This is a genomic window from Acidovorax sp. FG60, assembly GCF_057808995.1.
This window is the reverse complement of the sequence record NZ_JBMDJC010000009.1, coordinates 1-57671: the sequence shown is the minus strand read 5'-3', so window position 1 is coordinate 57671 and position 57671 is coordinate 1. Positions and strand designations below refer to the sequence as shown.

Below are 57671 nucleotides of genomic sequence, written 5' to 3'. Positions count from 1 at the left end.
TGCGATCTCGGCCACCATGTTCAGCGCAATGGGCTTGACGGCCGGGCCGCAGTAGCCGCCGTGCGAGCCCCAGCCGTCCGTGCTCGGACTCATCACCATGCGGTCCAGGTCCACGCCCATGATGGAGTTGATGGTATTGATGAGCGACACCGCATCGGCTCCGCCCGCCTTGGCGGCGCGTGCGGGGTGGCGCACGTCGGTGATGTTGGGGGTGAGCTTCACGATCACGGGCAGCTTACTGTAGTGCTTGCACCAGGCCGTGACCATCTGGATGTATTCAGGCACCTGGCCCACGGCCGCGCCCATGCCGCGCTCGCTCATGCCGTGGGGGCAGCCGAAGTTGAGTTCGATGCCGTCGGCGCCGGTGTCTTCGACGAGCGGCAGGATGGCCTTCCAGCTCTGCTCCTCGCACGGCACCATGAGTGAGACGATCATGGCGCGGTCCGGCCAGTTGCGTTTGACGCGTTTGATCTCTTCGAGGTTGGTGTGCAGCGGCCGGTCGGTGATCAGCTCGATGTTGTTCAGGCCGATCACGCGGCGGTCTTGCGACATCAGCGTGGAATAGCGCGGGCCGTTGACGTTGACCACGGCTGGGTCCTCACCCAGCGTCTTCCACACCACGCCGCCCCAGCCCGCCTCGAAGGCGCGGGTGACGTTGATCTCCTTGTCGGTGGGTGGCGCGGACGCGAGCCAGAAGGGGTTGGGACTTTGGATGCCCAGAAAATTGCTGCGAATGTCTGCCATGGGGTGCTCCCGTGAAAACTGGGTGAAGGGGTTCAGGCCATCAGTGCGGCGTGGATGGAGACAGCGGCCACCTTGCCGTGCTCCACCGCTTCCACCGTGAGGTCGCGGCCGCCCACGCGGCAGTCGCCACCGGCCCACACACGCGCCAGGCTGGTCTGGCCTTCGGCATCGGTGGCGATGCGCCCGCCCTCCAGCGCAATGCTTTTACCCACAGGCTCGGCCACAAAGGTCTGGCCGATGGCCTTGAGCACCATGTCGGCATCGAGCGTGAAGGTTTCGCCGGTTTCCACCAGCTTGCCGCCGCTCAGCGCCGTGGCGGCAAAACGCACGCCCTTGACAGCGCCGCCTTCGCTCAGCACCTCTTTCGGTGCAGCCCAGTGGCGGATGGTCACGCCGTTCGTCTGCGCCCATTGCTGTTCCACGGCCGATGCCGACATGGCCTCCGCGCCCCGGCGGTAGACGATGGTTACTTCTTCGGCGCCCAGCTTGCGCGACTGCACGGCGGCATCCACCGCTGTCATGCCGCCACCAATCACCACCACCCGGCGGCCCACGGGCAGGGTCGAGAGGTCGACGCTCTGGCGCAGCTCGGCAATGAAATCCACGGCATTGCGCAGTCCGGTGGCGGTGGGCTCGGCCACGCCCAGCGCGTTCACGCCCTGCAGGCCCAGACCCAGGAACACCGCGTCGCAAGCACCCAGCAGGCTGTCGAGCGTGATGTCACGGCCCAGTTGCTGGCCCGTGCGCACCTCGATGCCGCCGATGGACAGCAGCCACTCCACCTCCTTCTGCGCGAAGTTGTTGGTGGTCTTGTAGCTGGCCAGGCCATATTCGTTGAGGCCGCCGAGCTTGGGGCGCGCCTCGAACAACACCACGTCATGCCCCCGCACGGCCAGGCCATGCGCACAGGCCAGGCCCGCCGGCCCTGCGCCCACCACGGCCACGCGCTTGCCGGTAACGGCTGCGCGCTGGAACAACGGCGCACCGGGCTTTTCAAAAAATGCGTCAGTCGCATAGCGCTGCAGCGAGCCGATCTCCACCGGCTTGTCCTCGTTGGTGTTGCGCACGCAAGCCTGTTCGCACAGCACTTCGGTGGGGCACACGCGGGCGCACATGCCGCCCAGCGGGTTGGCCTCCAGGATGGCACGGGCAGCACCCCGGTTGTTGTCCTGCGCAATGCGGTGGATGAACGATGGGATGTCGATCCCCGTGGGACAGGCGGTGGCGCAGGGCGCATCGTGGCAGTAGTAGCAGCGCTCGGCCTCGATCAGGGCCTGGGGTTTGGTGAGCGGCGGGTGCGCATCACTGAAGTTGGCAGCGTAGTCGGCCAGGTTCAGGCGTGCGGCATGAATGCCGCAGGCACGGCTTGCGGGTGTGTCCATCAGGTTTCCTCCGAGAGGGTCAGGGTGGGGGTCTGGGCGCAGGCCATGCAGACGCTCCAATGCGCCCGTGCCACGCAGCGCTGGCTGCGCATGCGGCTGGGGCCAGCCAATGCAGCGCAGGCGCAGGCGCCTGTGCTTGCAAACTTCGGAGGTTTCATCGTGGGCCTCGCTGTAGGATTCAGGTGCCCGCTGCTTTGGCGCAGCGGTGCCCTGTGTGGTGGGTCAATTTACCAACCCGTAAAAATTTACCAATTGGTAAAATCCCTAGAGCAAACCCCGTGCCAGCCAAATCGCCACAAATCTCCGTCTCACGCCAGCGAAATGCCAGTTTTTGGCCCCTGGCTTGTTCCACAATGGTGCGATGACCGACGCCCGCCCGTCCCCCGCAGACACCGCCCCCCGCGCTCCCAGGACAACGCGCGCCACCTCCAGCGACGAGACAACGCCCCGCGCGCCCACCGCCTCGCGCTTGCTCAAGGAACAGGGCATCCTCACTGAGGCCGAGAACCACTTTGCGCAGTTCGGCTTTGAGGGCGCCTCGCTGGAAAACATCGCAGCCGCCATCGGCATCAGCCGCCACAACCTGCTGTATTACTTTCCGAGCAAAGAGGCGCTGTACCAACGCGTGCTCGACGACGTGCTCACCCAGTGGCTGGCCGGGATGGAAGACTTGTCGCACAGCGACGACCCCCAGCAGGCGCTGCGGCGCTATATCCGCGCCAAGCTGCAGTATTCGCGCACGCGCCCCCAGGGCGCCAAGGTCTTCACCAAAGAGGTGATTGCCGGTGCACCACGTTATGGCAACGCCATCATCGAGCGCGTGGCGCCGCTGCTCAAGACCGAGGTGCGCACCTTCGAACGCTGGGCCCGAGAAGGCCGCATCGCCAAGGTCAACTTCACGCACCTGATGTTCATCATCTGGTCGGTCACGCAGGCCTATGCGGAGCAGGAGGCCCAGTTCGCCCTGCTGCTGGGCAAACCGGCACTGACAGAACGCGACTACGAAAAGGCCGAGGAGCTGATCGTGCGCATGGTGCTCAGCGCGCTGGCGCCCGAGAACCCCCTCTGAAGCAGCCACGAACGCTACTATATTGATAGCTACTTGCGCCTTATAGATAAGCGCTAGAGCCGATTTTTATCTGTAATTTGCGCATCCGATCTTGCGCCGCATGGTGAGCAACACGACGGGCATGGGCGGTACCGCCCCCGCCTTGCCACTGCCCTACCCCTGCTTTTGCTGCCACAGCACATCCAGCACATGCTGGGTGGCCCGCTCGACTGGCCCTGCACGGTGCGCGATACCCAGCGGCCGCCACAGGCGGGGCTGCAGCGGCAGCATGCGGATGCGGGGGTCCCGTGGCACGGAGGTGGAAGCCTCTTGCGGCAGCAGCGTTGCACCATAGCCTGCCGCCACTAGGCTCTTGATGGCGTCGTTGTAGTTCAGCTGGATGCGCGCCTTGGGGTGTTCGCCGGCTTGCGCAAACCACTCGCCCGTCAGCCGTGACAGGCTGGTGCCATCGTCGTTGAGGATCAGCGGCTGGCTCGCCAGCCAGCCGGGAGTGACCCGCGCGGGCGAAGGCCAGGTGGACGGCACAAACGCCATGACTGGGTCGCGCCGCCACGGCAGCACCGCCACACCGCGCAGGGCTGCCTGTGGCAGGGCCACCAGGCCCACATCCAGCACACCATTGGCCAGCCGCGACATGGTTTCGTGCGAAGTGAGCACGGCCACCTGCACGTCGATGCCGGGGTGGTGCTGGCCCAGCGCCTCCAGGGCCTGGGGCAGCAGGTGCGCAATGGCCCCCGTGGAGGCGCCCAGGCGCACACGCCCCGCCAGCCCCTGCACCTGGCGTTGCACCAGGTCCATCGCTTCATCCGCGTCCGCCAGCAAGCGCCGGGCACGTTCGACCAGCATCTCACCCACGGCGGACGGACGCACCTCGCCCCGCTTGCGCACCAGCAATGGCGCACCGATGTGGGCCTCCAGGTCCGCGATGTGCAGGCTCACCGTGGGTGGCGCCAAGTGCAGCGTGCGCGCGGCTTCTGCGAAGGAGCCCAGGTCGGCAATGGTGACAAGGGTGCGCAGCCGGTCGAGATTGAGTTCGCGCATGACGTTCAGTAAACCTGATCCTGATGTTTGTGAAATTCAACTTTTCAAAGTTTAGACCGGGACCGAAGATTCCACATCCCCCCCATTGCAGGACCCCCCCATGACCACCCCACCCCTTGTCTTCATCGATGGCGACCAAGGCACCACCGGTTTGCAGATCCACGAACGCCTGCGTTGCCGCATGGATCTGCAGCTGCTGACCCTGCCCGAGGCCGAACGCAAGAACGCCACCCGCCGCGCCGAGGCCATCAACAGCTGCGATATCGCCATCCTGTGCCTGCCCGATGCCCCTGCCCGCGAAGCAGCCGCCTCCATCGTCAACCCCGCCGTGCGCGTGATCGACGCCAGCTCGGCACACCGCACGGACCCGCAGTGGGTGTATGGCTTTCCAGAGATGGGCGCTGCCCAGGCCGCGCGCATTGCTGGCGCCAAGCGGGTCAGCAACCCAGGCTGCTACCCCACGGGCGCCATCGCCCTGCTGCGGCCCCTGGTGCAGGCGGGGCTCGTGCCCGCTGACCTTCCCATCACCATCCACGCGGTGTCGGGGTATTCGGGCGGCGGACGGGCTCGCGTGGACGAACATGAAGGCCCCAACGCAGCCAACGCCCCGGCCTTCCAGCTCTACGGCCTGGGTTTGGAACACAAACACACCCCGGAAATCGCCCTGCATGCCGGGCTGTCGCAACGCCCGTTTTTTCTTCCGGCCTATGGTTCGTTCCGCCAGGGGATTGCGCTCACCATTGCGCTGCATCTGCGCCAGCTGCCCGCAGGCACCACCGGTGAGCGTTTGCACGCTTGCCTGGCCCAGCACTTTCTCGGTGCGGACCATGTTGAAGTCCTGGGCCTGGCGCAAGCGCAAGACACCCAGCACCTGGACCCGCAGGCCCTCAACGGCACCAACCAGCTGCAGTTGGGCGTTTTCAGCAACGCCCGCCATGGCCAGGTGCTGCTGACTGCCGTGTTCGACAACCTGGGCAAGGGGGCATCGGGGGCGGCTGTTCAGAACCTGGATTTGATGCTGCTCGCATCTCGGCGCTGAACCGCCCAGGCCAGCCGTTGCCAGATTCGAATACAGGGAAGAAGGTCAATGCAGCAGCAGGCCGCCGCGTGCGGCCCGCCGTCCCGAACAAAGACGCTGTTTTTGAACACTTTTTCACGTTTGGGCGCATTTTTTGCTCTGCTACACTGCCTCGGCACGCAGCCTCCCGCTCGGGTTGGCTCTTCCCTTTTTCTCCCCCTGAAGCCCTTTCATGGCTGAGTCCGGCAAAGCACCCTACCTTTTCGCCCTGGTTTTGTTGTTGGCCGTGTTGGGGGTGTATCTCCCCGGATTGAACAACGAGCTGCTGTTTGATGACCTGCGCTTGACGGAAGGCTCCATCTTTGGTGTCTATGGAAACTTGCTGGACGTCAAGCAGCGCATGATTTCTTACGGCAGCTTCGTTTGGGTCGAACACCTCGTGGGCGCAGGCTGGTGGAAGCAGCGCATCGTCAACCTTGCACTGCACCTGGGCGTGGTGGCAGCGGTGTACGTGTTCTTCAAGGCGCTGCTGGCCAGTACCCGCTTCCCGCAGGACATGGAAGAGCAGGCGCACTTTGCATCCTCCCAACGCGCTGCGCTGCGGGTTGGCGTGGCACTGTTCGCTCTGCATCCCGTGGCAGTCTATGCCGTGGGCTACCTGATTCAGCGATCCATCCTCATGGCCACCCTGTTCGCGGTGCTGGCCTGCTGGGCGTTTGTGCGCGGATTGCAAACGCAACGCGTGGCTTGGTATGCAGGCGCGCTGTTGAGTTATTTGCTTGCGGTGCTGTCCAAGGAACATGCGGTCATGACCATTGCTCTGGCCGTACCCCTCTACATACACGTACGGCGGCCCAGCTGGAAAAAAGCCGTGGCAGTGACGGGCGGCGCACTGCTGCTGCTGGCGCTAGTGGCAGCCGTACTTTTGCACTTTTATGGCGCAGTCATGGGCCGGCTGTTTGATGCACAGTCAGTAGCCTTTGCGCAGCAGCTTGAAGCCTTGCAACCAGGGATCACGCAACGCATGTTCCCGCTGAGCATCATCAACCAGGCTGCGCTCTTCTTTGCATACGGATTGCTGTGGATCGTGCCTTACGTGGGGTGGATGTCTATCGACATTCGGCCAGCCTTCCCATTGGGTTTTGCGTCTTCATGGCATGTGCTGGGTGCGTTGGGGTATGTGGCGCTGCTGATCGGCGCGGCCTGGCTGCTGCTGAGGCGAACCGGAGCGCTCAGTCTGGCGGCCCTGCTGGTGCTTTTTCCGCTGGTGTGGTTTGCCACGGAGTTTTCCACCGTGTGGGTGCAAGACCCGTTTGTGCTTTATCGCAGCTACCTCTGGGCCGTTGTGCTGCCGGGATTGCTGGCGGTTGCGCTGACCGGGTTCAAGCCTCGAACCATCTACACCGGGGGCGTGGTGCTTGGGCTGGTGTTTGGAGCCTTGGCCCTGGAGCGCCAACTCTCCTTGACCGACGAAGTGGCCGCCTGGACAGACGCGGCAGAGAAGACCGACCTTACCGCACCGGCCAATGCAGTCGGACGCAGCCGCCCCTTCTTGAATCTGGGGGCTTACTACATCCGCAAAGGGATGACAGAGCAGGCAGAGCGGAACATTGGCAAGGCGGTTGCCCTGCGCGACCGAGGCGAACTGGGCAATGGCGCCCTTTTCAACTCTGGCGTGGTTCTGCAATTCAAGAAGAAGCACGCAGAAGCACTGCAAGCGTTTTCTGCAGCCGAAGCGCAGGGCTACGCCGAGCCAGCTTTGTACTTTCACAAGGGCGAGTCTCAAGCAGCCCTGGGGCAGTTGGTACCCGCATTGGAGAGCTTCCGCGTGGCTTTGTCCAGAACGGAAAAAGACAGCAAGCAGCAGGACGTGGTGCCCACCATTCGCATTCGACTGGTCGAAACAGCCATGGCCGCACAACGTTACGACGAGGCCATCAGCGGTTTCAAGGTACTGCTGCAGACAAGCCCCAAAGATCCACGCCTGCTGCTGGGCCTTGGCATGGCGCGGGTGGGCAAAGGCGAGACCAAGGCAGCCATTGAGGTGTTTGATCAACTCATTGCCACCAACCCCGGCGCCCCGGTCTACTACGGCCGCGCCATCGCCCACCACCAGGCGGGCCAGCAGGCAGCAAGCTTGAGCGACATCGATCAGGCCATCAAGCTGGACCCTCGGAACCCGCAGTACAACCAGATGCGCGCCGTCATCGCAGCCCCAAAAAAGTAGCGACAGGCAGGCTGTGACTTTGCGCGTATTACACATTGGCAAGTTCTATCCCCCACACCGAGGGGGGATGGAAGTGTTTCTGGCCAACCTGATCATGGCACAGCGCGCAGCAGGCATTGATGCCGCAGCAGTAGTCCATGGTGATCCCGAAGCGGTAGACCCGCCCTGGCTCACCCGGGTGCCTGTACAGGTGCAACTGGTTTATGCCCCGATTGCGATGGGGTTCCGCGCCGCCTTGTCCAAGGCCATCGCAACACACCGGCCGGATGTTTTACACCTGCACATGCCCAACAACTCCGCTCTTTGGGCCCTGACTCTGCCAAGCGCACGCGCCATACCATGGGTTGTGCACTGGCAATCCGACGTGGTGGTATCGCGCATCCGAACCACCATCGCACTGGCTTACCGGCTGTATCGCCCCTTTGAGCAAGCGGTGCTCTATCGTGCCCAGCGCATCATTGCGACATCCCCACCCTATCTTGAAGCGAGCGAGCCCCTAAAAGCATGGCGGCAGAAATGCGCAATCATCCCCCTGGGCCTGGACACCAGCCATCTAGATGTTGAACCAGACCGTGCCGTCGAAGCGGAGTCCCCTTGGAGCAGCAACACCCTGCGCCTGTTATCCATTGGCAGACTGACCTACTACAAGGGATTTGAAACGCTGATCAAAGCGGCCATGAGCCTGAGCGGCGTGGAGCTGTTGATTGTGGGTGACGGAGAGCTTCGCAAAGAACTACAAGCCTTGATCGACGCGCTCACGGCTGCTGGCAAGCCAGCCAACGTGCGGTTGCTGGGCAATGTGGATGATGGGCAAAAGAACAGCCTGCTCCACAGCTGCGACGTGTTTTGCCTTGCCTCACGCGAACGGACCGAAGCGTTTGGCATGGTGCTGCTGGAAGCCATGCACCATGCCAAGCCGTGCATCGTATCGGCGCTGCCAGGGTCAGGCATGCCTTGGGTACTGGAGACCGCTGGCGCTGGCCTGCAAGCCCCGATCGAAGACGTTGCGGCCTGGGCAAATGCAATTCAGCAGATGCAAAACAGCCCCACCCAACGCTCGCACTGGGGCATGGCAGGGCAACGCGCCTTGCAAACACATTTCTCCATTGCGGCTTGCGAGCAGCGCGTTTCCGACGAATACGCACTGGCGGCGCCCGAGACCGACCATTACCGTGGTAGCCGAAAAGACATGCTCATCGTCATCCCAGCCCGCAATGAAGCAGCCACGATCGGCACATTGCTTTCAGCCCTCAGAGCAAAGGGCTGGCACGACATCATTGTCATCAACGACCAAAGCACTGACGATACGGGCGCCATCGCGCGTGCAGCCGGGGCACGGGTGCTCAACCCGACATTACCCATGGGTGCTTGGGGCGGAATGCAGGCAGGCATTTGTTATGCGATCCGGCATGGATACCAAGCCGTCATCACCATGGACGCCGACGGCCAGCACGAAGTGGATGAAATCCCGACGTTGCTCAAGGCGCGCGATCAAGCCGACCTTGTTGTCGGCGCCTTCCCCGAACGGGCAAGCCGCCTGCGCCAGCTTGCGTGGCGGTGGTTTCAGAAACTGGCAGGCTTTGATCTGCGCGACCTGACCTCCGGCTTTCGGCTGTACAACCACAAGGCCATGAAGACACTTGCGTCGCGTGAAGCCACGTTGCTCGACTACCAGGACCTGGGCGCGCTGTTGCTGGTGCGCCGCGCAGGCCTGACGATCACCGAAGTCCCCGTGTCCATGAATTTGCGCGCTGTGGGGACATCACGGATTTTCAATTCGTGGTTCAACGTGGGCAAATACATGATTGCCACCACCCTGCTCTGCCTCGCGCAGTGGAAAGTGCGCAGAGAGCAATCAGTGCGAAAGTAAGAGCGGGATAAGCACGCGGCAACGATACTGCGGCGAAGACACCACTAACTTTGCATGCCGTGTGATGAGGTGGGAGCACGACACCCCTGGGCCTTGCCAGCCGCGCCGGAGGGCGCTTCCAAACCTCAATCTGCGCCACAGCAGGCCTTGGCGCGCAACCTGCCAAAGACGCAAACTGCCGACGAAAGGCGCTCACCTTCCGTCTGAGCGCGCTTGCCACGGGTGACAATCTGCATTAGATTTTGTCTGAAATTTACATTGAATTTACATTGCAAGTCCAGCCGAACAGCCCCCAGCTCGCCGTAGTGCTGCCCCGTTGCTGAACCTATTGCCCCGCAAGATGAAAAATATAGCTACTCAAATCAGGTCAGCGTGGAAATCGATAATATTTTTATCGATCACGTCGACTGCCATTTCTTTTGGAGCAGCCCACGCCCAGCAAGTATTGCAACTGGTTCCTGGTAAGCCGCATTCAGAAGCAATGGCAACCACTGCCCTGAACACTAAGCTGGGCGAATCGTTGCGCATAGAAAACCTGAAAATTAACGACGAAGCCCCCTCAGTTGTTAATCTGGAACTTCACCGTTCTGAAGTTGCTAGTAGCGCCACGCAATATATCGTAGTCGATGATAAGGGATCGCGTACTTTTCCCCTCGCTACCGCAGCTCACTTTATTGGCAACCTGCAAAACCAACCAGACAGCCAAGCTTTTGTGACGGTATCTTCTGATGGTGAAATCCGGGCCATCATTCACCAAGGCGATGACACGCTTATCAACGAATTGCTGCCTGAACGCAGCGCAGGCGGTGGAAAAGCCGTTTCGCGCCTGATCGACCATCAAAAAGACTTTGTCAACCGAGAATTTTCGTGTGGCGTAACGCCTACCTTTCTGAGAACTGATCCCGTTCAACGCCAAGTTGGTATTGAAGAGCTATTGAAAGCTGGCAGGAAAAATTCTCAGGAGATTCTTACAGAGAAGGCTGGTAGCCCACGGCGTGCAGACATTATTATCGACAGCGACTACGAGCTATATCAGAAATTTGGCACCGAATCGGCCACCTTTAACTATATTACCAATCTGCTCACTTATATCAGCAGCAGATACCAAACCGAAGTTTCCACCCGATTTAATCTTAAGCAGATTATCGTACGCACCACTTCTGCTGACCCCTGGAGCTCAACTTCATCGACCAACGTCATGCTGAATGAACTCCAGGCGTTTTGGAACGCAGGGGTAAATGCGTCGGTAACTCGTCATCACGTCCACCTAATGAGCGGTAAAGCCGTCGGCGGCGGTATTGCCTATGTGGGCAGCCTGTCCAGCCCCACCATTGCCTACGGCGTGAGCGCGGGTCTGTCTGGCACCTTCAATGCCTCAAACCCCCAAGTCATCTGGGATTCCATCGTGGTGGCCCACGAAATTGGGCACGCGTTTGGCAGCTCTCACACCCACACCTATGACAACCCCTTCATCGCCCCGTCGCCCAACACAGGCGGGGCCATTGACTGCTGCTATTCGGACAATGCCACCGGCCAGTGCGGCGTAGCACTAGGCGGCGCTGGACGTTATGGGAATCTGCCGGGCACATCCTCAATCACTGGCGGTGGAGCAGGCCAAAGAAATGGCACCATCATGAGTTACTGCCACCTGCTCAGTGGCGGCATGGGCAATCTTGCATGGACTTTCGGAACCGATCACCCCTATGGCGTGAACCCAGGGCGGGTGCCTACCGTAATGTCCAACCAAGCGCAGTCAAAGTTGCCGCTGGACACATCTGGCACTTTCGACCTGACGGTGAGCAAGTCAGGCACAGGCACCGTGACAAGCGCTCCTGCTGGCATTAATTGTGGAATTGACTGCACCGAATCCTTTGCCAGCGGAACGATTGCGACGCTGACTGCGGCACCAGGTACTGGCTACACCTTTTCTGGATGGTCTGGGGACTGTTCTGGAACCGGCACTTGTACTGTGACCATGAGCGCCGCCAGGAACGTCATTGCTACGTTTACAGCCACCCCCGTGGGTGTGCTGTCTATAGCCAAAATAGGCACAGGCGGCGGCACAGTCACCCGAACAGGCGGCGCTATCAACTGCGGGAGCATCTGCACGGAATCCTTGGCGCCGGGCTCCACCGTGACCCTGACCGCCAGCCCCAACGCTGGCAGCACATTTACAGGCTGGAGCGGGGGAACTTGCACCGGAACTGGTTCTTGCGCTTTCACCCTGAATGCGAACACAACGGTGAATGCACAGTTCAATCTGAATTCGGGTGGGACAACGACCACGCCGCTGCTGCAAAGCAACCTGTCTGGAAATGCGGGCTCTACGCAGAGTTACTCTGTCACGGTGCCTGCGGGAGCTACCAATCTCACCATTCGAATTAGTGGTGGAACAGGGGATGTTGATCTTTATGTAAAGTTCGGGCAAGTACCAACGATGGCCTCTTACGACTGTCGGCCCTATCTTGCTGGCAACAATGAAGCATGTCCATTTCCAGCTCCATCTGCGGGCACCTACTACATCCTGCTCGTTGGCGATGGATCATTCAGCGGTGTGACACTTTCTGCAAGTTATCAAAAGACAAATTCAACCAAAATTGACCTGACTCCCGTTCTTAATCTTCTGCTTGACTAACACATCCAACTCACTATGAAAAAATATTGCGCAATTATTGCTTCAATCGCATCTGCTGCATTTTTGGGATATGCACATGCTGGCACGTCTACTGGGCCAGTTACCAACATTTTTATGCACTCTCCCGATGTTGTAATGTTTAAAGCTGGGCCCACAACGGGAGCACCGACATGCAGCCCATTTAGTGAATGGGCCATCAAACTCTCCGACCCAGCCGGAAAGGGATTTCTCGCAATACTACTTTCCGCTCAGGCCCAAGGAAAATCAGTTAAAGTTCAGGGTTATACAAATACCTGCCGTGACTGGGCCGACCGTGAGCTGCCCTCGTACATCGTGATTATTGATTAATACGAAATCTTCTTTAAACAATAGTTCGATATACCTCTAAAGTCTTGCCGAGGCATCGCTCCCACGTCAACTTGCCCGCGCGCTGCAAGCCACGAGCCACTCCAACGGCTCGGCAATGTTCATCCTCTATCAGGCGGAGTAGTTGCTCACTAATCTCATCGATGTCATCAGGGTTCACCAACAGGGCTGCGCCGTCTGCCACCTCTGGCATGCAGGATCGGTTTGAAGTCAGCGTTGGAACACCGGAAGCCATGGCTTCGAGCAACGGCAAGCCAAACCCTTCGTATATCGAGATCATGGCGAAAGCATGAGCCCCGGCATAAATGGCGGGCAGATCTGCTTGGGGCACAAACCCCAGATACCGCAACCACCCCTCGGCTTGGCCACGTTCTATCAGCGGCCGCACACTCTCGTTGAGCCAGCCACGGGCACCCGTCAAAACCAGCGGAAAACGTGTCCGCAGCTGTACAGGCAAGCCCGCATAAGCAGTTATGAGCTGATCCAGCCGCTTGCGTGGCTCCAGCGTCCCCACACTGAGCACATACTGCCCCCGCACCAAGCCATGACGGGCCAGAACCGGTCGCAGTTCCCCTTTGGCGTGGGGGCGAAAGGATGCATCCACCCCCAGATGAATGGCAGTTACCCGCTGCGGCGCTACAGAATAATCGGCAATCAGCTCCTGGCGCACGGTTTCAGAATCAGTGATCAAGGCATCGGCACGATCCAGCGATCGCCTGAATGCCAAATCAAAATACCGCCTACGTGCGGCTGGATGGGTCTGCGGGAAACGGACGATGGACAAGTCATGAACCGTAGCAACCATCGGCCCGCGATAGGCAGGAAGAAAATAGTTGGGCGAGTGGTATATCGCGCCATTTCCCTGGCGCAACAGCCGACTGCGCCAAACCTCTGATATCTGGTCATATACTTCCACCGCCCAATGCTTGGTTGCCATATAACGGCGTACAGGCACTAACCATGTTGGGGACACAGGAATAGCCCCTCCCACAGGCGGCCTACCGGCACCCAAGGCGCCCGGCGTATTCCCCCAGCCCCACATGCCCAGGTAGCGCAACTCTTCCACATCATCCCGCAACGGCAACCGTGTGGCCAGCTCATAGGCATAGCGGCCAATGCCGGTCAGTGGCGGAAAGATGGCATCGGTCGCCAGAACCAGCCGCAAGCCCATGCTCTTTTCCTCCTCAGACCGCCGCAGCAGCCAGCATGCTTGCCAGCGTGGCATCCAGCGATACCGCTGTGGGCCACGTATCGCCTGCTGCGCGCCACACCGCCTGTAAGCGGGCGGGGTCACCGCACAGGCGCTGGATCTCATTAGCGCGCACAAATGCCGGATTAACGCGCACCTCGATGTCGTGCCCGGCCAGGCGGCGCAGCCGCACAATCACGTCGTCCAGCGTGTAGGTCATGCTGGTGCAAATGTTGTAGAGCCCCAGCGGCTCGCCGTGGGCCAGCAGGTGCAGGTACGAGCGGCATACAAAATCGATATCGTTGTACTCCCGCTCTACATGTAGGTTGCCCAGCTCAACCACCGGGGCGCGGCGCGCAACGTGACCTACCAGCTTGGGAATCAAAAACTGTGGCGCCTGGCCCGGCCCGGTGTAATTGAAGGGCCGGGTCAGCACCAGCGGCAACCGGTCGGCGTAAGTGCGGGCCAGGTGCTCCATGGCCAGTTTGCTAGCCGCGTAGTGGTTGACCGGCGCCGGTGCCTGCGATTCGGCAATCGGCGATTGCGGGCAGTTGCCATACACATTGGCGCTGCTGGCCACCAGCACACACGATGGGCGCACGGCCTGCCCCGCCAACGCTGCCAACAAATTCAGCGTGCCCAGTACGTTGACGCCATAAAACGCCAGCTCGTCTCCATGGCCCACAAAGCTGAGCGCCGCCAAATGCACTACGGCCCAAGGCTGCGCCTGGGACAGCCCTGCCACCGCCGAGGCCACCGCGTCTGTTACCGCCTGGGGCTGCGTCAGATCAGCCTGCAGTGCTGTAACGGCGTGGCCCGCCTGCTGCGCCAGCTCAGCAAAACGCAGCCCGGTAAAGCCGTTTGCGCCGGTCAGCAGAATATTCAAAACGATGCTCCGTTTTGATTGCGGCGCAAATCTGCCTCCACCATCATCTGGCACAGCTGCTCTAGCGTAGTGGTGGGCGCCCAGCCCAGCTTGGCCTTGGCCTTGGCTGGGTTACCAATCAGCAGCTCTACCTCTGCTGGGCGATAAAACTTGGGGTTGATGCGCATCACCGTTTTGCCAGTGGCGGTGTCTACGGCCGTTTCTTGCTCTGCCACGCCACGGAAGTCCACCGCAATGTCAGCACCCTTGAAGGCCATGCGCACAAAGTCGCGCACGGTTTCGGTGCGGTTGGTGGCCAGCACAAAGGTGTCGGACGCATCGGCCTGCAGCATGCGCCACATGCCCTCTACATATTCTTTGGCAAAGCCCCAGTCGCGCTTGGCATCGAGATTGCCCAGCTCCAGCACATTAAGCTGGCCTAGCTTTATTTTCGCCACACCGTCGGTGATTTTGCGCGTGACGAATTCGCGACCGCGCAGCGGGCTTTCGTGGTTGAACAAAATACCGCTGCTGCCAAAAATGCCGTAGCTCTCGCGGTAATTTACCGTCATCCAATGCGCATACAGCTTGGCCACGCCATAAGGGCTGCGCGGGTAAAAAGGCGTTTCTTCTACCTGCGGAATCGCCTGCACCTTGCCAAACATTTCTGACGTGCTGGCTTGGTAGAAGCGGATTTTTGGGTTGACCAGGCGAATGGCCTCGAGCAAATGCAGTGCGCCGATGCCGGTGATCTGCGCCGTGGTGCTGGGCTGGTCAAAGCTGACGCCCACAAAGCTTTGCGCGGCCAAGTTGTAGATTTCGTCGGGCTGAACTTTCTGCACCAGAGAAATACTGGAACCCAAATCGGTCAGATCATATTCAACCAAATTCAGATTGGGGTGATTTTTAATGCCCAGCTCTTCTATTCGCCAAAAATTCACAGAGCTGGTACGACGGAATGTTCCGTACACCGCATACCCTTTTTCCAGCAGAAGCTGTGCAAGATACGCGCCATCTTGACCGGTAATACCAGTGATGACTGCTTTTTTTCATGAAAATCCTATACGGGTTAGAAACTCTGACCAATCCTGACGCGGATGTGCACTACAGCAATCCGGAAAACAAAGTGGTAACTTATTGATTGATATGACGCGAAGCTGAGAACTCAGAAGTCAAATATCAAACTCAGAAACACCAATCATAGCAAAATCCATTTATAAGCACGCAATACATTCGGCACAACAAAACATGACACAATCAAAAGCAGACTTTATGAATCAAACCCCTCAGAGAGTTTGCAAATATTTCCCCAAAGTTTTACACACCAACATTCATAAAAACATCTCAGACAGCCATGAAATAATAATTCCTCCCAGAATTAAACTCATTTTCAAAAGATTCCAAGGAAAATTTTACGCCACCCCTATTATCAAGCCAATCAGACATCAAGTAGATATCCATTCCCAGCTGATTATTTAAAATATTAAAATGTCCGCCGGAGTTGTTCCATAGCAATTTGCCGCACCCAATCCATGCTCAAATATAACAATTGGCCTATCCCTTTTTAATATTTCTTTCGATCCTTGGAGAACTTGCAGCTCCGCACCTTCGACATCTATTTTTATCAAACCCACTCGAATTGAACTCGGAATCAATGAATCCATCCGTGCCATTGGAACCAATATTTCTTCAACAACTTCATTTGGCCTATCAAACTCCCTCTCAATAATTCCACTATATCCAGGATTGGAGATAACGTGTTTGAAAGTTGTTTCCCCATTCGAATCACTTAACGCACAGTTGAAAATTTGTACATTCGATTTTTTTGAATATTTTTTCTTCAAACTTTCGTAGAGTGACGGAATCGGCTCAAAAGCGAAATGCGTCCCAGCGGGAGAAATCTCCAAAATTTGATCAACAAAAATACCTACATGACATCCTACATCCACACAACATGAGTCTATACCGAGTGAGCGCCTCATTACCTCAAATGCCTCTTCATCATAATTTGATGCCATAACTGCGCTCCTTTTCTAGATATTAAAAATAATTTTTACAGTGTTACGCCAACTATTTGACAAGGCGTACTCTTCTGCTGCGTTGACCATGTCAGTATATTGCGCTGGAGAATCTAAAACACTTAACACTGCTCTAGACCACGCAACAAAATCCCCATCCACACACATAGTCACATGCCTCACATCTTCAAATATTTTTGCCGGCGAAACTAACACTGGCAAAGCGACCGAAAAACAATCATTAACAGCAGCACTCCCTCCTTCTTCGCTATTTTCATAAGCCAGAAGGGCCAGGTCTGCAGTCGAAATTTTCTCGAAGACCGTCTCTCTTTCCAAAAAATCAATGTCGAAATCAACAAATTCACCCAAACCAAGTTCAGAAATTAAACTCCTGCATGCATGAATTTCCTCCACAGAATCTTCGGATGGATATTCCGCACACTGAATCAATAAACGCGCTCGGGGATAAATTTTTTGAATCTCAGGAAGTGCATTAATTAATATTCTAACTCCCTTATGCCTTCTGATAAATCCTGTTGTAACCAAAATAGGGGGGGCGGCAATCCAATCCCTATTAACAATAGATCGCTTTGTGGGCGGGAACTTTACATCCAATCCAATCGGGCTACGCAATATTTCAAGATTTAGTTGGGCCGCCTTCATTTGCTCCGTCTTTCCATGAACAGCGACAACAACTCCTCGGCTAACAAAGTTCTTTAATTGAGGCACTTGATCGACCTGGAATTTGTGAATATCAATCACCACAGAAAATCCATGACTCAAGCAGCCATCCACAAAATTTGACAATACTTCTATAGAATAAAATGCCGGATGATATTGAATTAATATTTTATCAGGATTTATTCTTTGAATTAATTCATGCAGATCGACAAAAAAATGACTATCAACATATTTTTCATCATCATAAAACCATCCTGCATAGGATGGATCCCGGCCTATCTTTTCTGGCAGTCCATTTTTTTTTGACTTGCATGAAATTACAAAATTACTTCCACCTTGTTCTTGTATTTCATGAATTAAACTTTTGGTGTATTCGCCGATACCGCATTTTTGACCCGCTGTGGTCACATGAACCACAGCTCCGATACTAGGTAGTGCCGATTGCTCAACAACCATTGAGCTAATCTTAATCACATTTCCAATGTTACGCAGTTGAATGCCGATTTGTTTTGAATCACTCAAATCATGAACAAGAAAATTATTCGTAAATCCCCCCACGAGGCGATAAACTTCTGATTTTATGATCAAATTCGTAACGACTGTTCCGCAGCCATCAAATCCACCTCGCAATTTTAGCGAGCCCCCACTTTCTGTAGCAACTACGCCTTCAACCGCAATGGGATGAGTTGCAAGAGCAGCTCTTGCGTTCAATAGCCAATCCTCTCTCGGAAAATGATCACTACCGAGAAACGCGATGTATTGACCGCTGGCAAGTGCAGCACCCACATTCAAGGCATTTGATGAGGCATTGCTAGATTTTTGACATAAAAATATCGGAAATGGGAAGTTTTTAGCGACACTCTCAACCTCCTCACCGACCAAAATTACTTCAAAGTCACGCTCTATTTGATTGGCTATTCGCCTCAATATCTCATTCAGCTTCTCAATGGAGCATTTAGCATCTATAACCACAGAAAATAGTGGTGGTGGACTGTTTGCATAGCGATGTCGTGCTTTAAATAACATGCCCGTATCAGGACTAATTTGCTCCCATGCGTACGATCGCTCTATACATGCTCGAGCCTCTTCGCCCATGCGCGTCCTATTTATCGGATCAAACAGTCCTCGCAGCGCGCTTACAAATTCCTTTACAACAGGCGCAATCACCACCATCGCCTTGCGGCCACCAGTTTCGATTCCACGCGCTCCGACATCTGTTGTCACCACAGGCAAACCCATTGCCATGAAGTCGAACATCTTGATATTAGTACCTGATCCCGAGAACATCGGATTGACCGCGATGTCGGCTGCCGTCAGCCAGAGTTTCCTCTGGTCGTCGCTCAAATGCCCTGTAACAAGCACATTGGGTTGGCCGGAACTAACTTGCGCTCCGACACCACCACCAATTACGAAGAAAACATCGCCCATCGCGGGTGCCAGTTCATCCGCAATGAAGTTTGCTGCCTCCACATTCGGTCCGTATGCGCTGCCAATGAAAAAGACAATCAGCGATATTCGGTCTAATCCGAATTGCCTTTTTGCAGCCAATCGCTCGTCCGCCGAAGGGATTTTATGTTCGAAGGCCATGACGCCATTCGGAATCACACGCATTTTATCGGCAGAAATGCGATAGATTCGGTTGAAAAGCTGCAGATCGTCTTGCGAGCAAGTCAGGATCAGATCAGCCCTTTGGCACAGCTTCAACTCATCATCCACCAGGTCTTGTAGTAATTTTGCTTCGTCTAAATTGGCTTCATCCAACAACTGTGCCCGTAAAAAGCCTTCAACATTTTGTGAGTCATATACAATGGTCTGATTTGGTGATATATCATCCTTGACCAAGGGATATACCCAGGGATGCGAAAACACAACTATATCGGCTTCCCGCATACTCGCTCTAGCAGCATCAATATATTCTGGCGAGAGGCTACCTTGGCGACCAAAGGCAATATCAATGACTGATTTCCCTCCGATTTTATATGACAACTCCCGAGCTGCCGTATGATGTACTGCACTTAAGGGAATATCTATTTCTTCAAGCGTTTCAGTCAAATGATGGTGACGATAAGATTCGCCCGGCCAGTCATAGGAACCTATATAGGTGCATCGTATATTTGCCCCTAATGCGTGATATAGCCCCAACAATCGAAGCCTGCCACCACCTACAGGCGGATCAATCGGCTGCATGTCCAACACAGTGACACGCGTTTCCTGTTGTACCACTGGCTTATATTCGTTTGCATACGCAGCTTCTAGGAGCTTTTTTGCAACGCTCGTCCATGACATATTTGCAATAAATTCTGCCCCCTTTTTTCCCATGCGGGCCGCTTCGTCGCGGTGCGTGTGCACCCATTCCAATGCGGCTTGAATGGATTGAGCAGAAGGAGCGCAAATTAATCCATTTTCACGATGCCGAACCAAGCGCGACGGTTCTCCTGAGTCTGCACAGGTGATAACGGGTTTCTCGCTCGCAAATGCTTCTAGCGTGATGTAACCATAGTCCTCCCTCAATGGTACAAAGGGTACAGCTAGCGCTTTGGCATACCAATCAATTAACGCTCTATCATCCACACGCCCAAGAAAAACAATGCGAGGGTCGCTCCCTGCTTTAACGCGCAGCGCCTTTTCCGCTTCGCCCGTTCCTGCAATGACAAGTTTTAGCGCTAGGTTTGACTGTAATACAGCATCAATGACGAGATCCACCCGTTTCCATGGATGCAAACGACCAGGCAGAAAAAAATAATCTCCCTGTGAATTATTTCGGAACCCGTGCATACCCAGAGGCGGATGAATAACCTGCGCGCTTAGTCCGCGCCATCGAGAGAGTCTGTTAGCGACTTCATGACCTATCGCGAACAGAGCTTTTGCAACACTTAGCGTCTCAAAATCCATTTTCTGCAGTATGGACCGCTGCCTGAGGTGAATCTCGCTAGGATGCGGAAATGCTTGACTGAACATGTCGTCAAACACGCGCACTGTATGGACCAAGTACACCACATGGCGGGGGTGCCTCACAGCAAACGTGGGCGCCTTAGTAGAGACGACTATGTCGAATTTGGAAAGATCGAGTGCTCTCACTCTCTGATAATTATCAGTAATCGCTTCAAATGTCGGCTCGTCAGCAATAATTGAAATTAGCTCAACGGTACAGCCTATAGCGTCCAAACCAGATACCAATCCACTATAAAACCGCTCCGCACCACCGACAACACCTGTAGATGGGCCAGCCGTTAGTATTGCCACTTTCAATTTTTTACTGGCCATAACAGTTTTATCACTCACGCCTCACCTCGAAATTTTTCCAGCTCTAACCGAATGGCCTTCAGTGCAGTTTCTGCATCTATCTGTTTAAATTCAGATGAATCAGCAGACTCCAAATAGAAAAATTTGGATGCTTCTATTTTTTTCTCACCTCTACTCGTAGATTTCTTTTTTACATTTTTCGAATAACCAGTAGCCGTATACACAGAAGCCCCTGTGACCATGCCACCACGGCGGGCCACACCTACCAGTTGTTGGTACAGGGCCGGATAACGCAGTAGCCACGAGTTAATGCGCTGGCTCAGTTGGGGCCTGCGCAAGACTGCGGCCATCAGGCGTGACAGTGGGCGCTCCGCAATGCAGATTGCACGATGAACGACAACATTGACACCGGCCCGCAAGGTGCGGAGGGGATACATCGCCAGGCCAGCAGCAATTCGCAGTGGCGTCGTGATACGCCACGATGCGCTCTGCCGAAGGGTGCTGCGTACAGACTCCCGCGTACTGGCCTGTTGCCACCAGTGGTGCGAGTTGCTGCCAAGTTCAGGAAGGCGCTTTTGCTGCTCCTGCACCAAGGCCTGCAGTTGTGCAAAATCGGCCTGTATTCGTGCAAACTGTGCACTCACTTCAACAAGGCGATCCTGTAGAGTAGCGATGCGACCCAATTCATCGGTCATGCCGCTAACCTGGGCATCTGCGCTGGAGAGACGTTGATCTAATGCCGCCATGCGGCGGTCCAACGTGCCGTCGTAGCGGTCAGCGAGTTCATGCAGTTCTACGCCGTAGTGGGCATCAAAGACGGCGTCGAACCGTGCCATAACTTCCGGTGCGGCCGCCTTCTGCGCCACTATCGCATAGTCGGGACTGACGCCGCCTAACACGTCCATCAATCGGACATTGGAACGTTTGCGAAGTTCAACCGACTCCTGCAGCCTAACCGTGCAGACACGAGCGAATCCGTGATGCTCGGGCAAAAACGATAGGAGCAGTGGCGGAATGGGCCGCTGGTGCGTTGGGTCAAGGTAAAAGTTGCTAGCGCCCACCACCAGGTTTTCCGGATTGGGGGTTTCGAGGATAAGCAGGCCACCGGGCTTGAGCACTCGAAGCGCATGCTGCACCAGGGTGTTGAGGTCGTCAAACACAAGGTGCTCAGCAATATGAAACCCCGAAACAATGCACTGCGATGCATCGCGCATAGATTGCAGGTGGGTAATCGCATCACCTTGGATCACAGACAACCCGCGTTCGCTGCATGAAGCCAGCATTCCCGCGTCGAGATCAATACCTTGAGGCTGAAAACTCTTGTCCTGCAACAGCTCAAGCCACTCGCCCCTGCCACAACCCAAGTCCAGCACGGGTGCTGGTTGATAAAGCTCGCCCAGCGGTTCTATAAAAGGCAAATACGCAGCAAGACGATTAAGTATCAATTCTCGTGACCCACGATGGCGATTTTCAAACGCGCTATAAAAATCAGTCGACTTCATGTCAAAACCACTATCTTGATTCGATTCACATGAGTTCTTCTAGTATTTTTATGTCAAGAATCAAGCCTTCGTTTGGCAACTGAATTTCAGACAAAAATTTCCAAGCACTGTCAAATATCGCAATTCGTGCAGTGGTGAAGTCGCGAGCGCTACGCTCAGCTAGCTCCGATATCCCGACACAACGAAGACCATGCCCGAAAGCTATACCGCGCGGAAATCCTCCGGTTTCGACTCTGAAACCATCAGTTCCCACAATGGCCCCCTCTCCCGAAGAACATGTGTAGAGATGCCCATTTTCCCGCCATAAATTATGGGCTTGCTGCCCAAGACATAAGCGCGACTCCAGTTTTTTTGATTCAAAATTGAACTTAAGCATTTCGCTTGCCCCCTTGTTATGAGCAACAAGCCACACCCAATCATCCTCGAAAAAAATGGTATTAAAATGATTTTTATCAAATGGTTTAGAATCGGAAACACCAACTGGATACCATTTTTCCCAACGACTACCGTCCCATATAGCAATCATATTTTCATATGAGCATGTAATCCACAAACAATTATTTGACCACGAAATATCATGGATATCTCGCAAAGGAAATTGGCTGGATTGTATTTTGGAAGAAAATACGAGATTTCTATCAAAACACAGAATATCACCACGCTCATGTTCCGGTAAATTTTCTGACGAAACCATGCGATTGCGCGCACCAACCATGATTCCAGCCTCATTGCTTGTAATTCCGTAGTACAAGCCTTCCCCCCTTCTCAAAGGATAAATAGCACCTGTACTTAAATCTACACAGAGAATGGAATTCGAGGTAGTAACCAATAATTTCATAAAACCTCAGAAGTTTTAAAACAATCGAGCACGATTAATTTTCAAAACAGGATGCACATATGCATTGCCCCCCCAAATTATTCCCACAGAATCCGCAACTACTGTAAAGACACAGATGTGCATCAATCGCGCCAACTGCTCCCGAAAACTGCTCTCGCCAATTGCCCCATTCGCAACACCTACAGTCAGCGTATATTCACCCGGCGCGATGTTCATTTGAAAATCAAAATCCACGGTTATTCGATCGCCTGCATCAACTGAACCGATGATATTTTTCATGCATAATGTGTTGGTCATGAAAATCGGTTCGCCACGATTGTTATGTATTCGAAAACCTACGTGGGGATCATCAAATTCATGCAAAAATTTCAAGTCTACCTTCAAAGTAACCCGATGACCGCAAACAATGAGGTTCACAACACGTGCACCTTGGACCATATTTATTGAGCGAATGATTAACCCTGGATGTCGCCAGACAGGCTGAGCCTCCTCGTTACCAAATTGCAGCACTGGCACATCAAGGTCTGCTTCGTCAATCGCCACCGGATTAAATGTTGACTCCTGCTTTGGCTTAACAGTCGCCGTAAGATTGTCATAATGGCCTATAACAACTTTCGGCGAATCATTCAAAATTAACCGTCCCTCTGACAAGAGAATCGCACGATCACAAAGTGCGTATATCGTTCCCGGGGAGTGTGAAACAAACAAAAGTGTGGTCCCTAGTTCACGGTAGGAACGGATTCGCTCAAAACACTTTTGCTGAAAAAATATATCGCCTACAGCAAGTGCTTCATCCACGATCAAAATATCCGGACGAGCAGCAGTGGCTACAGCAAAGGCCAATCTTACCTGCATACCACTTGAATAAGTTCGAACCGGTTGATCGATATAATCCCCAATATTCGCAAAACGCACTATCTCAGGCATTAACTCAGTGACTTGATTTATCGCAAGCCCTTGCAATTGACCAGCCATTAGGGCATTCTGCCGCCCTGTGAAGTCGGGATGAAAACCGATCCCTAGTTCCAGCAGTGCGGCCACGCGGCCCTCAATGTGCACGCTGCCGCTGGTGGGCTGCGTGGTGCCGGTGATGATTTTTAGCAATGTGCTTTTGCCCGCCCCATTTACCCCTACGATGCCGACGGCCTCGCCGGGGTTGACGGTGAAGTTGATGTCGCGGAGCACCCAAGTTTTGTCGTGGCTGGGCTTGCCAGTCAACCATTCACGCACACGTGCCCATTTGCCGGGGTAGCGCTTGTAGGCCTTACTGACATTAGAAACAACAAGCTTGCCCATCAGAGTTCATCCACCAGTTCGCCCACGCGCGATAAAAAGAAACGCGCGCCCAGGAGCAGAAAAAACACGGTTAGCACAGACAGTGGCAGCAGGCTGGCAAAGTCGGGCAGGCGGTGGTTCAGAAAGACAGTCTGGTAAGCCACCATCAGGGGTTGCAGCGGGTTGTATTGCAGTACGTTGCGCGCGGCTTCCGGCAGGGAGTCAAACACATACACGATGGGCGTCAGCCAGAACCAGAACTGCACAACGATGCCGGTGAGTTGACCCACATCGCGAAAAAAAACGTTTAATGTGCCGAGAAAAATACCTAGTCCCAGAGTGAAAAGCACTTGTAGCACTAGCAGCGGCACCACCGCTAATAGCGCCCAACCAGGCCAGTGGCCAATGAGGGCAATAAAGGCCAAGTACAGGCCAAAGACAATGGCAAAGTTAATCAACGCCGAAGTCGCCACGATGGCAGGCAGACAGATGCGCGGAAAGTTGGATTTCTTGATTAGGTTGCCATGCTCCAGGAACACGCCATTCAGGCGCCCAAGCATTTCGGCAAACAGGCCCCAAGTGATGACCCCAGCGCACAGGTAGATGCTGAAAGCAAATGGCGTTTGCTCGTGCCCAGCAAGTTGGGGGCGCATTAACTGGCCGAACACCACGGTGTAGATGACGATCATGGTCAGCGGATTGGCAACTGACCAGAAAGCGCCCAATAGGGATTCACGGTATTTGCCGTGGAACTCGCGCATGACGCTGCTCCAGACAAAGCCTCGGTAGCCCCACAGGGCTTTGAGCATGGGTAAGCCGGGCACGGGGTCAGCCCTCCCCTTTGGCGCAGGGGCTCTGTGCGGGCACCACGCGGCCATAGGTATCTTCAAACCGCACGATGTCGTCTTCGTCCAGATAGCTGCCAGATTGCACTTCAATAATCTCAAGGGGCACTTTGCCGGGGTTTGCCAGCCGGTGCACATGGCCCAGTGGGATAAAGGTGGATTCGTTTTCGCCCAGCAGAAAGACTTTGTCGCCATTGGTGACCTGGGCGGTGCCCTTGACCACAATCCAGTGTTCAGCCCGGTGGTGGTGCATTTGCAAACTCAGGCTGGCACCGGGGTTGACCACAATGCGCTTGACCTGGAAGCGCTCACCACTGTCGATGCTGTCGTACCAGCCCCAGGGGCGGTGGATCTTGCGATGCGTTTGTGTCAGGGCGTGGCCCGCTTCACGCAGCTTACCCACGATCTGCTTGACGTCCTGGGTTTGGCGTTTGTCTGCCACCAGGATGGCGTCGGCGGTTTCCACCACCACGATGTTGTCGAGCCCCACGCCGGCCACCAGGCGGCTACTCGAAAGCAGCAGCGAGTTGGAGCAGCCGTGTTGAATGGTGTCGCCCACGTGCGCGTTGCCGTGCGCGTCTTGCTCCCGCACCTGCCACAGGGCATCCCACGCGCCCAAGTCAGACCAGCCAGCCTGCAGCGGCACCACGCAGGCTGGGATGCCCAGGTCGGGGCGGGTGGGCAGCCGCTCCATGACGGCGTAGTCAATGGAGTCTGCGGGGCATGCGCTGAAGGTTTCGGTGGATGGGCGGATGAAGTCCGCATCTTTTTGAGCACCTGCCATAGCGGCCGCGCACGCTGCAAAGATGTCGGGCCGACAACTTTGAAGGGCCTTGAGCCACACGCTGGTGCGCACCATGAACAGGCCGCTGTTCCACAGGTAGTTGCCAGCGTCCAGGTAGCTTTGGGCGCGCTCTAGGTCGGGCTTTTCGGCAAAGCTGGCGATATGGTGTGCACCGCCCCCCTTCATTGATTCGCCGCACTGGATGTAGCCGTACCCAGTCTCAGGCCTGTCGGCCACGATGCCAAAGGTCACCATGGCGCCGCCGCTGGCAATGGCAAACGCTTGCTCGATGGCGTTGTGAAACGCGGGCAGGTTGGCTATCACATGGTCAGCGGGCATGGCCAGCAGCACCGGGTCCCCGCCTTCGGCCTGCGCTTGCAAGGCGGCCAGGGTCAGCGCGGGTGCTGTATTGCGGCCCGCAGGCTCCAGCACGATGCGCGCGCCGTGTATGCAAGCCTCCATCAGCTGGCTAGCCGCCAGAAAGCGGTGCTCTGCGTTGCAGACCAGCACCGGCGCCTTCGCCACGGGGATTTGGTTCAGCCCTTGCAGGCGCAGGGCCGTGTCTTGGAGCATGGTGCGCGCACCGGCCAAGGCCAAAAACTGTTTGGGATAGGTTTCACGAGACAGTGGCCACAGGCGCGTGCCGGAGCCACCGCACAGAACCACGGGCAACAACAAATTCAGAGATTCAGTCATAAGGCTAGAGCGGGTCTTGATCTTGAGGGGCCTCGGTTGGCTTTTGAAGAAGGTCGGCCTCCAACAGTGCCAACCGCTGGTTCAACCGGCGCACATCGCGCTCAATGCGGGTATTGACCATGTCGCTGTGCAGGGCCTTGATCAGCAAGACCATGCACACCAGCAACAGCAGCAGCGTGGGGGGGTAGCTCACGCCCAGCAGCAGAGCCAGCCAGTCGATCAGCCCGGGCGATGCCCCCAGCACAGCCGCAGCCCCTGCCACCACCACCCAAAACAGGCCGTGCATGACGTACAGATGATCTCTGCGGATCAGATACAGAATCAGCGCAGCAAGGCCAATGCCCATTAGCGCGGTTGTGAATTGCAAAGACACCATCAGATTCCTGGACGGGTAAGGCTCTGCGCACCCACATCACAGATATATGTATACATATATGTATGCGAGCTGAGAGCAAGAAGAGATGGTTGGGCCATTGCAACCCCGGGAGTTGCGCACGCGCGCTTGACGCAAAACCCACCAACACACGTCCTAAAGATTGTAGGTGCTTGGTCGTTACACACTGCTGCGAAGCCCCCCATTCAGCGGTTCGAACCGTAAGCAAATATCTCAGACGTGCATCCGGGCTCTTGAAATGGGCCGGAATGCCCGTATCATTAGCACTCACCGCAGACGAGTGCTAACACCGCCTCGGCTGCCGGAAGTTTGGTAGCGCCTGGGGCTCCAGGCGCTGAGTACGTCAGCTTTTTACTGAAAACAGGAGCATTGCAATGAACCTTCGCCCTCTGCACGATCGCGTGATCGTCAAGCGTATCGAAAGCGAAACCACGACGGCCTCCGGCATCGTGATCCCTGACAACGCCGCTGAAAAGCCCGATCAAGGTGAAGTGCTGGCCGTCGGCCCCGGCAAGAAGAACGACAAGGGCGACGTGATCGCCCTGAATGTGAAGGTCGGTGACCGCGTTCTGTTCGGCAAGTACTCGGGCCAGACCGTCAAGGTCAACGGCGATGAGCTGCTGGTCATGAAGGAAGACGATCTGTTCGCAGTTGTGGAGAAATAAAGCTACTGCGCAGGCGCCAGGCGCCAGGCGTCGTTGCGCGGTGCTCGCAATCCTCACGTACAGGAAGTACGTTCCGGTTGCTGCGCTCCGTGCGCCTAGCCTGACACCTGCTCGCTACGCTTTCTTTCCCCACAACCCGTTATCCGTTTAACGATTTTCAGAATTTAGGAGCCAAACATGGCAGCAAAAGACGTAGTTTTCGGCGGCGAAGCCCGCGCACGCATGGTTGAAGGCGTGAACATCCTGGCCAACGCGGTCAAGGTGACTCTGGGCCCTAAGGGTCGCAATGTGGTGCTGGAGCGCTCGTTCGGCGCCCCTACCGTGACCAAGGACGGTGTGTCCGTGGCCAAGGAAATCGAACTCAAGGACAAGCTGCAGAACATGGGCGCCCAGCTCGTGAAGGAAGTGGCCTCCAAGACCAGCGACAACGCTGGTGACGGCACCACCACCGCCACCGTGCTGGCCCAGGCCATCGTGCGCGAAGGCTTCAAGTACGTGGCCGCTGGCATCAACCCGATGGACCTGAAGCGCGGTATCGACAAGGCTGTGACGGCCCTGGTTGCCGAGCTGAAGAAGGCTTCCAAGCCCACCACCACCTCCAAGGAAATCGCCCAAGTGGGTTCGATCTCCGCCAACTCCGACGAAACCATCGGCAAGCTGATCGCTGACGCCATGGACAAGGTTGGCAAGGAAGGCGTGATCACCGTGGAAGACGGCAAGTCGCTGGACAGCGAACTGGACGTCGTGGAAGGCATGCAGTTTGACCGCGGCTACCTGTCGCCCTACTTCATCAACAACCCAGAAAAGCAATCCGCGATTCTGGACAACCCCTTCGTGCTGCTGTTCGACAAGAAGATCAGCAACATCCGCGACCTGCTGCCTACGCTGGAGCAAGTCGCCAAGGCTGGCCGTCCCCTGCTGATCATTGCCGAAGAAGTCGAAGGCGAAGCCCTGGCTACGCTGGTGGTCAACACGATTCGCGGCATCCTGAAGGTTGTGGCTGTGAAGGCTCCAGGCTTTGGCGACCGTCGCAAGGCCATGCTGGAAGACATCGCCATCCTGACGGGCGGCAAGGTCATCGCTGAAGAAGTGGGCCTGACGCTCGAAAAGGTGACCCTGGCCGACCTGGGCCAAGCCAAGCGCATCGAAGTGGGCAAGGAAAACACCATCATCATCGACGGCGCCGGTGCTGCTGCTGACATCGAAGCCCGCGTCAAGCAAGTGCGCGTGCAGATCGAAGAAGCCACGTCCGACTACGACCGCGAAAAGCTGCAAGAGCGCGTGGCCAAGCTGGCTGGCGGTGTGGCCGTGATCAAGGTCGGCGCTGCCACCGAAGTCGAAATGAAGGAAAAGAAGGCCCGCGTGGAAGACGCACTGCACGCTACCCGTGCCGCTGTGGAAGAAGGCGTTGTGGCCGGTGGTGGCGTGGCCCTGCTGCGTGCCAAGCAAGCTGTGGGCGACTCGGTCAAGGGCGACAACGCTGACCAGGAAGCCGGCATCAAGCTGGTGCTCAAGGCCATCGAAGCGCCTCTGCGCGAAATCGTGAACAACGCTGGTGGCGAAGCCTCGGTGGTGGTGAACGCTGTGTTGGCCGGCAAGGGCAACTACGGCTTCAATGCCTCGAACGACACCTACGGCGATATGCTCGAACTGGGCATTCTGGACCCCACGAAGGTCACCCGTACGGCCCTGCAAAACGCTGCCTCCGTGGCATCGCTGCTGCTGACGACCGAAGCCATGGTTGCTGAAGCACCCAAGGACGAGGCCGGTGCTGGCGGCGGCATGCCCGACATGGGTGGCATGGGCGGCATGGGCGGCATGGGCATGTAATGGCCGGCCGCTCCGGGTGGAACCCAGGTTCTGCCCGGTAGCCCCAAAAGAAACCCCGCAGGTTGCAAAACCTGCGGGGTTTTTTCCTTGCCGGGCCGACATCCACGGGTGAATGCCGCCGGTGCAGCAGATCGCCCCGATGGGTCGGTCAGAACCTGTAGGTCGCGCTCAGCACCACATTGCGCCGTGCCGCCCACCAGCAGTCACCACGCGCCAGACAGGTGCTCATGTACTTCTTGTCGGCCAGGTTGCTGATATTGAGCGCGTAGCGCCAGTCCTGGCTGTCGTAGGCCAGCAGCGCATCCACCACACCGGCCGCCGGAACCTTCGGCCCCGTGCCGTCGCGGAACGACGACAGCCAGCGGTACCCCGCACCGGCCGAGAAGCCGCGCACGCCGCCAATGGAGAACCGGTACACGCCCCACACGGCCGCCTGGTGGCGCGGCAGGTTTTCCAGCAGCGGATCGACGTCCGTGTAGTTGTAGTGGGCGGTCAGGTCAAACGCCGTCGCCACGCGCGCCTTGTATTCCAGCTCCAGGCCCTTGTTGCGGGTCTGGCCCACCTGCAGCGAGTTGTCGGGGTTGGTCGGGTCGGCCACCTTCTGGTTCTTTTCCTTGAGGTCGTACACCGCCGCCGTGAACTGGGTGGTGCCGCCTGAGGGGGCATATTTCACGCCCACCTCGATCTGTTCGCCCTCCAGCGGCTTGAAGCGCTGGCCCGAGGCATTGGTGCCGCTCACGGGGCTGAAGGATTCGGCATAACTGATGTAGGGCGTCCAGCCGCCCCCCAACTGGTACATCACACCCAGGCGTTTGGTGGTGTCGCTGGTGCGGTCATCGGACTGGCCCGCCAGGCTGTTCACGGCGCGGTCATGGCGCAGGCCGGCGATGAAGATCCAGTTGCCCCACTTCATCTGGTCCTGCACATACAGGCCGCTTTGGCGCTGCACGTTCTCAGGCCGTGCGATGAGCGTCGGGTTCAGAACGTTGCCGTACACCGGGGCGTAGGCATCGATGGGCGTGTTGTACGCATCGTCGGCCTCGTTCTTGTTCTCGGTCTGCCGGTTCCAGTCCACACCCAGCAGCAGTTGGTGGCTGAGGGCGCCGGTGGTGAGGTTGCCCTGAAGGTGCGTATCCACCGCCGCCATGCGCGTGCGTGTGATGTTCTTGCCGTAGACGCGGCCCGTCAGGCGCTGGTTCACGGGGTCCCAGCCGAACCCGCCGGGGACTTTGAAGAAATCGGCGTAGTGGTAGCCACCCCGGTTCTCATTGCGTGCCAGGCGCAGGTTCTGGCGCACCGCCCATGCGTCGCTGAAGCGGTGCTCGAACAGGTAGCCGATGGATTCGCGGTCGCTGTCGTAATAGTCGCCAGGCTCGCCGATGAAGCGGTTGATGGGCAGCTGGCCATTGGGGTTGGGCAACAGCGTGCCCGACCAGGGCAGGAACTGCGCCGTGGTGCCCGTGCGGTCCTGCTGCCAGTGGGCCTGCAGCACCAGCGAGGTGGCGGCATTGGGGCGCCAGGCCAGCGATGGCGCGATCAGTCGGCGGTCGTTCTGCACATGGTCCGTCTGCGTGTCCGCATCGCGCGCCACGGCCACAAGACGGTACGACCATTCGCCGTCCTTCGTGAGCGGGCCGGTAAGGTCGGCCTGCAGCTGCTTGCGGTTCCAGCTGCCCAGCTGCACGCCCACTTCGCGCTGCGCTTCCTGCAACGGGCGCTTGCTGACCATGTTGACCACGCCCGCCACCGTGCCCGCGCCAAACAGCATGCCCGACGGGCCGCGCAGCACTTCAATGCGCTCGAGCGTGTAGGGTTCGGCGGGGGTGGTGCTGGTGTACCAGTTGTAGTTCTGGCGCAAACCATCCAGGTACGTGTCGGGGGAGCTGCCGCGCACCCGCACACTGTCGGCGCGGCTGTCCAGGCCATAGGCGTCGCTGCGCACCCCGGCGGCATACAGCAGCGCCTCTTGGAAGGTCGTCGCACCCTGGTCCACGATCTGGTCGCGCGTGACCACGGTGACGGACTGGGGGGTTTCGGCCAGGGGCGTGTCGGTCTTGGTGGCCGTGGCCGCGTTGCGGGCACGGTAGCCGACCACCGGCGCGGTGGCCGATTCTTTCTCGGCGCTCGCGTCCACACGCACCTCGGACAAGGTGGCCCCCACGTCCTGGGCCTGGGCCGCGACCCAGGCGGGGACGCCTCCAAAAGCCAACGCAATACCCATGCAGACTGCGGTCCGCTGATTTTGGAGTTTCATGATTTTCAAGAATAGAAATAAGAATGATTACCATTCTAAAAATCAAACCACGCAGGTGCGCGCTTCAGACACAAGATGTCGTACAACAGCAACAAGTTGTGCTCGGATCGCAGTGGGATTGTTTCTATTTTTAGAGCTATTTGCGCTTATCAATAAAGCGCCAGAGCCACTTTTGACCAATATGCGCGCTGCACAAGGTTGCGGCACCTCTCTGACACCCCGGAGCCACCGCCACACCCCCACAAAAAAGCCCGCTGACCGTAAGGCCAGCGGGCTTGGCGCGGGCGGACTCAGAGAGAGCCCGCAGCGGCGTCGCAAAGATCAGCCCTCGCTGGGCTGCACCCACCAGTAGATCAGCACCAGCACGCCGATGCCGGTCAGCGTCAGCAGTTGCCACCAACCCGAGCGGCCAATGTCGTGCAGTCGCCGCGCGCCCACGGCGAATGCGGGCAGCAGCAGTGCAATGGAGACGATGCCGGAGACCACGTCACCCAGGAAGCTGGCGATCACCATGACGATGATCTGGAACAGGAAAAACCACCAGAACTCGGAGCGCACGGCGCGGCCCGAGAAACCCGCGTACTGCCCCAGGCAGCTTTTGATAGCCGAAACAAAATCCATACTGAACTCCCTCTCTTTGAAACGTGAAGCCGTTGTGGCAGGGCCAAGCCCCGCGCCATGATAGGGGCGCGCAGGGCAGCAAGTCCACACGCCCAGTGACCCCACCGACTGCACCTCACTCTGCAGGCGGACCAGGGAACAGTGGATGCTTCTATTCTTATAGCTATCAGCGCTTACAGGAAAAGCGCTAGAGCCCTATTTCGCCTCAAATCCTGGAAAACTCACACGGCCTTGCGCAGCGCATGCGTCTCGCGCGCCAGCTGGGTGATGCGCGCCCAGTCGCCCGCACGCACGGCGTCGGCGGGCGTCAGCCACGAACCGCCCACGCAGCGCACATTGGGCAGCGCCAGGTAGTTGGGCGCAGTGGCCAGGCTGATGCCACCCGTGGGGCAAAAGCTGACCTGGCCAAACGGACTGGCCCAGGCCTTGAGCAAAGGGATGCCGCCCGCGGCCTCGGCCGGGAAGAGCTTGAGGAACGAGAACCCATCGGCCAGCGCGGCCATGATTTCGCTGGACGTGGCCACACCGGGCAGAAGCGGCAAATTCAGGCCCTTGCAGGCGCCGCCCACTTCGGAGGTGTAACCCGGGCTCACCGCAAAACGTGCACCGGCCTCGCTCGCGCGGCGCGCATCGTCGGCGTTGAGCACCGTGCCCACGCCCACCACGGCCTCGGGCAAATTGCGCGCAATGGCTTCGATGGCGGGCAGGCCAGCAGCGGTGCGCAGTGTGACTTCCAGCACCTTCACGCCGCCGGCCAGCAGCGCCTCGGCCAGGGGCAGCGCGTCTTCCACGCGGTCGATCACGATGACGGGGATGACGGGGCCATGGCTGGCGATGTCAATGGGATTCATGGAAATACTCCTTGATGTTGGATGCCGCACGCGGCGTTTGACAGGGGCGCGGCCCATACCAGTGCACCCGTGGAACTGGCTTCGCCAGGCCACCGGGTGCGTCCCCCTCCCGCGCAGCGAGAGAGGGGGAAGGCGCGCAGCGACTCAGGGGGTGCATCCTGCTACAACCATGTGCAGGCTCCTTGTTCGGCACCGCCTGCGTGGCGGCGAAAGTTGGTAAACAGTTCCCGGCCAAAGCCGGTGGCGGGAGGCGCGGCGTACGGCGCCACGGGGCGAGCGGCCCAGGTGGCTTCATCGACCAGCACATCCAGCGTGCCGGCAACGGCGTCCACCCGCACGATGTCGCCGTCCAGCACCTTGGCCAGCGGGCCACCGGCCAGTGCCTCGGGCGTGACGTGGATGGCGGCGGGCACCTTGCCCGATGCGCCGCTCATGCGGCCGTCGGTGACCAGCGCCACTTTGAAGCCTTGGTTCTGCAGCACGGCCAGCGGAGGGGTGAGCTTGTGCAGCTCGGGCATGCCATTGGCCTGCGGGCCCTGAAAGCGCACCACGGCCACCATGTCCTGCTGCACCTCGCCCGCAGCAAAGGCGGCGAGCAAAGCCTCTTGCGAATCGAACACGCGCGCAGGCGCTTCGATGATGTGGCGGTCTTCGGGCACGGCCGACACCTTGATCACCGCGCGACCCAGGCGCCCTTGCAGCAGGCGCAACCCGCCAGTGGGCGAGAACGGCCGGGTCACGGGGCGCAACACGGTTTCATCGCCCGACACCGCCGGAGCGCCCTGCCCGCCTGCGGCAATGCCGCCGGTGTTCACGCTCATCACATCGGGGTGCATGAAGCCGCCGGACAGCAGCTCGCGCAGGATCCACGCGGGGCCGCCTGCGGCCTGGAACTGGTTCACGTCGGCATCGCCATTGGGGTACACGCGGGCCAGCAGCGGCACGGCGGACGACAGTTCGTCAAAGTCCGACCAGTCGATCAGGATGCCCGCGCTGCGTGCAATGGCTACCCAGTGGATCAGATGGTTGGTGGAGCCGCCCGTGGCCAGCAAGGCCACCATGGCGTTGACGATGCAGCGCTCGTCCACCACGCGCCCGATGGGCGTGAAGCGCGCACCGCGCTTGCCAATGTCGAGCACCGTGCGCACGGCCTGGCGCGTGAAGGCTTCGCGCTCTTCAGTGCCGGGCGGTGCAAAAGCCGCGCCGGGCACGTGCAGGCCCATGGCTTCCAGCAGCATCTGGTTGCTGTTGGCCGTGCCGTAGAAGGTGCAGGTGCCGGGGCTGTGGTACGCGGCGGATTCGGCCTTGAGCAATTCATCCCGCCCCACGAGGCCTTGCGCGTACTGCTCACGCACCTTGGACTTGTCCTTGTTCGACAGGCCGGTGCCCATGGGGCCTGCGGGCACAAACACGCAGGGCAGGTGCCCGTAGTGCAGCGCGCCAATCAGCAGGCCCGGCACGATCTTGTCGCACACGCCCAGCAGCAGCGCGCCATCGAACACATCGTGGGACAGCGCTACCGCAGTGGCCATGGCAATGGCATCGCGGGAGAACAGCGACAGCTCCATGCCGGGCGTGCCCTGCGTGACGCCATCGCACATGGCAGGCACGCCGCCTGCAACCTGCACCGTGGCGCCGTGCTGGGCGGCCTCATCGCGCAGCACGGTGGGGTAACTTTGGTAGGGCTGGTGGGCCGACAACATGTCGTTGTAGGCCGTGACCACGCCAATGTTGGGCGCCTTTTCGACCGTGATCTTGAACTTGTCAGCGCCGGGCAGCGCGGCATAGGCGTGGGCCAGATTGGCGCAGCCCATGCGGTCTTGTGCGGGCTTGCGGGCGATCATGGCGTCGATGCCTGCGAGGTAAGCGCCGCGGGTGTCTGCGCTGCGCTGGACAATGCGCTCGGTCACGCGCGCTACAACTGGGTGCATGGAAGTCTCCATCGGTGGGTGGCAGGACCCCGTGCATGGCGCCGGAGCCCGTTGTCTGAGGCCCTAGAATGTAACTCGATAACCACCCCACTTCAACCCATGTCCCTGCAAACCCTGCCCCTGCCGCCCTCCGAACTGGGCGAATCACCCTTCTGGCACCCCACGGAAAAATCCCTTTACTGGTGTGACATTCAGGGACAAGCAGTACACGCATGGCATCCTGAAGGCGGTCGCCACCGGCAATGGCGCATGCCCAGTGAGCCCGGCTGCTGCGCGCCTGCAGCGGGCGGGCGATTGGTAATCGGGTTACGAAACGGTTTCTACCTTCTGGATACGGCGAAGGACAGTGCCGACACCACCGCCCTCACCTGCCTGGCCCTGCTGCCACCTGATCAGCACGACACCGCTGTGCTGCGCCTGAATGATGGCCGGTGCGACACCGCAGGCCGGTTCTGGGCGGGCTCGGTCATCAGCCCTCGCACCGCGCCGGATGCCGCGCTGTGGTGCCTGCAGGCCGACGCGGCCAGTGCCACGGGCTACAGCGTGCGCCAGATGGCAGCCAACAACTTCACCGCCAACGGCCTGGCCTTCAGCCCCGACAACCGCACGCTGTACTGGTCCAACACGCCCGAGCATCGCATTGACCGGTTTGACTTTGACGTGGCCACGGGTGAGATCACGAACCGCCGCCCCTGGGTGCAGTTCGACCGCAAGGTGGAAGGCCAGCCCTACGGCGGCAGGCCCGATGGCGCGGCGGTGGATGTGGAAGGCAACTACTGGGTGGCGATGTACGAAGGCGCTTGTGTGTTGCAACTCTCGCCATCGGGTGAGGTGCTGCAGCGCATTGCAGTGCCAGTGCAGTGCCCGACCATGGTGTGTTTTGGGGGGGAGGATTTGCGGACGCTGTACGTCACGTCGGCACGGGCCGGGAGGCCGGTGGAGGAGCAGGAGGCGAAGACTCCTGCGGGATCGCTGTTCAGCGTGCGGGTGGAAGTGGCAGGACTGCCAGTGAATTTTCTCCAAGGACAATCGACGAGCGCAGCTTAAAAAGGCGCCTCGCCATGAACTACACCCTTCGAACATGTGCCGCCTTTTTTGCGGGAAGCTGCCTGGCATTCGACGCTTCGGCCCTCAGCATGAAGGCGCTCAAGACGCACGTTGTTCAATTCCATGAGAGTGGCGTCACCCTTGCCGCAGCAGATCGACAAGCAGTGGCCACATTTGCAGAATCTCTGCGTGAAGCGGATTGGTGTCCGCTGGTTGTTGTGATCGGTGAAGCAAAGTACCTCATCGACAAACACGACACCAAAACCATGGCCGAAGCCAGAGCCGCCTATGTCACGAATCTATTGAAGCGAAACGGCGTCCCAGCCCAAGTGCTCTTCTTTTTTGTCCAACCCTCCCCCACCCTATCTGCATCGGTTGAGATTGAAGCTGTGGGTTCCCCATCGAGCCCCGGGTGCAAGCACTCCAGGACAGAGGAAGGCTTTCGTCCTTCCCCGCCCGAACTCGAACCGAACACCGGCGCCCCGGCGTTCATTCGCTAGTGCGTAGCAGCGCAGCCGTCGCGCCAGAGACAGGGGCAGACATAGCATCCGTGCACCAGCACGCAGTGCTTTGCTAGCGACCAACCACCCCCAGCACGTCAAAACACGCCCCCATGTTGTGATAGTCCACCTTCCCCGCATTGCTCTTCTCGCGGGTGGTGTTGCGGTTGTCGCGGTGCAGGATGCGAAACCACGCGCCGTGGTTGTGGTCCACAAAGTGCTCCCAGCAGTAGGCCCAGATGCGGTCGTACCACTGCCAATACCGATCGTCGCCCGTGCGCACAGCCAGAACGGCAGCGGCGGCCATGCTCTCGGCCTGCACCCAGTGGTATTTGCCGTCGTCGCAGATGCTGCCGTCAGGCGCCATGCCGTAGTACAGGCCTCCGTGTTCGGCATCCCAGCCGCGTTCTACAGCGGCATCGAACAGGCGCTGTGCGCAGGGCAGGTGCCAGTCGGCGGGCAGCAGGGCATCCAGTTGCAGCAGCAGCTTGGCCCATTCGGTCTGGTGGCCGATCTGGTAGCCCCAGGGGCGGAAGATGTTGCTGCGGTCGTGGCGGTTGTAGTCCCAGTCCACCGACCAGTCGGCGTGGAAATGCTCCCACACCCAGCCTTCGGCAGCCGGGGCGCTGGCAGGGCTGGATAACGCCGCCTGCCGCTGGCAGATGCCTTGCGCCAGCTGCTCGGCACGCTCGATGTAGCGGCGCTCGCCCGTGGCGCGGAAGGCAGAGATCAAGGCCTCGCAGGCGTGCATGTTGGCGTTCTGGCCCCGGTAGCCTGTGAGCTGCCAATCAGGACTGGCCTCGTCGGCATACAAGCCTGCGGGGGGTTGCCAGAAGTGCTGTTCGGCGGTGTCAAAAGCCTGGGCCAGCCACTGGCGGGCTTCGGGCACTCCGGCTTCAAAGGCGCGGGCGTAGGCCAGCATCACAAAGGCCATGCCATAGCAGTGGCGCGTGGCGTCTTGTACGGTGGCTCGCCCTTCATTCCAGTCGATCAGCCAGGCGTAGCCGCCCGTGGCGGGGTCGAGGAATGCGGTGCGCAGAAACTCCAGCGCGTGCCTCATGCCAGCCTGGTAGCGCTGCTCGCCCGTGGTGCGGTACAGCATGGCGTGCGTGACCACAAAACGGGTAGCGCTGACCAGGTGGCGGGTGCGCGTGTCGTACACCGTGCCGTCATCCAGGAAGAAGTGGTACTGCCCGCCGCTCGCGTCGGTGGCCACGGGGTCGTAGAACGCCATGGTGTCACGCAGATGCTGGCGCAAAAAGGCTGCGGAGCGGAAGTCCGGATAGGGCGGAATCGCCATGGGGGTGTCTCCTGATGCGTTAGCTGTAGGCCAGAGACCGTGCAGGCCTCTGTCGGTGGGGGCCTGGTCTGCCGCCAGCGCTGCCCCAAAACGAGCAATGTTCCGGGAGTCAGGCCGCGCTGCGCAGAAGGCCCAGCAGGCCGGCGGTCGAGCCATCCAGCCCCGCAGCGTCGCCACTGGCCAGCCGCGCCTCAATGTCCTTGGCCAGCACCTTGCCCAGCTCCACACCCCATTGGTCAAAGCTGTTGATGCCCCACAGGCTGCCACTTACGAACACGCGGTGCTCCTGCAGCGCAATCAGCGCGCCCAGCGAGGCGGGGGTGAGCGCATCCAGCAGCAAGAAGGTGCTGGGACGGTTGCCCGGGAAGTGGCGGTGCCCATCTTCCCCTTCCTTGCCCACCATCAGCGCCTGGGCCTGCGCCAGGGCGTTGGCCAGCAGCTTGTTGTGATGGCCCGGGAGTGGGTGGGTGGGCTGGCGCACGGCGATGAGTTCCAGCGGCAGCACGTCGGTGCCTTGGTGCAACATCTGAAAAAAAGCGTGTTGGCCGTTGGTGCCCGGCTCGCCCCACAGCAGGGGCGACGTGGCATAGGGCAGCGGCTGGCCGTCCAGCCCCACGCGCTTGCCGTTGCTCTCCATCTCCAGTTGCTGCAGATAGGCCGGCAGGCGGCGCAATGCGGCATGGTAGGGCGCAATGCAGCGGCTGGTGAAGCCATGGAAGTTGCGGTACCAGATGTCCAGCAGGCCCAGCCGCACCGGCAGGTTCTGCGCCAGCGGCGCTGTGCGGAAATGCTCGTCCATGGCATGGGCACCGGCCAGCAGGTCGCGAAAGCCCGCCGAGCCAATCGCAATCGCGATCGGCAGGCCAATGGCGGACCAGAGCGAATAGCGCCCACCCACCCAGTCCCAGAAGCCGAAGGTGGTGGTGATGCCCAGCGCCTGCGCGGCATCGACATTGGTGGTCAGTGCCGCAAAGTGGCGCCCCACATCCTGACCGCCTTGCGCCGCAAACCAGGCCAGCGCCGAGCGCGCGTTGGTCATGGTCTCTGCCGTGGTGAAGGTCTTGGAGGCGATGAGGAACAGCGTGCTCTCGGGCTTGAGCGTGCGCAGTGTGGTGTGCAGCTCATGCCCGTCCACGTTGGAGACAAAGTGCAGCCGCTTGCCCGGTGCACGGAACTGCTCCAGCGCCAGCACGGCCATGTGCGGGCCCAGGTCCGAGCCGCCGATGCCGATGTTCACCACATCGGTGATGGACTCATGAGCACGCACCGTGTCGGCATATGCCAGCATGGCATCCAGCGTAGTGTGCACCTGGGCCAGCTTGTGTGCAATGTCTGGCCCGTCGCCGGGCAACGCCAGGCCCCGGGGGCGGCGCAGCAGCGTGTGCAGCACGGCGCGGCCTTCGGTGCTGTTGATGGGCTGGCCGCCGAACATGGCGTCGCGGTGCCGGGTGAGTCCACTGGCACGGGCCATGTCCAGCAGCAGCGCTTCGGTGGTGGCGTCCCACAGGTTCTTGGAAAGGTCTGCAAACACCTCGGGCGCATGCTGGCTGAAGTGCTCAAAGCGCTGCGCATCGCTGGCAAAGGCCTTCCGCAGGTCCAGACGGCTGCCATCTGCGGAGAACGCGGCCTGCAACTGAGGCCACTGCGGAGTTTGGTCGCAACGGAGGGAGGACATGGTGAATTCAGGATGTGGGGAGGTGAAAACCGGCGAGATAGTAACTTGATTACACAATTTATCTAATAATTTCTGCGCACGAACTGTCAAAAAACGTTTTACAGCCTCTACAGCTACACAATTCAATGTAACGAGATTACAATTTCCAGCCTCAGACGCACAACAACACCCTGATACGGAGACCCCATGAGTTTTGACCTTGTCCTGTTTGGTGGAACAGGTGACCTGGCTTGGCGCAAGCTCATGCCCGCATTGTTTCAGGCGTTCCGGCACGGAACGCTGCCCGAGGGGGGTCGAATCATTGCCGTGGCGCGTGACGAGTTGAGCCACGAACAATACCGCAGCCTGATAAAGGCGCGGTTTGACAGCGTGGAACTGGCCAAGCGCCCCACCCCGGACGAGTTCGAACGCTTTGGTGCGCTGCTGCACTACCTGCGCATGGATCTGTCCAAAACAGAGGACTACACCAAGCTGGCCGCCATGCTGCATGAACGCGGCGCCGACTCGGTGGTGATGTATGTGGCCACCGCGCCCAGCCTGTTCACCAACGTGTGCGAGCAGATCGCCGCCGTGGGCCTGAACGGCCCCACTACCCGCGTGGTGCTGGAAAAACCGCTGGGCCACGACCTCCAATCGAACCAGGCCATCAACGACACGCTGCGCCGCGTGCTCAAGGAAGAGCAGGTCTTTCGCATCGACCACTACCTGGGCAAGCCCTCGGTGCAGAACCTGTTTGCCATGCGCTTTGGCAACGCACTGTTCGAGCCCCTGTGGCGGCGCGAAACCATTGCCAACATCCAGATCACCATTGCCGAAGAACTGGGCGTGGAAACGCGCGGCGCGTTCTATGACCAGACCGGCGCCCTGCGTGACATGGTGCAGAACCACGCGCTGCAACTGCTGTGCGCCATCGGCATGGAGCCGCCCATCAACTCCAGCGCCAACGCCATCCGCGATGAAAAGCTCAAGGTGCTGCAATCGCTCAAGCCATGGAGCATGGAGACCATCGGCCAGCACGTGATTCGCGGTCAGTACGCTGCGGGCAACGTGCACGGCGCGCAAGTGCCCGGCTACGCGCAGGAAAAAGGCGTGGCCCCCGGCAGCACCACCGAAACCTTTGTCGCGCTGCGCACCGAGATCAGCAACTGGCGCTGGGCCGGAGTGCCGTTCTACATTCGCACCGGCAAGCGCCTCGCCGGGCGCGATGCGCACATCGTCGTCAACTTCCGCCCGGTGCCGCACCCCATCTTCAAGACCCCGGTGGGCGCCGCTAACCGCCTGGTGATCAACCTGCAGCCCAAGGACGGGCTGGAGCTGCACCTGCTGGCCCAAGGCGCCGCCCAGCACCAGACGGAGCCCGCGCTGTCGCAGGTGCACCTGAACCTGGACTTCGACCAGCGCTTTGGCACCGAGCGCGTGGGCGCCTACGAACGCCTGCTGCTCGACGTGATTGCAGGCCGCCTGAACCTGTTTGTGCGCAGCGACGAGCAGGAAGAAGCCTGGCGCTGGGTCGAGCCCATCCTGCAGCACTGGAAGAACGACCCCGTGGGGCCGCGCCCGTACACGGCGGGCAGTTGGGGGCCTAGCTCGGCCAGCGCGATGATTGCGAGGGATGGGTATTGCTGGAGCGAGGAGATGTGAGAGCCTCGCCACCGGGGCTGCAGACCATCGCAGTCCTGGTTGCTGGGCCTTTAGGTCTGCGCAGCCTCGCTGTGCAGCCACGACAGAAACGCCTCCACCGCCGGGCGCTTGGCGTGCCGCTCTGGATACACCGCGAAATGCGCCTTCACCCGCACGGCCTGCTCCATGCCGAACGGAGCCTTCAGCCTGCCATCGGCCAGGTGACCGCCTGCGTTGACGGCGCTCTCTAGCGCCACGCCCAGGCCCTGCGTGGCAGCATCCAGCGACATCTGGGCGCGGTCAAACCGCAGGGAGAAACGGTCGGGCGCACGCAGTTTGGTGAACCGGCCAAACCAGTCGGACCACTGCACGATGCTCACGTTGCTCTGGATCAACGGCAGGTCCAGCAGCTGCTCGGCACGCTTGAGCTTGTGCGCCTTGATGAAGGCCGGGCTGGCGAGCGGCACGATCGCCTCCTCAAACAACGGCTCCACCACCAGATCGCCCCACTGCGGAATGCCGTAGCGGATGTCGATGTCGGCCTGGCCAAGCGCGAAATCGCTGGGTGTGTGAGCGGCCGAGAGATTGAGCGATATCTCCGGGTAGGCCTGCGCAAAGTGGTGCAGGCGCGGCATGAGCCACAGACTGGCAATGCTGGGTGCCGAGTGCACATACAGGCTGTTGCGGATGCCATGCCGCAAATCGTCCGTGGCCGTGGCAATGGCGTTGAGCGCGGAGCCCACGTGCATCAGGTAGTGCTCGCCCGCAGGGCTCAGGCGCACCCCGTGGGCACTGCGCTCGAACAGGCGAATGTCCAGTTGGGCCTCCAGCCTGGAAACCTGGTGGCTGATGGCCGACGCCGTGAGGTTCAGCTCCGCCGCTGCCAGCGCAAAGCTGCGGCGGCGCGCCACGGCCTCGAAGGCCTGCAGGTTGGCAATGGGCGGCAAGGTGGGCATGGGGTGAACCCTGACGTTAGATGACGGAATGTCATCTTACGCTGATGATTCATCGCTTGTCATCATCTTGAGCGGCTTTGAGAATCGGCTCCCAGAACAGGAGACATCGCGTTGACAGCGGCCCATCGGGCAGCGTCCGCGTCTCCTGACGCCTTCACACCAAAGGAGACAAGACACATGCTGCTCAAGAACCAGGTTGCCATCATTACCGGAGGGGCGGGTATCAATGGCCTCGGGTTTGCCACCGCCCGTTTGATGGCCGAGCAAGGGGCCAAGGTCGCGATCCTCGACCTCGAAGATGCCGACCCAGCGGGCGCCGCCACTCGACTGGGCGAGGGTCATCTGGGCCTGGTAGCCGATGTGACGGACAAGGCGTCGTGCGAAGCGGCGGCGGCCCAAGTGCGCGCCCATTTCGGCCGCATCGACACGCTGGTCAACAACGCGGGCATCACCCAGCCCGTCAAGACGCTGGAGATCACCGGCGCCGACTACGACCGCATTCTCAACGTCAGCCTGCGTGGCACGCTGTACATGTCCCAGGCTGTGCTGCCCACGCTGCGCGCGCAGCAAAGTGGCTCCATCATCTGCATCTCGTCGGTGTCGGCCCAGCGCGGCGGCGGCATTCTGGGCGGGCCCCACTACTCCGCCGCCAAGGCAGGTGTGCTGGGCCTGGCCCGGGCCATGGCCCGCGAGTTTGGTCCTGAGAACATTCGCGTCAACTGCATCACGCCCGGCCTGATCGGCACGGACATCATCAAGGGCAAGCTGACCGAAGAGAAGAAGGCGGAGATTGCGGAGACGATTCCGCTCGCCCGCTTGGGCCGGGCCGATGACATTGCCGGAGCCTGCGTGTTCCTCGCCAGCCCGCTATCCACCTACTGCACCGGTATCACGCTGGACGTGAACGGCGGCATGCTCATTCACTGACCGCCCTCACGACCTCTCAACAAACATAAACCAGGAGACAAACCATGCAACGCAAAACCTTTACCCGCACCCTGCTGGTAGCCGCTGCCTTGGCCGTGGCACTGCCCGGCCTAGCGCAGGCGCAGACCATGAAGCTCACGCTGGGCCATGGCGCCGCCCCCGGTAATCCACGCCATGAAGCCGCCGTCAAATTCGCCGAAACCCTCAAGGCCAAGACGGCGGGCCGCATCGAAGTGCAGGTGGCGCCCTCGGCCCAGTTGGGCGATGACGCTGCCATGGTCACGGCCGTGCGTACCGGCGCGCTGGACATGACGGCGAACTCGCAAGGCGCCGTGTCGGTGGCCGTGCCCGAGTACGCCGCTTACGGCATGCCGTTCATGTTCTCCACTCCCGCGCAGGCCTTCAAGCTGCTGGACGGCCCGCTGGGCCAGGAGCTGGCGCAAAAATCCGCAGAGAAGGGCATGGTGGTGCTGGGCTATTGGGACAACGGCATCCGCCACATGACCAACAGCAAGCGGCCCATCACCAAGGTCGAAGACATGAAGGGCCTGAAGATGCGCACTCCGCCCGACGCGGTGCTGGTGGACATCATGCAGGCGCTGGGCGCCGAGGCGCAGCAGATCAAGTTTGCCGAGCTATACGTCGCGCTGCAGCAGGGTGTGGTCGATGGGCAGGAGAACCCGCTGGTCAACATCCATGCGAGCAAGCTCTACGAAGTGCAAAAGCACCTGGCCCTGACGAGCCACATGTTCCAGATGACGCCGTTCCTGATGAGCAAGCGCACCTGGGACCGCCTGTCCGACGCCGACCGCAAGGCCGTGACCGAGGCCGCTGCCGAAGCCACGGCACTGCAGCGCAAGATGTCGCAAGAGGCCGACGACAAGCTGTTGGGCGACCTCAAGGCCAAGGGCGTGAAGGTGACCACGGTGGACAAGGCCGCGTTTGCCAAGGCCACGTCTGCGGTGGACGCCAAGTGGCTGACCACGCCCATCGAACCCTACCTCAAGAAAGTCATCGCCGCCGCGCGCTGATTGTTCTGGCCGCTGCTGCGCCTGTCCTCATTTCCCCGAAGCCGCTGCATGGGCCCCGGCCCTTGCAGCCCAAGGAGTCTCCCGATGAACTTCATCGAATGGGCCGTTGTCGGCGTGTGCCGAGTGCTGCTGTGGATCAGCACGTCCGTCATCTTCATCATCCTGGTGGCCAACACCGTGTTGCGCTACGCCACCGGCACCAGCCTGCAATGGGCCAATGAGGTGCCAGAGCTGCTATTCCCTTGGCTGGTCATGTCCGGTGTGGTGCTGGCGGCTGCGCACGGCGCCCATATCACCACCAGCTTTCTGATGGACGCTGTGCCCCCCGCGCTGCGCCGCTGGGCGTCCATTGGCAGCTGGCTGGTGGTGGCTGCGCTGTACGGCACGCTTGCCCGGGCCACGTACCAGATGCTGGAGATCGTGCACGACGAGAAGTCGCCCATCTTGCAGGTGCCCGGGTCGCTGACCTACGGCTGCGTGATGGGTGGGCTGGTGATGCTGGCGCTGCTGGCACTCAAGTCTGCCTGGAATGCGTGGGCCGCATCGCCGGTGACGACCGCCCCTGATGCAGAGACCGCCGTGCCCGAGGCGCACTGGTAAGCCCCGCCACCCCTGCCAAGGATCTCACCATGAGCGCCCTCATTCTTCTTGTCTTTCTCGGTGCGGCCGTGCTGGCCATGCCCATTGCCCACGCACTGCTGGTGGCCGCCATGGCTGCCGCCGCCACGTCCGACCGCGTGCCGCTGGATCTGCTGGTACAGCAGATGGTGGCGCAGGTGCAAAGCTTTCCGCTGATCGCGATCCCATTCTTCATGCTCACCGGCTCGCTCATGATGGGCGGTCGCCTCGGGGCCGCGCTGGTGGGCGTGCTCAGCACGCTGATCGGCCGCTTTCACGGCGGGCCTGCGCAGGTGGGCGTGCTGTCGTCCACGCTGTTCGGCGGTGTCTCGGGCTCGGCCGTGGCCGACGCCTCAGCCATCGGCTCGCTGCTGATTCCCTGGCATAAGCGCCTGGGCTATCCGCCTGCCTTCTCAGCGGCCACGTTGGCCGCGGCCGCCACCATTGACATCCTGATCCCGCCGTCGATCCCGATGATCCTGTTCGCGCTGACGGCCAATGCATCGATCGCGGCACTGTTTGTCGCGGGCATCCTGCCCGGCATGCTGATGTGCGGCGGCTTCATGTTCATGTGCTGGTGGGTCGGCAAGCGCCGCAACTTCCCCCGGGATCTCACGCCCATCGACTGGAGCGTGTTCCGCGTGCACCTGCTGTACTCGTCACCCGCGCTGCTGCTGCCAGTGCTGATTGTGTTGTTCCTGCGCTTTGGCATTGCAACGCCGACCGAGGTGGCCGTGCTGTCCACGCTGTATGCCGCCGCAGTGTCGGTGGTTGTGTACCGCGACCTGTCGTTCAAGCGCCTGAACGATGCGGTGGTGCATGCGGGCCTGGCCACCGGTGTGGTGCTGCTGGTGATCATGGCCTCTGCCGCCATCGGCTGGCTGCTGACGTACGACCAGATGCCCACGGGCGTGGCCCATTGGATCCAGCAGAACGTGAGCCAGGGCTGGATCGTGATCCTGATCATGAACCTGCTGATGCTGTTCATCGGCATGTTCATCGACCTGCCAGCCGCGGTGCTGCTGCTGACCCCGGTGTTCCTGCCCCTGGCCCACAGCATTGGCATGGACCCGGTGCAGCTGGGAATCATGATGGTGGTCAACCTGGCTGTGGGCCTCTACACCCCGCCGGTGGGTACCACGCTGTTCATCACCAGTGCACTGGCCAAGGTCAAGGTAGGCCAGACGGTGCGCGAGCTGGGGCCGTTTTACTTCGTGGCCTTCCTGGTGCTGGCGCTGGTGTCTTACGTGCCCGCCTCGATCCTTCGCTAAACGCTTTTCTTCCCCCGCTTTCACACAGGAGAACTCCATGACTTCCGCCGCAGACAAACTGCAGGCGCTGGCCCGGTGCGCCCATCGCATCCGCCGCTACGCCGTTCGCATGGGTGAGGTTCAGGGCCAGGGCTACATCGGCCAGGCCCTGGGCTGGGCCGACGTGCTGGCCGTGGCTTACGGCCATGCCCTCCACCTGCAGCCGCAGAACCCTGAATGGGAGGGACGCGACCGCTTCCTGCTGTCGCACGGCCACTACGCCATCGCGCACTACGCGGCGCTGATCGAAGCGGGCGTGATCCCGCAGGACGAACTCGAAACCTACGGCAGCGACGACAGCCGCCTGCCCATGAGCGGCATGGCCACGTACACGCCAGGCATGGAAATCTCGGGTGGCTCGCTGGGCCAAGGCCTGGTGATCGGTGTGGGCATGGCACTGGGCCTGAAGCAGAAAAAGAACCCCGCGTTCGTCTACAACTCTATGAGCGACGGCGAGCTGGACGAAGGCTCGACCTGGGAGGCCGCCATGTCGGCCGCCCACCACCAGCTCGACAACCTGATCTGCCTGGTGGACATCAACAACCAGCAAGCTGACGGCCCCAGCAGCAAAGTGCTGGGCTTCGAGCCGCTGGCCGACAAGTGGGCCGCGTTCGGCTGGCACGTGCAGCGCGTGGACGGCAACGACTTGGCCGCCGTGCTGGCCGCTTTCGACACCGCGCGCCACCTGAAAGAAGCCAAGCCGCGCGTGATCCTGTTCAACACGCTCATGGGCAAGGGCGTGCCCTTCCTGGAGACGCGCGACAAGAACCACTTCATCCGCGTCGATCCGCCCGAGTGGCAGCAGGCCCTCGCCATCCTCGACCAGAACGCACCCGAAGGAGCCGCCGTATGAACACCGTCGCCGAGAAAAAACCGCGCCTGACCACCTCCGCCATGATCGCCTCCATCGCGGGTGAGGGGCAGCGCGTCAAGGCCGCACCGTTTGGCAAGGCCCTGGTCGAACTGGCCGCCACCCGCCCTGAGATCGTGGGCATGACCGCAGACCTGGCCAAGTACACCGACCTGCACCTGTTTGCGCAGGCCTACCCCGAGCGCTTCTACCAGATGGGCATGGCCGAGCAGCTGCTGATGGGCGCGGCGGGCGGCATGGCCAAGGAAGGGCTGATTCCCTTTGCCACCACCTATGCCGTGTTCGGCACGCGCCGTGCGTACGACTTCATTCACCAGGTGATCGCCGAAGAAAACCTGAACGTGAAGATGTGCTGCGCGCTGCCCGGCCTGACCACCGGCTACGGCCCCAGCCACCAGGCCACCGAAGACCTGGCCATGATGCGTGGCATCCCGGGCCTGACCATCATCGACCCCTGCGATGCGCTCGACATCGAGCAGGCCGTGCCGCAGATGGCCGCCCACAACGGCCCCGTCTACATGCGCCTGCTGCGCGGCAACGTGCCTCTGGTGCTGGACGAGTACGACTACCAGTTCGAACTGGGCAAAGCCAAGCGCCTGGTGGATGGCGACGAGGTGCTCATCATCTCCAGCGGCTTCCTGACCATGCGCGCGCTGGAGGTGGCCAAGGCGCTGCAGGCCGACCGCATCGGCGTGGGCGTGCTGCACTGCCCCACCATCAAGCCACTCGATGTTGCGACCATCCTGGCCGAGGTGCAGCGCAAGCCGCGCCTGGTGGTGGTGGCCGAGAACCACTCAGTGGTCGGCGGCCTGGGTGAAGCCGTGGCCAGCGCACTGCTGCAAAACGGTGTGCAGCCCACACGGTTCCGCCTGGCGGGGCTGCCCGATGCCTACCTCGATGCGGGCGCCTTGCCCACATTGCACGACCGCTACGGCATCAGCACCGAGGCGCTGTCGGCGCGCGTCAAGGCGTGGTTGCAATAGGACGGCATCTCAGGGGGGCAGGTCCGCACCCGCGGCGTCTGGTCAAGGCGCCGCACAGCCTCGCGGCAATGTGCCGCTTAACGCGCCCGGACTTCTTCCACCAGCTCAATCGGCAACCCATCAGGGTCGGCAAAAAAGGTGAACAACGCGCCGGTAAACGGATCGACCCGCACCGGCTCCACCGCCACGCCATGCGCTACCAGCGTGCCCACGCTGGCTTCCATATCGGCTACGCGCAACGCCAGATGGCGCAGGCCACAGGCCTCGGGGTAGGACGGGCGTGCGGGTGGGTGGGGGAAGGAAAAAAGCTCCACCTGCGTTCCATCGGGTATCTGCAGGTCCAGCTTGTACGACTGCCGCTCCGCCCGAAAGACTTCGTGCACCACCCGCAGGCCGAGCACCTCGGTGTAGAAGCGGCGCGAGCGGACATAGTCGCTGGCGATGATGGCCACATGGTGCACACCGCTGACCTGTAGCGCAGGCCCCGGCGCGGGCGGTGCGGCAACTTCGCTGCTCATCCTTCAGAGCCGGCAATATCGAGTGCACGCGACGCGCCATACAGCGCAGGCGTGGCGCTCGGGTCGATGATCCAGCAGGGGATGGACGCGAGGTAGGGCTGAAAGCGTCCCTTGGACTCGAACCGTGCGCGGAACGAGGATTTGTCGAACCACGTGCCCAGGCGCGGCACCATGCCGCCGCCAATGAACACGCCGCCGCGCGCGCCCAGGGTAAGGGCCAGGTTACCCGCCACGCTACCCAGAAAGCCGCAGAACAGGTCCAGCGCCTCCAGCGCCAAGGCGTCGTTGGACTGCAGTGCCAGCTCGGTCACTTCGGCGGCCGAACTGATCTCCTTGCCGCCGCGCTGGGCCAGCCTGCGCAGCGCGTGGTACAGGTCCACCAGCCCCGCACCCGACACCGCGCGCTCTGCGGACACATGGCCATAGCGTTCTTGCAGGATGGCCAGCACGTCGAATTCGCGCTGCGTCTGCGCGGCCAGCGACACATGCCCGCCCTCGCCCGACAAGGGCACACCGTTGCTGGACCCCGGCGGGAAGACCAGACCCGACACGCCCAGGCCCGTGCCCGGGCCCAGCAGCGCGATGGCGGCGCCCGGCACGGCCTCGCCGCCGCCCACGGGGCGCAGCAGGTCGGCCGTCAGCAGGGGCAGCGCCAGTGCCAGCGCGGTGAAGTCGTTGATGACCACCAGGCGCTCAAAACCAAACGCCTCGCGCACCGCGCGCTGCGAGAAGCTCCAGCTGTGGTTGGTCATGCGGATGGCGTCGCCCGTGACGGGGTTGGCAATGCCAAACGCCGCCTCGCGCGGGGTGGGTACGCCCACTTCTGTCAGATAGGCCGCCAGCGCAGTATCCACGGTGGGGAACTGCGCGCAGGGCAACACGCGCGTGTCATGCAAGGGGCCGCCCGGTTCGTTCTGCCAGGCCAGTCGGATATTGGTGCCGCCGATGTCGGCAAGGAGGCGCTGAGGGTGCATGGGAAAAATATGAAAACCAAAGGTCACACGCCCCCGTTGCCCTGCGGCAGACGGCGGCCTGCGGATCGCTAACGCTACTATTTATATAGCTGCTGGCGCTTGATAGATAAGCGCTGGAGCCTCTTTTTACCTGAATTACCGCTTCAGGCAAAGACCAAAGCCCCTTCTTGCAGCGACCCAGGGTCCGGGGCTCCCAACCGCTCAGCCTGTCAATCGATCTTCGGACTTGGCGTCGAACCAGTGGGCGTTGGCGGGCTCTACCGCCAGGCCCACGGCGTCGCCGGGCTGCACACGGGTCTGCGCATCGGTGCGCAGCGTGACGCTGCCTGCGGCGGTGTCCACCATCACATAGGTGTCGGGGCCCGTGGGCTCCACCACGCTGACCCGCCCGCGCCAGGGGGCAGTCTCCTGCATCACCAGGTGCTCAGGGCGCACGCCCAGCAGCACCTCGTTAGCACTGGATGGTGGAGGCGCCAGGTTCAACGCCGCACCCTGGATGCCAAACTGCCCGCCCGTGACCGCGCCACGCAGCAGGTTCATGGTGGGCGAGCCGATGAAGGTGGCCACGTAGGTATTGGCCGGGCGGTTGTAGATCTCGTCGGGCGTGCCCAGCTGCTGCACCACGCCGCCCTTCATCACCGCGATGCGCGAACCCAGCGTCATGGCTTCGACTTGGTCATGCGTCACGTACACGCTGGTGATGCCGCTGGCCTGGTGCAGGCGCTTGATCTCGGCGCGCATCTCCACGCGCAGCTTGGCGTCGAGGTTGGACAGTGGCTCGTCGAACAAGAACAGCTGCGGCTGGCGCGCCAACGCCCGCCCCATGGCCACGCGCTGGCGCTGGCCGCCCGAGAGCTGGCTGGGGCGGCGGTCGAGCAGGTGGCTGATCTGCAGCATGGCAGCCACTTCGTCGATGCGTTTTTGCCGCTCTGGCTTGGGCATCTTGCGCATCTCCAGCGCAAAGCCAATGTTGTCGGCCACGGAGAGCGTGGGGTACAGCGCGTAGCTCTGGAACACCATGGCGATGTCGCGGTCGCGCGGGGGCATGCCCACCACGTTCTTGCCACCGATGCGGATCTCGCCTTCGGTGGGCTCGTCCAGGCCCGCAATGATGTTGAGCAACGTGGATTTGCCGCAGCCCGAGGGGCCGACCAGGATCAGGAACTCGCCCGGTGCCACGTGGATGTCGATCTTGCGCAGCACTTCCACGCTCTTGTCACTCTTGCCAAAGCGCTTGTTGATGCCCGCGATGTCCAATGAAGACGCCATGATTTTCCTTAACCTTTCACCGCGCCAGCCGTCAGGCCGCGCACAAAAAACTTGCCTGCGAGAACGTAGATCACCATGGTGGGCAAGCCTGCGATGATCGCGGCCGCCATGTCCACGTTGTAGGCCTTCACACTGCTGCTGGTGTTGGCCAGGTTGTTCAGGCCCACCGTCACGGGCTTCGAGTCCGTGCCCGAGAACACCACACCGAACAGGAAATCGTTCCAGATGTTGGTGAACTGCCAGATCAGCGTGACCATGATGATGGGCGTGGACAGCGGCAGCACGATGCGCCAGAAGATCTGGAAGAAGCTGGCGCCATCCATGCGCGCCGCGTTCACCAGCTCCTTTGGGATCGCCGCGTAGTAGTTGCGAAAGAACAGCGTGGTGCCCGCCAGCCCCGCCAGGCAGTGCACCAGCACCAGCCCGGTGATGGAACTCGAAAGCCCTAGCCATCCCAGCACCTGGCTCATGGGCAGCAGCACCACCTGGAACGGCATGAACACACCAAACAGCAGCATGCCGAACAGCGCATCGCTGCCGCGAAACTTCCACAGGCTGAGCACATAACCATTGAGCGCACCCCACACGGTGGAGATCATCACGGCCGGCACGGCCATGGCCACAGAATTCCAGAAGAACGGGCGCAGGCCATTGCAGTCCACGCCCGTGCAGGCGCTGGACCAGGCCGTGCCCCAGGCTGCCCCGTTCAGCGCAGCGGGCAGCGCCAGCAGCGAGGTGCTGCGGATCTCCTCGGCATCCTTGAACGAGGTGACCAGCATGGCGTACAGCGGTAGCAGGAAGAACGCGGTGGCCAGGGCCAGCACGGCATAGACCAGCAAGCGGCCGAGCGACGGAAAGAGGGAGGGCTTAGCGGTCATGGGGCTTGGTCCGCAGTTCGCTGTAAAGGTAAGGGATGACCAGTGCCGCCACGGTGGCCAGCATCATGGTGGCACTGGCGGCGCCCAGGCCGATCTGGCCGCGCGAGAACGACATGGTGTACATGAACGTTGCTGGCACGTCGGTGGAAAAACCAGGGCCACCGGCGGTGAGCGCCATCACCAGGTCAAAGCTCTTGATCGCCAGGTGCGACAGCACCATGACTGTGGAGAAGAACACGGGCCGCAGTGCTGGCAGCACGATGCGCCAGTAGATGCGTGGCAAGGATGCACCATCGACCTGCGCGGCCTTGATGATGCTGTCGTCGATGCCCCGCAGGCCCGCCAGGAACAGCGCCATCGCAAAACCAGCGCTTTGCCAGATGCCTGCAATCACCACGCAGTAGATGGCCATCTCGGTGTCCACCAGCCAGCCAAACTCAAAATTCGAAAAGCCCCAGTCGCGCACCATTTTTTCGATGCCCAGGCCCGGGTTCAGCAGCCACTTCCAGGCCGTGCCCGTCACCACGAACGACAGGGCCATGGGGTACAGGTAAATGGTGCGCAGCGCGCCCTCAGCGCGGATCTTCTGGTCCAGCAGCACGGCCAGCACGACGCCGATGGCCAGGGACCCGCCCACGTAGCCCACGCCGAAGATGCCGAGGTTCTTGAGCGCGACCCACCAGCGGTCCATCTCCCAGAGTTTTTCGTACTGCGCGAGGCCCACCCACTCGTAGTTGGGGAGCATGCGCGATGCGGAGAGGCTCAGCACGCCATTCCAGACCATCAGGCCATAGATGAAGGCAAAGCCCAGTACAAAAGCCGGTGTCACGACCAGCTTGGGCAGCCATGTTTCAAACGTGTTTTTGCTCATGGCCACGGTATGTGTTTGTCATCGTCCTGCATGTAAAAAAAGCGGGGGACACGCAGGAGTGCCCCCCAAATGAACAAAGTAACCTCTGACTAACTCGCTAACTCACTACCTACTCAACGGATCACCACCACACCTCGTACTGCACGCCCACCAGCGTGCGCGAGGTCTTGCCATTGGCGCCAAAGGTTGCGGCATTGGCCAGTGCCGCCGCCTGGTTCCAGTTGGCCTTGGTCACGTACAGACGCAACTCGGGACGTGACCAGAAGTCTTCCGACAGGGCCAAGGCGCCCGCCAGCGTGACCTTGGACAGGCGCTGGTCAGCACCAGTGCCCTTGCGGGTGGTGGTGGACAGTTCCACCAGGCCCTTGAAGTTCTTGGTGAACGCATAGGAGCCACGGCCACCCAGCGAGAAGTCCTTGGTCTCCACGCCCGTCAGATCAGCCTTGTTGGTCTGGTAGCCAATGAGGGCCTGACCACCAAACGGGCCGCTTTGCCAATTGATGGAGTCGGCGATGCGGGTGGCGCGCTTGCCAGCGCTGGTGCCCTCGATGGCCTCGAACTCTCCGTCTATGCGCGCATGGCCCCGCGATGTTTGCAGGTACAGCGTGTTGGTGATGCTGGGCAGCAGGAATTCCTTTTGCGTGTGCATGAAGGAGATGCCCGAGCCCGAACCGCCATTGACCTGGCCCTTGCCCCCCACCGCCGTCAGCAGCACCCGCAGCTTGCCACCCGGGTTGGTGTTGATCTCCGACAGGTCGGCGTTGATGCGGTGAGCCTTCACGTTGTTGGGCAGGCCACCGTCGAACTTGTCGCCGGTGAACACACCCAGGCCCAGCTTCATGCCGCCGACGGGCACGTCGGTCACACCGGCGCCGATGTTGTCGCCGTAGTTCAGCAGGAAGTAGTCGACGATGTGCACGTCCTGGATCCGCAGGCGGCGCTGGCCGACCCAGAACTTGGCTTCGGGTGAGAACGAGAAACCGCTCATTTCCACAAATGCCTGTTCGGTGCTGATGTCGCCACTGCCCCACTTGGCGGGCATGTAGTTGACCTTCCACTTGACACCGCCGGCTTCAAAACCGCGTGCAAAGTTGACTTCGATGCCGTTGTCACCCTCGTTGCCCAGGCGGTATTTTTGCAGCTCGCCACCCAGCGAAAGGTTGCCCTTGACGCCGTCGGAGTGGTTGAACACGGGGCCGCCCCGCGAGTAACCGTTGAACTCAAAGCCTGCTACATCCATAGCAAAGGCGCCATTCGCGCATGCGGCGGCCAAAGCCACCGCCGTAAGGCGGTTTCTTGTCTTCATGATGGGATCCCTCTGGGGTTGGTTTTAGTGCGTGTGTGCGCGTGTGTCTTGCACGGCTTACTTGGTTTTCGCGGCGGCCGCGATCTTCTTCATGGCATCGGCGACGCTGACCTTGTCGTCGTTCCAGAACTGGCTGACCACGTCCTTGATGGCGCCTTCGGTGGCCGGGGCAATTGCCATGCCGTGGGCCGCACTGGGCACCAGGCCGCCGCTCTTGGCGGTGTCCACAAAGTCCTTGGCCGAGGCCTTCGCGCAGTCGTCAAACTTGTCCATGGGCTGGCCCGCGCGCACGGGGATGGAGCCCTTGTTCAGGTTGAACACTTCCTGGAAAGCCGGGCTCATGATGGCGCTGGCCAGGTCGCTCTGCGCCTTCTGTGCGGCAGCATCCTTCAGCTTGAACAGAATGAACGAATCGACGTTGAAGGTGAACGCGTTGGCCGAGCCCGGTGCAGGAGCACACAGGAAGTCTTTGCCCGGCGCCTTGCCTGCGGCCAGGAACTCGCCCTTGGCCCAGTCGCCCATCAGCTGAAAGCCTGCCTTGCCCTGGATCAGCATGGCCGTCGCCAGGTTCCAGTCGCGGCCAGGGGCGCCGGGGTCGGTGTAGCCCTTGATGCGGCGGAAGGTCTCCAGCGACTTCTTCATGGTGTCGCTGTTGATGGCCTTGTCGTCAAGCTTGACCAAGGCGTCCTGGTAGAACTTGGGGCCACCCACGCCGAGCACCACCGATTCAAACGTGGTGAAGTCCTGCCAGTTCTGGCCACCGTGGGCCACGGGCACCAGGCCGGCGGCCTTGAGCTTGTCGGCTGCCGCAAAGAACTCGTCCCAGGTCTTGGGCATGGCGGCCACGCCAGCCTTCTTCAGGGCCTCGGAACTGCCCCACATCCAGTTCACACGGTGCACGTTGACCGGGGCGGCCACGTAAGCGCCCTTGTACTTCATGACATCGGCGACCACCTTGGGCAGCAGGTCATCCCATTTTTCAGCCTTGGCCAGGGTGTCCATGTTGGCCAGCACGCCTTCGGACGCCCACTCCTGAATGGCCGGGCCCTTGGTCTGCGCAGCCGACGGTGGGTTGCCCGAGATCACGCGGCTCTTGAGCACGGTCATGGCGCTGTCGCCACCGCCACCGGCCACGGCAAAGTCGCGCCAGGTGTGGCCCTTGCCCTGCATGATCTTCTTGAGCTCGGCCACCGACTTGGCTTCGCCGCCCGAAGTCCAGTAGTGCAGGACCTCCACCTCCCCCGCGCTGGCCGACATCGCTGCCGCCAGGCCCACCGCCACTGCGGCGATTTTTGTCATCTTCCACATACCCGTGTCTCCTCGATGTTTGAATCCGTTGGTGCGCCGCAATCCGGTGCTGTTCAGCGCAGTTGGTACTTTAATTACAATAATTAATGAACATATCAGGGCTTTCCCGGGTGTGGGTTACATACCAACGCCATTGGCCCGTTATTGAATTACCAACCGCTGCGGGTGCAAGCATTGCCGTGCTGCAGGAGCCGCTGGCGGGGTGCTTTGTTATGCTCAATCCCATGGCCACGATACTGATTGTTGAAGATGATGCCCTGCTGCTGGACGCGCTGACTGGCCAGCTCCAGCAGCTGGAATTCGGCGTGCACACGGCCTCCAGTGTGGCCGAGGCCACCACGCTGCTGCAGTCGCAGGCGGTGGACGGCATCATCCTGGACCTGGGCCTGCCCGGCGCCGACGGCATGGAGCTTCTGACCTGGGCGCGCACCCACATTGCCGGCCTGCCCGTGCTGATTCTGACCGCGCGCGATGGCGTGGAAGACCGCGTGCTGGGTCTCAATGCCGGGGCTGACGACTACATCACCAAGCCCTTCAACATGCAGGAGCTGCAGGCCCGCCTGCAGGCCATGCTGCGCCGTGCGCGCCAGCCCGCCTTTACCCAGGCCAGCAGCGCCGCAGGGGGCGCCAGCACCACCATCGGCCCGCTGGTGCTGGACCACGCCAGCCATTCGGCGGCGCTCAATGGCGACCTGCTCGACCTGACCCAGCGCGAATGGGAGCTGCTGGAGTTGCTGGTCAACCGCTGTGGCGAAGTCGTCACGCGCGACGATGTGCTGGCCGCCTGGCGCGCCAGCCCCCCGGAGCCCGGACAAACCGCCGCGCCCCCGCTCAACTCCAACGCGCTGGAGGTGTATGTGCACCGCCTGCGCAAGAAGCTCGACACCTCGCCGCTGGCCATCCGCAACATCCGGGGGCTGGGGTACATGCTGAACAGGCCGTAGATGGAACACCCCCCTGAGTCGCTGCGCGCCTTCCCCCCGCTCTCGCTTCGCTGCGCTACGCGGGCAGGAGGACGATGCCCTCGCTGCGGGGCGGCCCTTGCTCGGCATCCCTCGCGGGGGCCGCGCCAGTGGCTGGCATCGGGGGTCCCACTGATCTCCGCAGGCCCAGGCCACTGACATGCGCCACGTACCGGGGGTTTCTCTTCAACGCAAGCTGCTGCTGTGGCTGTTGCTGCCGCAGCTGGTGTTGTGGCTGTCTGGCGGGTTTCTGGCGTGGCGCATTGCGCTGCAGAACGGCGAGAAGGGCATTGACCAGACGCTGACGCAGTCGGTGCGAGCGCTCGCGCGGCAGATCAAGCCGATCGGGGACGGGTTGCTGGTGGACTTTCCCAAGGCCGCGCAGGACATCCTGGAGCAGGACCCGGCCGACCGCATCACCTACATGGTCTCGTCCCCGCCCGGCCGCTTTCTGCTGGGCAATGCCCAGTTGCCCCCGCCGCCGCCCGTGGAGGTGCGCGTAGGCGACCCCTACCTGTACCACGCCCGCGTGGACGACCGCCCCGTGCGCGTGGCGCTGCTGGACGTGGACTACGGCACACCCCAGACGCGCCAGACCCTGCGCGTGCAGGTGGCGCAGAGCCTCACCGTGCGCGAGCGCATCGCGCAGGAGCTGCTGGAGCAGATGGTGTTCCCCATGGGGCTGATGGGCCTGGCGCTGAGCGCCGTGGTGTATGCGGGCGTGCTGCGCGGCCTGCAGCCCTTGAAGCGCCTGGAGGCCCAGATCGAGCGCGCCGGCGCCCTGCCGCAGGCTGGCACCACGCCGCTGCCCCCCATCGAGCTGACCTCGGCTCCGCAGGAGGTGCATTCGCTGGCCAGCACCATCAACCGGCTGCTGGAGACCGTGGCGCGCGGCCAGCAAAAGGAAAAGCGCTTTCTCAACGACGCTGCGCACCAACTGCGCACCCCGCTGGCCGGGCTCATCGGCCAGACCGAGCTGGCCCTGCACGAAAGCCATGAGCCCGCCGTGCAGGAACGCCTGCAAAAGGTGCTTTCGGCCGCCCAGCGCAGCGCCCACTTGGTGCACCAGCTGCTGCAGCTGGCGCGCTCCGAATCGAACGTGGAGATGCAGGCCATCGACCTGGCCTGCCTGGCCCGCGAAGTCGCTCGCGAATGGGCAGCCCGCGCCCTGGCGCAAGGCATGGACCTGGGCTACGAGGGTGACGACAGCCTGCCCGTGCAAGGCCACCCGGTGCTGCTGCGCGAGGCGCTCAACAACCTCATCGACAACGCACTGCACTACGCAGGCCCCGGCGCCACGGTGACAGTGCGTGTTGGCCACGAGGAGCCCGGGCGCTGGGCCTTGCTGCTGGTAGAGGACGACGGACCGGGCGTGCCAGCCGAACACCTGGGCGATCTGTTTGCGCGCTTCTGGCGCGGGTCGGACAAGGCGGGGGGGTGTGGGCTCGGGCTGTCGATCGTGGAGGAGATCGCGCTGCGGCATGGCGGCCGGACGGTGGCGGAGGGGGTGGTTCCGAGGGGGTTGCGGGTGGGGATGCGGCTGCCTGCAGGGTAGGTGTTTTTGGTATTTTTTTGGGGCCTTGCGCTTGGCCCACGAGCGCGAACAGCTACTTTTTTTCATAGCACTTTGCATTTGCTATTCGGACTGAGCCTGCCGAAGCCGGGGCACACCCCCACCCGCTCGGGCTGAGCCTGTCGAAGCCAGGGCACACACGCTCGCTGATCTGTGCGGTATGCCTGGTTTCAGGGCGGGAGCCGGGGGGTGCGCCCGGCGGCGCAGTAACTTTCTCTTGTCTCGCCAAGAGAAAGTCACCAAAGAGAAAGCGACCCTGCTGTCTGCGACCCCTTCGCTGCGCTACGGGGCAACCTGGGGTGCTCGGTCACGGGGTGCACCGCAGAACTCGCTGCGCGCC

48 protein-coding genes (1 of these 48 running past the window's edge) are annotated in these 57671 nt (G+C 60.6%); 19 read left to right on the top strand and 29 right to left on the bottom strand.

All coding sequences use genetic code 11. From position 1 onward, the window contains the following. The 3 genes in view from preA to ACODS0_RS14785 are tightly spaced (at most 32 nt apart) and all read right to left on the bottom strand, a layout consistent with a single transcriptional unit that may run on beyond the window. Positions 1–744: the 5' portion of an NAD-dependent dihydropyrimidine dehydrogenase subunit PreA gene (gene preA / locus ACODS0_RS14795; protein ID WP_488835835.1), read on the bottom strand. Its footprint begins 570 nt before the window's first position; the window shows 744 of its 1314 coding nt (coding positions 1–744); it begins with the start codon at positions 742–744; its stop codon lies off the left edge, out of view. 32 nt (positions 745–776) lie between these two features. After that, entirely contained in the window at positions 777–2126 is a 1350-nt protein-coding gene (locus ACODS0_RS14790; protein WP_488835833.1) for an NAD(P)-dependent oxidoreductase, read from the bottom strand. Then, positions 2126–2284 (bottom strand): hypothetical protein, encoded by a 159-nt coding sequence (locus tag ACODS0_RS14785; RefSeq protein WP_431151937.1) that lies wholly within the window; start codon positions 2282–2284, stop codon positions 2126–2128. The genes ACODS0_RS14790 and ACODS0_RS14785 overlap by 1 nt, the downstream gene beginning before the upstream one ends. Positions 2285–2487: 203 nt before the next feature. On the opposite strand from ACODS0_RS14785, the gene ACODS0_RS14780 reads away from it, so the two are divergent. Next, positions 2488–3195 (top strand): TetR/AcrR family transcriptional regulator, encoded by a 708-nt coding sequence (locus tag ACODS0_RS14780; RefSeq protein WP_176888401.1) that lies wholly within the window; start codon positions 2488–2490, stop codon positions 3193–3195. Between the two features lie 153 nt (positions 3196–3348). Here the strand turns inward: ACODS0_RS14780 and ACODS0_RS14775 are convergent, their stop codons facing one another. Next, entirely contained in the window at positions 3349–4236 is an 888-nt protein-coding gene (locus ACODS0_RS14775; RefSeq protein WP_488835830.1) for a LysR family transcriptional regulator, read from the bottom strand. A gap of 100 nt (positions 4237–4336) precedes the next feature. Here ACODS0_RS14775 and argC point away from each other — a divergent pair, with 100 nt between their 5' ends. The 5 genes from argC (at position 4337) to ACODS0_RS14750 (ending at position 12334) form a co-directional block, all read left to right on the top strand. Beyond that, entirely contained in the window at positions 4337–5275 is a 939-nt protein-coding gene (argC, locus tag ACODS0_RS14770) for an N-acetyl-gamma-glutamyl-phosphate reductase (RefSeq protein WP_488835828.1), read from the top strand. A gap of 211 nt (positions 5276–5486) precedes the next feature. Beyond that, a complete protein-coding gene (locus tag ACODS0_RS14765; RefSeq protein ID WP_488835826.1) occupies positions 5487–7481 on the top strand; it encodes a tetratricopeptide repeat protein in 1995 nt (664 codons plus the stop codon). A 67-nt stretch (positions 7482–7548) separates the two neighbouring features. After that, positions 7549–9351, top strand: a complete 1803-nt coding sequence (locus ACODS0_RS14760) for a glycosyltransferase (RefSeq protein ID WP_488835824.1) — start codon at positions 7549–7551, stop codon at positions 9349–9351. 340 nt (positions 9352–9691) lie between these two features. Then, positions 9692–11986, top strand: coding sequence for an InlB B-repeat-containing protein (locus tag ACODS0_RS14755; RefSeq protein ID WP_488835822.1), 2295 nt, complete (start codon positions 9692–9694; stop codon positions 11984–11986). Between the two features lie 15 nt (positions 11987–12001). Further along, a complete protein-coding gene (locus ACODS0_RS14750) occupies positions 12002–12334 on the top strand; it encodes a hypothetical protein (protein ID WP_488835820.1) in 333 nt (110 codons plus the stop codon). Between the two features lie 13 nt (positions 12335–12347). Here ACODS0_RS14750 and ACODS0_RS14745 read toward each other — a convergent pair whose 3' ends face one another. The 11 genes from ACODS0_RS14745 to ACODS0_RS14695 form a co-directional block, all read right to left on the bottom strand. After that, positions 12348–13523, bottom strand: coding sequence for a glycosyltransferase family 4 protein (locus ACODS0_RS14745; protein ID WP_488835818.1), 1176 nt, complete (start codon positions 13521–13523; stop codon positions 12348–12350). A 13-nt stretch (positions 13524–13536) separates the two neighbouring features. Further along, on the bottom strand, positions 13537–14427 hold the full coding sequence (locus tag ACODS0_RS14740; protein ID WP_488835816.1) for an NAD-dependent epimerase/dehydratase family protein: 891 nt from the start codon (positions 14425–14427) through the stop codon (positions 13537–13539). Then, positions 14424–15443 carry a GDP-mannose 4,6-dehydratase gene (gene gmd, locus ACODS0_RS14735; protein ID WP_488835943.1) on the bottom strand — a complete coding sequence of 340 codons (1020 nt, stop codon included), beginning with the start codon at positions 15441–15443 and terminating at the stop codon, positions 14424–14426. The genes ACODS0_RS14740 and gmd overlap by 4 nt, the downstream gene beginning before the upstream one ends. A 438-nt stretch (positions 15444–15881) precedes the next feature. After that, complete coding sequence (locus ACODS0_RS14730) at positions 15882–16424, bottom strand: FkbM family methyltransferase (protein ID WP_488835814.1); 543 nt, start codon at positions 16422–16424, stop codon at positions 15882–15884. A gap of 15 nt (positions 16425–16439) precedes the next feature. Next, on the bottom strand, positions 16440–20387 hold the full coding sequence (locus ACODS0_RS14725) for a glycosyltransferase (protein ID WP_488835812.1): 3948 nt from the start codon (positions 20385–20387) through the stop codon (positions 16440–16442). Beyond that, positions 20384–21850, bottom strand: a complete 1467-nt coding sequence (locus ACODS0_RS14720; RefSeq protein ID WP_488835810.1) for a class I SAM-dependent methyltransferase — start codon at positions 21848–21850, stop codon at positions 20384–20386. Before ACODS0_RS14720 ends, ACODS0_RS14725 begins: the two co-directional genes overlap by 4 nt. Positions 21851–21875: 25 nt before the next feature. Next, the gene (locus ACODS0_RS14715; RefSeq protein ID WP_488835808.1) at positions 21876–22688 is read right to left on the bottom strand and encodes a hypothetical protein; all 813 of its coding nucleotides are present in this window, start codon (positions 22686–22688) and stop codon (positions 21876–21878) included. Positions 22689–22703: 15 nt separating this feature from the next. Next, a complete protein-coding gene (locus tag ACODS0_RS14710) occupies positions 22704–23984 on the bottom strand; it encodes an ABC transporter ATP-binding protein (protein WP_488835806.1) in 1281 nt (426 codons plus the stop codon). Beyond that, positions 23984–24772, bottom strand: coding sequence for an ABC transporter permease (locus ACODS0_RS14705; protein ID WP_488835804.1), 789 nt, complete (start codon positions 24770–24772; stop codon positions 23984–23986). The genes ACODS0_RS14710 and ACODS0_RS14705 overlap by 1 nt, the downstream gene beginning before the upstream one ends. A 19-nt stretch (positions 24773–24791) precedes the next feature. Beyond that, positions 24792–26288, bottom strand: coding sequence for a mannose-1-phosphate guanylyltransferase/mannose-6-phosphate isomerase (locus tag ACODS0_RS14700; protein ID WP_488835802.1), 1497 nt, complete (start codon positions 26286–26288; stop codon positions 24792–24794). 4 nt (positions 26289–26292) lie between these two features. After that, positions 26293–26664: a DUF2304 domain-containing protein gene (locus ACODS0_RS14695; protein ID WP_488835801.1), complete on the bottom strand. Its 372-nt coding sequence runs from the start codon at positions 26662–26664 to the stop codon at positions 26293–26295. A 392-nt stretch (positions 26665–27056) separates the two neighbouring features. Between ACODS0_RS14695 and ACODS0_RS14690 the strand changes: the two genes are divergently transcribed. Together ACODS0_RS14690 and groL are read left to right on the top strand one after the other, a co-directional pair. Then, positions 27057–27347: a co-chaperone GroES gene (locus tag ACODS0_RS14690; protein WP_055395161.1), complete on the top strand. Its 291-nt coding sequence runs from the start codon at positions 27057–27059 to the stop codon at positions 27345–27347. A gap of 177 nt (positions 27348–27524) precedes the next feature. Then, on the top strand, positions 27525–29177 hold the full coding sequence (gene groL / locus ACODS0_RS14685; RefSeq protein ID WP_055395159.1) for a chaperonin GroEL: 1653 nt from the start codon (positions 27525–27527) through the stop codon (positions 29175–29177). 148 nt (positions 29178–29325) lie between these two features. On the opposite strand, the gene ACODS0_RS14680 is transcribed toward groL, so the two are convergent. The 4 genes from ACODS0_RS14680 to edd all read right to left on the bottom strand — a co-directional run bounded on the left by ACODS0_RS14680 (position 29326) and on the right by edd (position 34834). Continuing rightward, positions 29326–31431, bottom strand: coding sequence for a TonB-dependent siderophore receptor (locus tag ACODS0_RS14680; RefSeq protein WP_488835798.1), 2106 nt, complete (start codon positions 31429–31431; stop codon positions 29326–29328). 321 nt (positions 31432–31752) lie between these two features. Further along, a complete protein-coding gene (locus ACODS0_RS14675) occupies positions 31753–32052 on the bottom strand; it encodes a DUF805 domain-containing protein (RefSeq protein ID WP_055395156.1) in 300 nt (99 codons plus the stop codon). A 221-nt stretch (positions 32053–32273) separates the two neighbouring features. Next, positions 32274–32903 (bottom strand): bifunctional 4-hydroxy-2-oxoglutarate aldolase/2-dehydro-3-deoxy-phosphogluconate aldolase, encoded by a 630-nt coding sequence (gene eda, locus ACODS0_RS14670; protein WP_121422374.1) that lies wholly within the window; start codon positions 32901–32903, stop codon positions 32274–32276. A gap of 161 nt (positions 32904–33064) precedes the next feature. Beyond that, positions 33065–34834, bottom strand: coding sequence for a phosphogluconate dehydratase (gene edd, locus ACODS0_RS14665; protein ID WP_488835795.1), 1770 nt, complete (start codon positions 34832–34834; stop codon positions 33065–33067). A 99-nt stretch (positions 34835–34933) separates the two neighbouring features. On the opposite strand from edd, the gene ACODS0_RS14660 reads away from it, so the two are divergent. Beyond that, positions 34934–35881, top strand: a complete 948-nt coding sequence (locus ACODS0_RS14660; RefSeq protein WP_488835793.1) for an SMP-30/gluconolactonase/LRE family protein — start codon at positions 34934–34936, stop codon at positions 35879–35881. 14 nt (positions 35882–35895) lie between these two features. Continuing rightward, positions 35896–36381 (top strand): hypothetical protein, encoded by a 486-nt coding sequence (locus tag ACODS0_RS14655; protein ID WP_488835791.1) that lies wholly within the window; start codon positions 35896–35898, stop codon positions 36379–36381. 73 nt (positions 36382–36454) lie between these two features. On the opposite strand, the gene ACODS0_RS14650 is transcribed toward ACODS0_RS14655, so the two are convergent. Then, the gene (locus tag ACODS0_RS14650; protein WP_488835789.1) at positions 36455–37681 is read right to left on the bottom strand and encodes an AGE family epimerase/isomerase; all 1227 of its coding nucleotides are present in this window, start codon (positions 37679–37681) and stop codon (positions 36455–36457) included. Between the two features lie 109 nt (positions 37682–37790). Next, a complete protein-coding gene (pgi, locus tag ACODS0_RS14645) occupies positions 37791–39356 on the bottom strand; it encodes a glucose-6-phosphate isomerase (protein WP_487257692.1) in 1566 nt (521 codons plus the stop codon). Between the two features lie 186 nt (positions 39357–39542). On the opposite strand from pgi, the gene zwf reads away from it, so the two are divergent. Then, the gene (gene zwf / locus ACODS0_RS14640; RefSeq protein ID WP_121422369.1) at positions 39543–40997 is read left to right on the top strand and encodes a glucose-6-phosphate dehydrogenase; all 1455 of its coding nucleotides are present in this window, start codon (positions 39543–39545) and stop codon (positions 40995–40997) included. A gap of 50 nt (positions 40998–41047) precedes the next feature. Here zwf and ACODS0_RS14635 read toward each other — a convergent pair whose 3' ends face one another. Continuing rightward, a complete protein-coding gene (locus tag ACODS0_RS14635; protein ID WP_121422368.1) occupies positions 41048–41932 on the bottom strand; it encodes a LysR substrate-binding domain-containing protein in 885 nt (294 codons plus the stop codon). 177 nt (positions 41933–42109) lie between these two features. On the opposite strand from ACODS0_RS14635, the gene ACODS0_RS14630 reads away from it, so the two are divergent. The 6 genes from ACODS0_RS14630 to ACODS0_RS14605 all read left to right on the top strand — a co-directional run bounded on the left by ACODS0_RS14630 (position 42110) and on the right by ACODS0_RS14605 (position 47672). After that, complete coding sequence (locus ACODS0_RS14630; protein ID WP_488835786.1) at positions 42110–42859, top strand: SDR family NAD(P)-dependent oxidoreductase; 750 nt, start codon at positions 42110–42112, stop codon at positions 42857–42859. Positions 42860–42903: 44 nt separating this feature from the next. Then, a complete protein-coding gene (locus ACODS0_RS14625) occupies positions 42904–43890 on the top strand; it encodes a TRAP transporter substrate-binding protein (RefSeq protein WP_488835784.1) in 987 nt (328 codons plus the stop codon). A gap of 84 nt (positions 43891–43974) precedes the next feature. Next, the gene (locus ACODS0_RS14620) at positions 43975–44490 is read left to right on the top strand and encodes a TRAP transporter small permease (protein WP_488835782.1); all 516 of its coding nucleotides are present in this window, start codon (positions 43975–43977) and stop codon (positions 44488–44490) included. A 29-nt stretch (positions 44491–44519) separates the two neighbouring features. Next, complete coding sequence (locus ACODS0_RS14615; RefSeq protein ID WP_488835780.1) at positions 44520–45779, top strand: TRAP transporter large permease; 1260 nt, start codon at positions 44520–44522, stop codon at positions 45777–45779. A 37-nt stretch (positions 45780–45816) separates the two neighbouring features. Continuing rightward, on the top strand, positions 45817–46671 hold the full coding sequence (locus tag ACODS0_RS14610) for a transketolase (protein WP_121422363.1): 855 nt from the start codon (positions 45817–45819) through the stop codon (positions 46669–46671). Continuing rightward, the gene (locus ACODS0_RS14605) at positions 46668–47672 is read left to right on the top strand and encodes a transketolase family protein (protein WP_488835778.1); all 1005 of its coding nucleotides are present in this window, start codon (positions 46668–46670) and stop codon (positions 47670–47672) included. Before ACODS0_RS14610 ends, ACODS0_RS14605 begins: the two co-directional genes overlap by 4 nt. 77 nt (positions 47673–47749) lie before the next feature. On the opposite strand, the gene gloA2 is transcribed toward ACODS0_RS14605, so the two are convergent. From gloA2 to ACODS0_RS14570, 7 genes are all read right to left on the bottom strand, one after another. Next, on the bottom strand, positions 47750–48190 hold the full coding sequence (gene gloA2, locus ACODS0_RS14600; protein WP_488835776.1) for an SMU1112c/YaeR family gloxylase I-like metalloprotein: 441 nt from the start codon (positions 48188–48190) through the stop codon (positions 47750–47752). Beyond that, on the bottom strand, positions 48187–49164 hold the full coding sequence (glk, locus tag ACODS0_RS14595; RefSeq protein ID WP_488835774.1) for a glucokinase: 978 nt from the start codon (positions 49162–49164) through the stop codon (positions 48187–48189). Before glk ends, gloA2 begins: the two co-directional genes overlap by 4 nt. Before the next feature lie 201 nt (positions 49165–49365). Then, positions 49366–50433: an ABC transporter ATP-binding protein gene (locus ACODS0_RS14590; protein WP_488835772.1), complete on the bottom strand. Its 1068-nt coding sequence runs from the start codon at positions 50431–50433 to the stop codon at positions 49366–49368. A gap of 8 nt (positions 50434–50441) precedes the next feature. Then, positions 50442–51311, bottom strand: a complete 870-nt coding sequence (locus tag ACODS0_RS14585; protein ID WP_121422358.1) for a carbohydrate ABC transporter permease — start codon at positions 51309–51311, stop codon at positions 50442–50444. After that, entirely contained in the window at positions 51301–52182 is an 882-nt protein-coding gene (locus ACODS0_RS14580; RefSeq protein WP_488835769.1) for a carbohydrate ABC transporter permease, read from the bottom strand. The genes ACODS0_RS14585 and ACODS0_RS14580 overlap by 11 nt, the downstream gene beginning before the upstream one ends. 121 nt (positions 52183–52303) lie before the next feature. Further along, entirely contained in the window at positions 52304–53488 is a 1185-nt protein-coding gene (locus tag ACODS0_RS14575; protein WP_487257695.1) for a carbohydrate porin, read from the bottom strand. Positions 53489–53545: 57 nt separating this feature from the next. Beyond that, complete coding sequence (locus ACODS0_RS14570) at positions 53546–54796, bottom strand: ABC transporter substrate-binding protein (protein WP_121422355.1); 1251 nt, start codon at positions 54794–54796, stop codon at positions 53546–53548. A gap of 224 nt (positions 54797–55020) precedes the next feature. Here ACODS0_RS14570 and ACODS0_RS14565 point away from each other — a divergent pair, with 224 nt between their 5' ends. Both ACODS0_RS14565 and ACODS0_RS14560 read left to right on the top strand, forming a co-directional pair. Continuing rightward, on the top strand, positions 55021–55740 hold the full coding sequence (locus tag ACODS0_RS14565; RefSeq protein ID WP_055395176.1) for a response regulator transcription factor: 720 nt from the start codon (positions 55021–55023) through the stop codon (positions 55738–55740). A gap of 178 nt (positions 55741–55918) precedes the next feature. Next, on the top strand, positions 55919–57313 hold the full coding sequence (locus ACODS0_RS14560; protein ID WP_121507508.1) for a sensor histidine kinase: 1395 nt from the start codon (positions 55919–55921) through the stop codon (positions 57311–57313). Positions 57314–57671 lie beyond the last annotated feature (358 nt).

What these genes read in the sequence shown, in the direction of transcription:
- ACODS0_RS14790 (WP_488835833.1), bottom strand. Translation starts at nt 2,126, where the DNA reads ATGGACACACCCGCAAGCCGTGCCTGCGGCATTCATGCCGCACGCCTG.
- ACODS0_RS14785 (WP_431151937.1), bottom strand. Translation starts at nt 2,284, where the DNA reads ATGAAACCTCCGAAGTTTGCAAGCACAGGCGCCTGCGCCTGCGCTGCA.
- ACODS0_RS14780 (WP_176888401.1), top strand. Translation starts at nt 2,488, where the DNA reads ATGACCGACGCCCGCCCGTCCCCCGCAGACACCGCCCCCCGCGCTCCC.
- ACODS0_RS14775 (WP_488835830.1), bottom strand. Translation starts at nt 4,236, where the DNA reads ATGCGCGAACTCAATCTCGACCGGCTGCGCACCCTTGTCACCATTGCC.
- argC (WP_488835828.1), top strand. Translation starts at nt 4,337, where the DNA reads ATGACCACCCCACCCCTTGTCTTCATCGATGGCGACCAAGGCACCACC.
- ACODS0_RS14765 (WP_488835826.1), top strand. Translation starts at nt 5,487, where the DNA reads ATGGCTGAGTCCGGCAAAGCACCCTACCTTTTCGCCCTGGTTTTGTTG.
- ACODS0_RS14760 (WP_488835824.1), top strand. Translation starts at nt 7,549, where the DNA reads ATGGAAGTGTTTCTGGCCAACCTGATCATGGCACAGCGCGCAGCAGGC.
- ACODS0_RS14755 (WP_488835822.1), top strand. Translation starts at nt 9,692, where the DNA reads ATGAAAAATATAGCTACTCAAATCAGGTCAGCGTGGAAATCGATAATA.
- ACODS0_RS14750 (WP_488835820.1), top strand. Translation starts at nt 12,002, where the DNA reads ATGAAAAAATATTGCGCAATTATTGCTTCAATCGCATCTGCTGCATTT.
- ACODS0_RS14745 (WP_488835818.1), bottom strand. Translation starts at nt 13,523, where the DNA reads ATGGGCTTGCGGCTGGTTCTGGCGACCGATGCCATCTTTCCGCCACTG.
- ACODS0_RS14730 (WP_488835814.1), bottom strand. Translation starts at nt 16,424, where the DNA reads ATGGCATCAAATTATGATGAAGAGGCATTTGAGGTAATGAGGCGCTCA.
- ACODS0_RS14720 (WP_488835810.1), bottom strand. Translation starts at nt 21,850, where the DNA reads ATGAAGTCGACTGATTTTTATAGCGCGTTTGAAAATCGCCATCGTGGG.
- ACODS0_RS14715 (WP_488835808.1), bottom strand. Translation starts at nt 22,688, where the DNA reads ATGAAATTATTGGTTACTACCTCGAATTCCATTCTCTGTGTAGATTTA.
- ACODS0_RS14710 (WP_488835806.1), bottom strand. Translation starts at nt 23,984, where the DNA reads ATGGGCAAGCTTGTTGTTTCTAATGTCAGTAAGGCCTACAAGCGCTAC.
- ACODS0_RS14705 (WP_488835804.1), bottom strand. Translation starts at nt 24,772, where the DNA reads ATGCTCAAAGCCCTGTGGGGCTACCGAGGCTTTGTCTGGAGCAGCGTC.
- ACODS0_RS14700 (WP_488835802.1), bottom strand. Translation starts at nt 26,288, where the DNA reads ATGACTGAATCTCTGAATTTGTTGTTGCCCGTGGTTCTGTGCGGTGGC.
- ACODS0_RS14695 (WP_488835801.1), bottom strand. Translation starts at nt 26,664, where the DNA reads ATGGTGTCTTTGCAATTCACAACCGCGCTAATGGGCATTGGCCTTGCT.
- ACODS0_RS14690 (WP_055395161.1), top strand. Translation starts at nt 27,057, where the DNA reads ATGAACCTTCGCCCTCTGCACGATCGCGTGATCGTCAAGCGTATCGAA.
- groL (WP_055395159.1), top strand. Translation starts at nt 27,525, where the DNA reads ATGGCAGCAAAAGACGTAGTTTTCGGCGGCGAAGCCCGCGCACGCATG.
- ACODS0_RS14680 (WP_488835798.1), bottom strand. Translation starts at nt 31,431, where the DNA reads ATGAAACTCCAAAATCAGCGGACCGCAGTCTGCATGGGTATTGCGTTG.
- ACODS0_RS14675 (WP_055395156.1), bottom strand. Translation starts at nt 32,052, where the DNA reads ATGGATTTTGTTTCGGCTATCAAAAGCTGCCTGGGGCAGTACGCGGGT.
- eda (WP_121422374.1), bottom strand. Translation starts at nt 32,903, where the DNA reads ATGAATCCCATTGACATCGCCAGCCATGGCCCCGTCATCCCCGTCATC.
- edd (WP_488835795.1), bottom strand. Translation starts at nt 34,834, where the DNA reads ATGCACCCAGTTGTAGCGCGCGTGACCGAGCGCATTGTCCAGCGCAGC.
- ACODS0_RS14660 (WP_488835793.1), top strand. Translation starts at nt 34,934, where the DNA reads ATGTCCCTGCAAACCCTGCCCCTGCCGCCCTCCGAACTGGGCGAATCA.
- ACODS0_RS14655 (WP_488835791.1), top strand. Translation starts at nt 35,896, where the DNA reads ATGAACTACACCCTTCGAACATGTGCCGCCTTTTTTGCGGGAAGCTGC.
- ACODS0_RS14650 (WP_488835789.1), bottom strand. Translation starts at nt 37,681, where the DNA reads ATGGCGATTCCGCCCTATCCGGACTTCCGCTCCGCAGCCTTTTTGCGC.
- pgi (WP_487257692.1), bottom strand. Translation starts at nt 39,356, where the DNA reads ATGTCCTCCCTCCGTTGCGACCAAACTCCGCAGTGGCCTCAGTTGCAG.
- zwf (WP_121422369.1), top strand. Translation starts at nt 39,543, where the DNA reads ATGAGTTTTGACCTTGTCCTGTTTGGTGGAACAGGTGACCTGGCTTGG.
- ACODS0_RS14635 (WP_121422368.1), bottom strand. Translation starts at nt 41,932, where the DNA reads ATGCCCACCTTGCCGCCCATTGCCAACCTGCAGGCCTTCGAGGCCGTG.
- ACODS0_RS14630 (WP_488835786.1), top strand. Translation starts at nt 42,110, where the DNA reads ATGCTGCTCAAGAACCAGGTTGCCATCATTACCGGAGGGGCGGGTATC.
- ACODS0_RS14625 (WP_488835784.1), top strand. Translation starts at nt 42,904, where the DNA reads ATGCAACGCAAAACCTTTACCCGCACCCTGCTGGTAGCCGCTGCCTTG.
- ACODS0_RS14620 (WP_488835782.1), top strand. Translation starts at nt 43,975, where the DNA reads ATGAACTTCATCGAATGGGCCGTTGTCGGCGTGTGCCGAGTGCTGCTG.
- ACODS0_RS14615 (WP_488835780.1), top strand. Translation starts at nt 44,520, where the DNA reads ATGAGCGCCCTCATTCTTCTTGTCTTTCTCGGTGCGGCCGTGCTGGCC.
- ACODS0_RS14610 (WP_121422363.1), top strand. Translation starts at nt 45,817, where the DNA reads ATGACTTCCGCCGCAGACAAACTGCAGGCGCTGGCCCGGTGCGCCCAT.
- ACODS0_RS14605 (WP_488835778.1), top strand. Translation starts at nt 46,668, where the DNA reads ATGAACACCGTCGCCGAGAAAAAACCGCGCCTGACCACCTCCGCCATG.
- gloA2 (WP_488835776.1), bottom strand. Translation starts at nt 48,190, where the DNA reads ATGAGCAGCGAAGTTGCCGCACCGCCCGCGCCGGGGCCTGCGCTACAG.
- glk (WP_488835774.1), bottom strand. Translation starts at nt 49,164, where the DNA reads ATGCACCCTCAGCGCCTCCTTGCCGACATCGGCGGCACCAATATCCGA.
- ACODS0_RS14590 (WP_488835772.1), bottom strand. Translation starts at nt 50,433, where the DNA reads ATGGCGTCTTCATTGGACATCGCGGGCATCAACAAGCGCTTTGGCAAG.
- ACODS0_RS14585 (WP_121422358.1), bottom strand. Translation starts at nt 51,311, where the DNA reads ATGACCGCTAAGCCCTCCCTCTTTCCGTCGCTCGGCCGCTTGCTGGTC.
- ACODS0_RS14580 (WP_488835769.1), bottom strand. Translation starts at nt 52,182, where the DNA reads ATGAGCAAAAACACGTTTGAAACATGGCTGCCCAAGCTGGTCGTGACA.
- ACODS0_RS14575 (WP_487257695.1), bottom strand. Translation starts at nt 53,488, where the DNA reads ATGAAGACAAGAAACCGCCTTACGGCGGTGGCTTTGGCCGCCGCATGC.
- ACODS0_RS14570 (WP_121422355.1), bottom strand. Translation starts at nt 54,796, where the DNA reads ATGTGGAAGATGACAAAAATCGCCGCAGTGGCGGTGGGCCTGGCGGCA.
- ACODS0_RS14565 (WP_055395176.1), top strand. Translation starts at nt 55,021, where the DNA reads ATGGCCACGATACTGATTGTTGAAGATGATGCCCTGCTGCTGGACGCG.
- ACODS0_RS14560 (WP_121507508.1), top strand. Translation starts at nt 55,919, where the DNA reads ATGCGCCACGTACCGGGGGTTTCTCTTCAACGCAAGCTGCTGCTGTGG.